The sequence below is a fragment of the Intrasporangium sp. Soil_C_50 genome, from assembly GCF_057656595.1.
In genome coordinates, this window is sequence record NZ_JBDGKB010000006.1 from 172,079 (window position 1) to 228,641 (window position 56,563).

The window sequence follows — 56,563 nt, forward strand, 5'->3', positions numbered from 1 at the left end:
GTACGGGCGTGGGGCAGAGGCCTACGCCCTCATGGGCGCCGCCATCGAGGACGTGCTGCGGGTCGTCGCCGCGGCGCTGCGCCCGCCCACCCGCTGAGACCCCGCCTGTCGCCGCCGGCCAGCAGCGTGAGCAAGCGGCCCAGCCCGTGAGTCGGGCTCTCAGCCCTGGTAGGCGTCAGTCCTGGTAGGCGTTGAGCTCGTCGTTACGGATGGCCTCGCCGAGGTCCTTCATCTTGACCTCGTCGACGATGTCGATCGACGCGCCGGCCGGGCTAGTGCCGAACCCGGTGAACGGGGCCGTGATGAAGCGGATGTCGCCGCCGCGGATGTCGCGCAGCGCCAGGGCCTCCGAGCGCATCGTGCCGACGTCGAGGTGCTGGTCGACGGTGAGGTTCTTCGTCGCGGCGTCGGCGAACTGGCCGAGCTTGACCGGGTTGAGCAGGACGTCCTTGTTCAGCGTCTTGAGCATGAGCGCCTTGATGAACGCCAGCTGCCGGCGGCCACGCGAGATGTCGCCCTCGGACAGCTGCTTGCGCTCGCGCACGAACGCCAGGGCCATGTCGCCATTCATGTGCATGGTGCCGACCTTGAAGTCGTAGCCGTCGTCCTTGCTCGGCTCCTCGACGTTGACGTCGACCCCGCCCACCGCGTCGGTCATGCTCTTGAACTGCTCGAAGCCGAGCATTGCCACGTGGTCGACGCGGACGCCGAGGAGGTCCTGCATCGTGCGCACGAGCAGCGGCGCGCCGCCGAACGCGTACGCGGCGTTGAGCTTGTTCTTGCCCCGGCCGGGGATCGAGACGTAGAGGTCGCGCGGGAAGTGGATGAGCGTGACGCGCGAGTGGTCGGCCGGGATGTGCACGAGCACCATGACGTCGGACCGCGCGCCGACGCGGTCGGGCCCGGCGTCGTTGCCGATGATGAGGTAGTTGGTGCCGTTGCCGGCCGGCTGCGTCACGACGCTGCCGTCGGGCAGCGTGGGCAGCGCGCCCGGCCCCGACGCGTCGGGCAGCAGCAGCTCCTGCTTGACGTTGTCGGTCACCAGGTGGTTGAGCCAGGCGAGGTAGCCCCCGACGGCGAGGACCGGCACGAGCAGCAACACGAGCGCGGCGACGAGCACCTTGCGGTTGCGACGCTTCTCGCGCCGGCCGCTGCCGTCCTCAGGGCCGCTGCGGCCGCGTCCCTCGCCCTCGGACCCACCGGATCCGGACGAGCCCGAATCCCCGTCGGCGAGCGCGTCTCCGTCGACGCGGTCGCGGTCGAACAGGTCGTCGGCGGTCCCGCGCGTCGTCTCCACGCGGCCAGTGTAGGTGGCGGGTTGCACCCGTTCGGGCACATTCGGGAGCCTGCCCCAGCGCTGCCTACACTGGCGGCCATGTCCGGAGCAGGAACCCGCCGACGGTCCGACGTCACCGTCGTCCTTTTCGGCGTCCTCGCCTTCGCCGTGTACGTGTGGGTGCTCGTCCAGGCGACCCCGTTCGTCGTCACCGTCTTCGGCTTCGCCTCCGACTACCGCCCGAAGCTCTACGCCGCCTACCTCGCCGTCCTGACCGGCCTGCCCGGGCTGCTCTGGACACTGCCCCGAGCCCTGCGGCCCCCGCCCCCGCACGTGCCGCCGTCACGGGTGGCGGCGACGCGGCGCGAGGCGGTCGCCTCTGGGCCGCGCCACGGGCGCACCGACCTGCTCGGCATCGCGCTCATCCTGCTCGCCCAGGTGCCGCTGCCGGCGCCGTGGGGCCCGGCCGGCAAGGCGGCGACCGTCGCCAACATCACCCGCTCGCCCGAGATCGTCCAGCTGAGCGCGTCGTTCGCGACGTACTCGCTCGCCGTGTTCGCGGCCGGCCTGGTCGCGGCGGTCATCGCCAAGGTCTACGCCCACGCCGCGGCCCAGCGGGTCCTCGCGATCATCCTCGCCGTGGGCGCGCCGGTCGTCGCCTGGGTCCTGGTGCTGCGGGCCTTCACCTGAGTCGGCGGGCGAGCGGGTCGGTCGGCGCTCGCCTCACCCGTCGCCGTCGAGCAGGTCGTCCACCTCGTCGCGCATGCGGGCGTGGAACCGAGCCTCGGAGAACTGCCACGCGTGGGCCCGCACCGCGTCGGCGTTCCACCGGCGCACGCCTGCCTCGCCGATCGCGTCCCGGATGGCATCCGGCGTCGGGGTGGAGAAGAAGACGCCGTTGACGGACTCGTCGATGGTGTCGAGGTAGCCGCCACCGTGCAGGGCCAGGGTCGGCACCCCGAACGCCGCCGCCTCGAGCGGCGTCAGGCCGAAGTCCTCGAAGCTGGGCGCGATCAGCCGCGTCGCGTGCCCGTAGGTCCAGCGCAGCTGCGCGTCGGTCAGGCCGCTGACGAGGCGCACGTTCTCCGGCGCGTCGGCGCGCAGCCGTGCCTCCATCGGACCGGCACCGACGATCACCAGACGCTCGGGCAGGCCCCGGACGGCCTCGACGGCGACGTCGACGTTCTTGTACGGCATGAGCCGGGAGACGACGAGCAGGAAGCCGTCCTCCCACCCGTCGAGCTCGGGCACCGACTCCTGTGGTCCCGTGGGGTCGATCCCGTAGGGCGGAGCCACGACGTCGGCCTCGAGCCCGTAGGCCGCACGGACCTGGTCGCGCACGAGCGTGGAGTTGACGAGGTAGCGGTCGGCGGTCGCGGCGGCGGCCCGGTCCCACCGCTTCAGCCGGTCGCTGAGCGCGGAGATGGCCCGACCGCGCAGCGATCGCCCGGACGTCTGCCCGAGGTAGGCCTCCGGCTGGTAGAGCCAGCGGGCCGGTGCGTGGCAGTACACGAGCTTGCGTCCCGTGGCCGGGACGCCGTGCGCCCAGCCAGAGCTCGAGGCGATGACGACGTCGGCGTCGATCGGTAGGCGCGAGACCGCCCACGGCAGGATCGGCAGCGCCACGCGGTGGTCCCGGCGCAGCATCGGCAGCCGGTCGATCGGGGAGAGCACGACGTGCGCGTCGCGGAACTCGGGATACGTGGCCCGAGCGTTGTAGAGCGTCGTGTGGATCGTCGCCTCCGGGAAGGCGCGGAGCAGGGCGAGGACCACGCGTTCCGCGCCGCCGCGCTGCGTCAGGTAGTCGTGCGCGATGGCGACGCGTGGCCGGCGGGTGAGGGGCCAGGACGGCGCGACGAGCCGCCGGCCGGGAGCGGTCGGGAAGGTCGGCCGTTCGGTCACCATGCCGTCACCGTCCGAGGAGGCGTGGACCTGGTCATCGGCGGCTCCGGATCGGCGGGAGGTGCGCAGGCGTGCACACCGCGAGGGCTGGCACGGCCTCACAAACGCCCCGGTCCAGGTCATCTCAGGCTAACGAGACGGACACCCCCATGTAGGCATTTAGCGTGAAGAGGCGTGCTCCCACACCTGCGTGAGGGCCGCGGCCGTCGTGGACGCGAGGAACCGGTGGGTCACGTCGGCGTGGGCGCGGGCCGCCCGGGCCAGGGCCCTCTCGGGGTCGTCGAGGACGTCGAGGATCGCAGCGGCGAGGGCGTCGGGATCACCGGGTGGCACGAGCAGCCCGGTGGCTGCGGCAGGAGTGGACGACGCGGAGGCGGCGGAGGGTCCGCCCGCGTCGGGGCATCCGCCCGCGTCAGTGAATCCGCCCGCGTCAGTGAATCCGCCCGCGTCAGTGCATCCGCCCGCGTCGGTGCGCACGATCTCGCCCACGCCGCCACCGCGGGTCGCCACGACGGGCACACCGGCCGCCATCGCCTCGGTGACGACCTGGCCGAACGGCTCGGGAACCGTGGCAGCGTGCACGGCCACGGTGGCGCGGTCCAGCTCCTCGCGCGGGTCGGTCGTGAAGCCGACGAGCTCGACGCAGCCCTCGAGGCCGAGCGCCCGCACCTCGTCGCGGACGGCCACCGCGTACGCGTCGGCCCCGAAGGCGGCGTCGCCGACGATGCGGACGCGTGTGCCCGGGTGGGCGTCGACGACGCGTCGGGTCGCGCGGACGAGGACGAGCTGACCCTTGGTCGGGCCGATGCGTCCGACCATGACGACGACGGGTGGGCCGTCCGGCTGACGCGTGCGCGGCGCAGGCACCACCTGCTCGGGGGCGAGCCCGGGGTGCACGACGGTGAGCCGCCGGGCGCCGGGCAGGGTCGCGGCCGTGGCCTCGGAGTTGGCGACGACGGTGTGCGGGACGCGTCGGGCCAGGGCCTGCAGGAGCCGCGCGGTGCGCGCGGGCAGGTAGTCGGCGGCGAGCCGGTCGTGCACGTGCCAGACGAGCGGCCGCCGGGCCAGGGGCGCGGCGACGACGCCGGCGAGGTCGGCCTTGAGGGAGGTGGTGTGCACGATGTCGACGTCGAGCCGCCGCAGGGTCGCGACGAGCCGCCGCAGGAACGAGGCGCTCGCGCCGATCCGACGGGGACGCAGGAGCGTTGCCGCGCCGGAGCCGCGGTCCACGGCGATGACGTCTCCGGCCAGGGGCACGACGACGACCTCGTGGCCGAGCGCGCGCACCCGGTCGGCGAGCGTCCCGTCGGCAAAGAGCACGACGACCGGGGTGACGCGCTGCGGGTCCAGCCGTTCGAGGACGCGCACGAGCGCGAGCTCGGCACCACCCGGCTCGGCGGTGTGGTCGAGCACGGCGACACGCACGGGTCCTGGCACGGTGCGAGGCTACGACGCGAGACGGGCCGAAACGGGCGGATCGGGCCGTAACCGGCCGACCTGCTGACATACTGCCGCTCATGCCGGCCTCCGCGCCCGGTGACGAGACCGGTCCCGACGACAGGGCGCTCGTGCCCGATGCCGCAGCGGCCCGTGACGTCGGTGACGACCCGACGGCGATGAGCGCCGGTCACCTCCAGGAGCGTGCCGTGCGGGGCGCCGCCTGGACGGTCGTGCACACCTTCGTCGCCATTCCCATCGCGTTCCTCGTCAACCTCGTCGTGGCACGCGTCCTCGGTGCCGCGGACTACGGCCGGCTCGCGCTGCTGACGGCGATCATGGAGTTCGTCTCGGGGCTGCTGACGACCGGGTTCGCGACGGCCGTCATCCAGTACGGCGCCAAGGCGCACGCCGCCGGGCGCACGGCCGACGTCGCGCGGCTGCTGTCGCAGTGGCAGGGCTTCCGGCTCGCCGTCGCGATGCCGGTGCTGCTCGTCGTCGTGTTCGTCACGGCCGACGTGCCGCCCTGGGCGATGGGGATGGCGCTGCTCTTCGGCGTCGTGCTGCCCTCCGCGCTCGACGGCGGCGCGACGAGCCTCGGCATCGAGAACAAGACGGCCGACGGGGCGAAGATCGCGCTCGTGACGACGCTCCTGACGCAGGTGGCGGTCGTCGTCGTGGCGCTCGTCGTGCGGACCCCGGACGCCGTGTGGGCCACGCGTCTGGTCGTCACCGGCCTGGCGGTCGGGCTGTGCCTGCTGCGCGTCTCGCCGCGGTACCGCACCGCGGTGCTGCGGCCCGCGCTGCCGCGGGGGATGCCGGCCGGCTTCTGGCGCTTCGCGGTGCCGATGGGTCTCGCCGGTGTGGTCGGCGGCCTCGTGTCCTCGCGCAGCGAGGTGTTCGTCCTCAGCTGGCTCGCGACGCCCGAGGCCCTCGGGATCTACGCGCTGTCCTTCGGCCTGGCCGTGCACACCTTCGCCCCGGCCCAGGCCATCGTCGGCCCGCTCATCCCGGCGATCTCGGGGCTGCGTGAGGTCGACGAGTCGGCGGTGGCGCCGGCGTTCCGGCGCGTGGTGCGCAGCGGTGCGTCGGTCGTCGCGCTCGTCGACGCAGCGGCGGTGGCCCCGTTGGCCCTGCTCGTCCCGGTCCTCTACGGCCATCAGTTCGCCGATGCCTCGCCCGTGGTCCTCGCGCTCGCCGTAACCTCGGGCATCGCGACGGCAGGAGGCCCGATCTTCGCCTTCGTCACTGCTCGGCTGTCCGGCCACCCGATCCTCGTGGCCTACGTCGTGGCGCTCGTCGTCGACATCGGGCTGGCCGTGGCGCTCATCCCCTCGCTCGGGGTGTGGGGAGCCGTCATCGCCAATGCCGGCGGCGCCCTGACGAGCTTGGGCATCCTTGCTGTGCGCGAGCTGCGGGCCCTGGGCCTGCCGGTGCGGGTCGTGGTGCGCGACGCCGTTCCGCTCCTCGTCGGGTCGGTGTCGGCGGTCGGCGCCTACCTCGCTGGCGCGGCGATGGACGGCCCCGTGCTGCTCCGGGCGGTCGCCGCGGGGGTGATCGGCACCGTGGGCTGCGTCAGCGTGCTGCGCCTCCTCGGAGCCGGCCTCACGGTCGAGGACCGCGGCGCCGTCGACCGTGTCCTGCCCGACCGCGTCCGGCGTCCGGCGTCCCGGGTGCTCGACCTCCTGCTCGGCGGAGCGCCCCGGACACGCTGACCGGCTCTGCCGTGGCCAGAGCTTCCGTCCGCGCCCTCGCGTACTGCTCCCGTGGTGGGAGCAGGTGGTGAGGGCGTGGGGGTGGGTGTGGCGGCGAGGTGGCCTGCCCTGGCTCCCTCGCGTACTGCTCCCGTGGTGGGAGCAGGTGGTGAGGGCGTGGGGGTGGGTGTGGCGGCGAGGTGGCCTGCCTTGGCTCCCTCGCGTACTGCTCCCGTGGTGGGAGCAGCTGGTGAGGGATCACCGTCAGGTGGTGGCGCGGCTGGGCTCGCGCAGGATCTCGGCGTGGATCCGGGAGTACACGGCGGCGACGTCGGACCAGTCGTAGCCGCGGACGCGCTCCAGGCCGGCAGTGGCGAGGCGGTGCGCTCGGGAGGGGTCCTCCAGCAGGGCACCGATCGCCTCGGCGAGGGCGCGCTCGTCGGTCGGGTCGACCAGGAGGCCGTCGGCGCCGTCGGTGACGAACGTGGCCGGACCGCCGAGGCTCGTCGCGACGAGTGGGGCGCCGGCCCGCCACGCCTCGAGCGCGACGATCCCGAACGCCTCGACCCGGCTCGGCACGACGACGACGGACGCCCGGCGCAGCCACGCGTCGACGCCGGCCTCGCCGAGGGCGCCGGTGAGCTCGAGCCGGTCGCCGATCCCGAGCGCGGACGCGCGCTCCCGCAACTGCTCCGCCTGCGAACCGCTGCCGACGATGACGAGCCGGGCGGCGGTGGCTCGCCGCTCCGCGTGCACCTGCGCCATGGCGTCGACGAGCAGGTCGAACCCTTTGTTGTGCTCGAGTCGCCCGACCCCCAGGACGACCGCGGGCTCCCCGGCGTCGGGGGCCGGCGGGCCGGCCGGGCCGAGCGGGTGCGCCGCCAGGTCGACGCCGTTCGGCACGACGACCCCTCCGCTGAGGCCGAACCGCGTCCGCAGGTCGGCCAGCACCGACTCCGAGCAGCCGGTGGTCGCTGCCGCGTCAGCGACAGCGCGGGTCAGCGCCCGGCGCAACAGCGCCGACCCGCCGAACGCGTCGTGGTCATCGGCCATGGTCTCTCCGTGACTCGAGACGACGAGCGGGGTGCCGGTGCGACGGGACAGGGCCAGCGCCCAGGCCCCGTTCGGCCCGAAGCACTGGACGTGCAGGACGTCGGGGGCGAACTCGCGGTGGGCGGCACGCCAGCGACGCCACGCGCCGGGCGCGGCGGTCGCGAACCCGGCGAGGGAGGCGGCGTTGCGCGCCGGCATCGGCGTCGGCAGGTGGCGCACCAGGACGTCGTCGAGGACGCGCTCGCCGAGGTGTTCGCCCCGGTCGACCGTCCACACCTCGACGTCGGTGCCGCTCCGGCGCAGCGCCTGCGCCACGTGGCGCACGTGCGACTCGACGCCGCCGACGTACGGGTCGTAGGACGACGCGACGAGGGCGACGCGGGGCCGGCCACCGGTCACGCCGCCTCCTGCTGCCTCGGGCTGGTGTCGGGCTGGGTGTCGAGCTGGGTGTCCAAACGGCCCGGGTCCCAGCCCGGGCGGCGGCTCTCACCCTACGATGCGGGCACGGCCCGACAGCGCCGTTCCGCACCGACCCGCTGACCGCCGGAGGAGGACGCGTGCCCCGCCTCACCATCGCCACGACGGCCACTGCCGTGCCCATGGGCGCGCAGGCCTACGAGGGCCACGTCGCCTCCCGCGCGGGAGCCGCGCTCGACGTGCTGTCGGGTCCGGGGGAGACGTGGGAGGTGCGGCGCAGCATCGCACGCTCGCTCCGGTCGCCGCTCCCGGGCACGGTCCGGCTCCCGATGGGCTGGCTCTCGCAGGCGCCCGCGACGCCCCGTGCGGCCGTCGGCAGGCTCGTGCACCGAGGCGCGGGCCTCGTGCACCGGATGAGTCTCGAGCTGCCGCCGGCGCCGATCGAGGTCGTGACGTTGCACGACGTCGTCGCCTGGCGCTTCGCCGACGAGTCGGCACCGGTCCGGGCCGCGGCCGAGGAGCTGCGTCGGGCGGCCGCCGTCGTCTGCGTCTCCGAGTACACGGCCTCCGAGGCGGTCGAGGTGCTCGGCATCCGCGACCCGCACGTCGTGCCCAACGGGGTCGACGCCGCCTTCTTCGGCGCGCAGCCCCTGCCGCCCCGGCGCCTCGAGTCCCTCGGCGTCACGGGTCCGTTCGTCCTCACCGCGGGGGGCGCCTCGGAGCGCAAGAACCTCGCCGCCCTCGCCGACGCCTGGCCGGTCGTCCACCGCACGCGGCCCGAGCTGACGCTCGTCCTCGCAGGACCACCGCACCCGCGCCGGACACAGCTGTTCGCCGAGCTGCCCGGCGTCGTCCTGCCCGGACGCCTGCCGGCCGAGGACGTGCCCGGCCTCTACGCCGCCGCCGAGGTCGTCGTCGTTCCGTCGCTCGTCGAGGGTTTCGGGCTGCCCGCGCTCGAGGCCATGGCGGCCGGCGTGCCGGTCGTGGCCTCGAACCGTTCCTCGCTGCCCGAGGTCGTCGGCGACGCGGGGCTGCTCGTCGAGCCCACCGGTCCGGGCCTGGCCGACGGCGTCCTCGACGCCCTGTCCGCGGGCACCGACCGGGCCGCCCTCGTCGCTCGCGGCCTCGCACGTGCACGACGGTTCACGTGGGAGGCCAGCGCCCTCGGGCACGCCCGCGTCTGGCGGTCAGTCGGCCTCTGAGCCGGCTGCAGAACGGGCCGCGGACCGGGGCTGCGAGGGGGCCCGGGTCTCGACGCGCACGTTCGACGCGTCGCCGCCGAGCAGCGCGACCGACAGCGCCGTCGCGGACGCCACGAGCAGCGCGCTGCCGAGGACGTCGACGGGCCGGTGCGCGTACCAGCTGACGTTGCCCACGCCGACGACGACCGCCAGGACCGTCCCGACGCCCAGCCCGAGGCGTCCGAGAGGGCGCGGCCACAGGACGCCGAGCGCGACGACGAGCGCGAACCCGACCGTCGCGTGGTCGGACGGGTAGCCCGCGCCGGGAAGGTTCAGCAGCGTGGGCGCGTCGATCGTCCTCGTGGTGACCGCCGACGTCACGACGACGAGCACCGCGACGCCAACCCGCCGCCACCCGCGTCGGACGACGGCGACCAGCGCCAGCGCCACGTCGACGGGGGCGAGCGCCACGAGCAGCAGGGGCCGGGCGAGCGCGTCGAGGCCGCGCCGCAGGGGCGCGGGCAGCCCGTCGAGCACGACCCGGGACAACCAGCGGTCGACGGCATCACCGGGGGAGGTGCGCAGGACCAGCAGCGCGACGAGGACGAAACCGAGTGCCGAGGCGACCCCGCACAGCAGCCAGACGACTCGGGCGCGACGCGACACGGGACCCCCTCTCGGCCACCGGGCCCGACCGGCCCCTGCGGCTGATCGCCGCGACCCCGGTCCGTGGCCGCGGGCGGGCTGTTAGGGTGCGATCGTCCGGTTGGCTCGCAGTGTATGGGGGTTGGCTCATGGCTGCGGAGGACACCGGCGCGGGAGAGTCGGCCCCGACCGTCGACATCCCGCACGAGGTGCGGATCGCCTTCGCCCACGCGGCCGCCCAGCACCTCGTCGACCGGCTCGGGGCTCGCGCCGTCCACGTCAAGGGAGCCGCCCTCGACCCGAGCCTCGTGCCGGGTCGCAGCTACTCCGACGCCGACGTCCTCGTGCACCCGAGCGACGTGCCGGCCGTCCTGTCCGCACTGGCCGACCACGGCTGGAAACTCATCAACACCTTCGCGTACGCCTCGTCCTTCGAGCATTCCGCGACCTTCCGGCACGAGGACTTCGGGCTGCTCGACGTGCACCGCATCTTCCCCGGTACCGGCCCGAGCCCCGAGGCCGCCTTCGAGACCCTCTGGTCCGAACGGCAGACGATCTCGCTCGGCGGCCGCCCCTGCGCCGTGCCCTCACGGCCTGCCCAGGCGTGCCTCCTGCTGCTCCATGCCGCGCGGGCCGGCAACGACGCCAAGGCCGCCCGCGACGTCGACTGCGTCTGGACGAGCGCCACCGACGCAGAGCGCACCGGCGTCCTCGAGTGGGTCGACCGGCTCGACGCCCAGGTCGCCTTCTCGGTCATCACCGACACCCTCGACGACCACGCCGCCGACCCCGCCTACGGCCTCTGGCGCGTCGCGGCGCGCGGGGGCACCCGCGTCGAGGAGTGGCGCGCCCGGATCCGCGCCGCCCGCGGGCTCCGCGCCAAGCTGACGCTGGCCGGACGCTCCGTCCTCGTCAACGTCGAACACCTGAGCATCGTGCGGGGTGGGCCGCTGACCCGTCGCGAGGTCGTCGCCGAGTTCTTCGCGCGACCGGTGCGCGGCGTCCGGGAGCAGCTGCACCGCCTCCGTGGGGGTGGGTCGTGAGCGGCCCGCGCCCGGCGTACGAGCCGGCCGAGGACGTCGGCGCGGTCGTCTCGCCCGACGGCCTGACGGTCTGGGTGGCGGGCCTGCCGGGCGGCCCGATCCACGTGCTCGAGGGCGTCGCCGCGTCGATCTGGACGTCGGCCACGAGCACGCCGGCCGAGGAATGGCACACCAGGGTGGCCGCGGCGTGGGAGCAGTCCGCCGCTGCCGTGGCCGAGCAGGTCGACGCGTTCGTCGCCGACCTGGTGGCCCGCGGGCTGCTGCGCCCCACGGGCTGACCCGCCGACGCGGCAGCGGTGCTGGTCCGTTGCTGCCGGTCGGTCAGAGCCGGTCAGCCGTGGCGGGCGGGCTGCCGATGGTGCTCGGCCCGTTCCGCCTGGGCGGCGGCCTTCGCGGACGCCTTGGCCGCGCCCTTCTCGGCCCTGGACGGCTTGACCGGCTTGACCGGCTTGACCGGCGCCGAGGCGTCGCGGTTGTAGCCGTAGTAGCCGTACCGGTGGGCCGTCGAGGACCCGGACGGCACCAGGTTGAGGGCGAACCCGGCCACCGGCACGTCGACCGTCTCGAGGGACTGGACGGCGCTGGCGAGGTCCTTCTTCTTCGTCTTCTCCGCGCCGACGACCATGATGAGGCCGTGCGTCAGCTTGTGGATGAGCACGGCGTCGATGACGGGCACGACGGGCGGGCTGTCGACGAGGATGAAGTCGTACTGCTGGGCGAGCTTGCCGAAGAGCTGCTCCATCGGCTCGGAACCGAGCAGCTCGCTCGGGTTCGGCGGCACGGCGCCGGCCGGCAGCACGTACAGCGAGCTGTCGCGCCACTGCTGGATGACGTCGTCGGGCTCGGCGTGCCCGAGCAGCAGGGTCGTGAGGCCGAAGCCGCCGTCGAGGCCGAGCGTCCTGGCCACCGACGGGTTGCGCAGGTCGCCGTCGATGAGCAGCACCCGCGAGCCGGCGTCGGCCATGGCGAGCGCGAGGTTGACGGTCGTCGTCGTCTTGCCCTCGCCCGGCACCGAGGAGGTGACGACGAAGGAGTGGCCGCCGGTGGTGACGTCGACGAAGAGGATGTTGGTGCGCAGGCGGCGGATGGCCTCGGCGTGCCGCCCGTGCGGGTCCGACTCGAGGCTGAGGAAGCCGGTGGCGTCCTTGGCGGCCTTGACGAGCGGGATGTCGCCGAGGATCGGGCGCTTGGACAGCGCCCGGATGTCCTCCTCGGTGCGCACCTTGGTGTCGAGGGTGTGGGTCAGCAGGGCCAGGCCGATGCCGAGGGCGAGGCCGAGTAGCCCGCCGATGAGCAGGTTGCGCTTCGCGTTCGGCGAGATCGGCTCACCCGGCACCGTCGCCGGCGAGATCGTCGTGGACTCGACCGACTGGCCGTTGGAGGCCAGCAGCGGCGAGAACTTCCTGGCGACGTCGGCCAGGACCGGCCCGGCCTCGTTGGCGACGCGGGCCACGAGCTGCGCGTCCCCGCCGGTCGAGCTGATCGTCATCATGTTCGAGGTCTGCGACACCTCGCCGGAGAGGCCGAGGGGTGTGCCCGGCGGCAGGCCAAGGCGCTGGGTCAGCGGCTCGCTGACCGACGGCGAGGTGAGGACGTCGAGGTAGGTGGCGAGGTCGCTGGCCTGGATCGCGTACGTGCCGGACTTGCCGTCCGTGGAGCTCGGCGGCTCGGTCGCCGACAGGTAGATCTTCGTGCTGGCGGTGTAGACGGCAGGCGTCAGCATCGTCTGGACGGCCGTGGCCGCGATCACCGTCAACAGGCTGAGGACGACGATCCGCCAGCGTGCCCCCAGCACTAAGAGGAAGTCACGAAAAGTCACGGTCCCCCCGGCCGATCTCGACGGTACGTGCGAGCATCGTCCCATATCATCCGAATGCCGGGGCCGAGTCGGGACATCTGGCGCCGGTGGTCCCTGGGGAGGGGCCGGCTGGACCCACTGGTCCGGCGAGAAACGGTCAGGAGGGGACCGATGCGGACACTGCGCGTGTCCCACAGCGCCGTCGTCGACGGCTGGCGCGAGCGTGAGCGCGCCCTGCGCCGGCTCGGTCACGACGTCGGGCTCCTCTCTGCCCGTGAGTGGTCCGAGGGTGGACGCGTCGTGCCGCTCGTGCCGCGCGACGGTGAGCCGGTCACCGGCGTCACCACGTTCGGACGCCACCCGGCCCTCTTCGTCTACGACCCGCGTCCGCTGTGGCGGGCGCTCGGCCGGCCACTCGACGTCGTCGACGTGCACGAGGAGCCGTTCGCGCTCGCGACGGCCGAGGTGCTGCTCCTGCGCCGGTTGCGTGGCCAGCGCGCCCCCTACGTGCTCTACTCCGCGCAGAACCTCGACAAGCGCTACCCGCCGCCGTTCCGCTGGCTCGAGCGGTGGGCGCTGCGGCACGCGTCCGGCATCGTCGTGTGCACCGACGAGGCCGGGCGCATCGTCGAGCGCAAGGGCTACCCGGGCCGGGCCCGCACCATCGACCTCGGCACCGACGTCACGACCTTCACGCCGGACGCGTCCGGCCCGCCCCGGGACGGGCGGACCCGTGACGGTGACGTCGTCGTCGGCTACGCCGGCCGGCTCGACCCGGCCAAGGGCGTCCACGTGCTCCTCGAGGCCCTCGCCCTCGACGCCGGCCTGACCCTGCGCGTCGCCGGCGACGGCCCCGACCGCGCGCGTCTCGACGGCCTCGCCGCCGACCTCGGAGTGGCCGCCCGGGTCGAGCACCTCGGCGCCCTCGACCCGGCGCAGCTGCCGGGGTTCCTGCGCGCCCTCGACGTGCTCTGCGTGCCGTCGCTGACCACCCCGTCATGGGTCGAGCAGTTCGGACGCGTCGCGCTCGAGGCGATGGCCTGCGGCACCCCCGTCGTCGTCAGCGACAGCGGGGCCCTGCCGACCGTCGTCGGCGACGCCGCGCTCGTCGTCGGGGAGGGCGACGCGGCGGGGTTCGCCAAGGCGGTGGCAGAGGCCGGTCGCGATGCCGCCACGGCCGAGCGGCTGCGCGAGGCCGGCCTGGCCCGGGCTGCCGAGTCGTCGTGGGAGAACGTGGCGCTCGCCCACGACGGGCTCTACCGGTCGGCGACGCTTACGCCAAACGAGGCCGGCCCGGGCCGGCGGCCGCTCGAGGTCGTCGTCGTCGCGTACGGCCAGCCGGGCCTGCTCGGTGGCGCGCTCGAGCCGCTCGCCGGCCACCGCGTCACCGTCGTCGACAACTCGTCCTCGCCCGCGGTCCGCGCGGTCGCCGAACGTCACGGCGCGCGCTACGTCGACCCCGGTCGCAACGGCGGCTTCGCGGCAGGCGTCAACGAGGGCCTGCGCCGGGTGGCCCCCGACGCCGACGTCCTCCTCGTCAACCCCGACGCGGTCGTCGAGCCGGCCGACGTCGACCGGCTCGTCGCGGCGCTCGCAGCCGACACCGGCCTGGCCAGCGTCGGTCCGGCGCAGGTCGACCTGCAGGGCCACCCCTCGCGCGTCACGTGGCCGTTCCCGTCGCCGCTCGGCACGTGGCTCGACGCCGTCGGGCTGGGGCGGTGGCGGCGCGACCGGTACGTCATCGGCTCGGTGCTGCTCCTGCGGCGTGAGGCCATCGACCACGTCGGTCCCTTCGACGAGGGCCGGTTCTTCCTCTACGGCGAGGAGACCGACTGGGCCGCGCGGGCCGTGCGGCTCGGCTGGCGCCACGCCGTGGCGCCCGAGGCGCACGCGGTCCACGTCGGCGCCGCGACGAGCACCGACCCCGAGCGCCGCGAAGGCCACGTCCAGGCGGCGCAAGAGCTCTTCCTGCGCAAGCACCACGGTGCGCTCGGCTGGCAGATCAGCCGCGTCGGTCAGGTGCTCGGCTCCGGGGTGCGCGCGGTCGTGCTGCCGGGGGAGCGGGGCATCGCCGCGCGTCGGCGCCTGCGTGCCAACCTCGCCGGGCCGGTTCGCGCGGAGCGAAGACCCGCCGACTCGGTGGCGAGCGGCCTTGCCGGAGAGGGGACCTGACGTGTCGCTGATGGGTGGCGCCGTCGACGGACGCGGCTGGGCGCGGGTGCGCACGGCCGGTCTCGTCGTCCTGGTCGGCGCCCTCCTGCTCGTCGTGGGGCGGTTCGCTGCGACGACGCCCGAGGCAGCGGTCGTCCTGGCCGTCGCCGTGCTCGCCACCGGGGTCACGGCCGTCCAGCCGGGCCTCATCCCGCTCGCTGTGCTCCCCGTGCTCTTCGCGGTGCTCCGCGTCGGCAGCCAGGGCGTCGACCTCTCGCTGTCCGACTTCGCCCTCGCGGCGGCGACCCTGCCCGCGCTGCTGCTCGCCCGCCGGCCGTTCTCGCCGGGGCTGCGCGCCGTGCTGTGGGCCTCAGCGGCCTACCAGTTCGCCACACTGATCACCGTCGTCAACAATCCGTACTCGGCCAACGTCGTCGAGTGGACGCACGCGTGGATGACGGTCTCCGGCAGCCTCCTCGTCGGCTGGGCCGTCGGGGCCAACGGGCACGCGCGCACCGGCCTGCGGCTCGTCGTCGCCACGATCACGTTCCTGGCGGTCGTCACCGTCGTCGAGGGCGGCCTGCAGGTCCTTCGCGGCGACCTCTCGCCGGTCTACATCACCTTCCCCTACCCGATGCACAAGAACTTCGTCGGCACCGTCTGCTCGTTCGGTGCGACGATCCTCTACGCGCGTCCGTCGTGGGCCGGCATCGGCCGGCGCCTCCGCTGGCTGCTGCTCGCCCTCATGGTCATGGCGATGTTCCTGACCCAGTCACGCCAGGCCGTCATCGGGTTCGTCGCCGCCGTCTTCGTCCTCGTCCTGCGGGCCCGCTCCGAGCACCGCCGTAGCAAGCTCGTGCTGCTCGTCCTCGCGCCGGCCGTCCTCTTCGTCACGAACCTCGTGCAGGACCAGCTCAAGTCCGGCAACCAGTTCAACTCGGTGTTCCAGCGCCTCACCTGGTTCCAGGACAGCCTCGACGTGTGGGGCACCGACCCGTGGTTCGGGGTCGGCCTGCGCTGGTGGTACACCGACCGGTTCCCCGTCTCGTTCCAGCCGCCCAACGCCGAGGTCGAGGTGCTCACCTCGGCGGGCGTCGTCGGCCTCGTCCTGTTCGTCGTGCTCGCCGTCGTCGCCCTGCGCGTGGCGTGGCGGCTCGACCCGGTGTACGGATCGGTCGCGCTCGGCGTCCTCGTCAACCGGCTGACCCAGGCCCAGTTCGACCTCTTCTGGTCGGCGGTGCAGGCCTCGGTGCCGTTCGTCGTGCTCGGCATCTGCCTCGGCGCGCAGCGGTACGCCGAGCTGCGGCGCAGCGCCCCCCCGGAGGTCGTCGAAGGACGCGTGCCGCAGGTGTCGTGGGCGCCGCGCGTGGGTGCGCCATGACGACCGTCGTGCAGATCACCCCGGAGATCGCGCCGGGGACGGGAGTCGGCGCCGTGGCCCACCACCTCGAGCAGGAGTGGCGCCGGGCGGGCGTCGACGTGCGCCGGTTCACCCTCGTCGAGTGCGGGGGCGGGTGGCTGCCCGCGCCCGGGGGCGGCGTCGGCGGCCGACTCGCGCTGCTGGCCCGCGTCGTCTGGTTCTCGACCGTCGGCACGGCCCGGGCCCGGGCCCACCTGCGCGCCCACCCCGAGCAGCTGTCGGTGTGCCACAACGACGCGCTCGCCGGCGACGTCTACGTCAACCACGGCATCGTCCAGGTGGCGATGGCCTCGCGCGGGCACGCCCGGCTGCGCCTGCTGCGCAACCCGCTGCACGTCTTCACCACGGCGCGAGACCGGTACCGGTACACGCGGTCGGGGGCGCACCGCGTCGTCGTCAACCTCGTCCGCGCCGAGGAGCAGCTGCTGCGCGACACCTACCCGGGGCTGCGCCTGCCGACCGCCGTGATCGGCAACGGCGTGGACGTCGACCGCTTCCGGCCGCCGACGCCGATCGAGCGCTCCGCCGCCCGAAAGACCTTGGGGCTGAAGGACGCCGACCACGTCGTCCTGTTCATCGGCAACGAGTTCGACCGCAAGGGGCTGCCTGCGCTCACCGACGCCCTCGCCGCCACCGACACCTCGACCCACCTCGTCGTCGTCGGCGGCACCCCCGACCTCCTCGCCTCCGCCGGGGAACGTGCCGACCGTGCCGGTGTCGGCGGCCGGGTCCACCTCGTCGGTGCCCACCCCGACCCGCGGCCATGGCTGCACGCCGCCGACGTGCTCGCCAGCCCGAGCGCCTACGAGTCCTACGGCCTCGTCGTCCTCGAGGCCCTGGCCTGCGGCGTGCCCGTCGTCGCCACCCCGACCGGCTGCGTGCCCGACGTGGTCGTCGAGGGCATCAACGGTGCCGTCGTCGACGCACCCTCCGATCGACTGCCCGCTGCCCTCGCGGCCGCGATCGAGCGCGTCCTCGCGATGCCGCGCGACGCCACCTGCGCGGCGGCGCGCGCCACCGCCGAGCAGCACTCGTGGACGCTCGTGGCCCGGCGCTACCTCGACCTGCTCACCTCGCTCGACACGTCCCTCGACACGTCCCTCGACGCTCCGGTCGGCGACGCGCACACGCCGGCCGACGCCCGGCTCGGAGATGACGCATGAGGGTGCTGCACGTCGTGCGCTCCGACGCGTTCGCCGGGGTCGAGAGCCACGTCGCCCGCCTCGCCAGGGCCCAGGCCGACCGCGGCGACGAGGTGCTCGTCGTCGGCGGCGACCCAGCCCGCACCGCCGCAGCCGCGGGCCCGCGCGTGCGCCACGAGCCGGCCCGCACCGTCACCGACGTGGCCCGCCGGACGCGTCTGGCCGCCGGCGGCGCCGACGTCGTCCACGCCCACATGACCGCGGCGGAGGTGGCGGCCGCGGCAGCCCTGGCCGGGCGGGCCGTACCGCTCGTGGCCACGCAGCACTTCGCGCGCCCGGCCGGCAGCAACCCGGCGTCCGTCTTGGCCGCCGACCTGGCGGCCCGACGCGTCCGGGCGCGGATCTCCATCAGCGAGTTCGTCGCCCGCAGCATCGGCCGGCCCAGCACTGTCATCCACCCGGGGGTCGAGACCGTCGACGCCTCACCCACCGCGGCCGAGCGCGAGCCCGTCGTCCTCGTGGCGCAGCGCTTCGAGCGCGAGAAGGAGACCGACGTCGCCGTCCGCGCCTTCGCGGCGTCGGGCCTCGCCGCCCGCGGCTGGCGGCTGCACCTGGCCGGTGACGGTTCGGACCGGGCCGCGGTCGAGTCCCTCGTGGGCGTGCTCGGGATCGCCGACGCTACGACGTTCCTCGGCCACCGTGACGACGTCGAGCGCCTCATGCTCCGCGCGTCGGTGCTCCTCGCGCCGTGCCGGGTCGAGGGTCTGGGCCTGACCGTGCTCGAGGCCATGGCGGCCGCGCTGCCGGTCGTCGCCGTCTCCGGCGGCGGCCACCTCGAGACGTCCGGGTCGATCGAGGGGGCTGCTCTCCACGCGCCCGGCGACGCCGACACCGCCGCGACGCTGCTGTGCGCGCTCGCCGACGACCCCGAGGGTCGGGACCGCTACGGCGCGGCCCTCCAGGCCGTCCAGCGCCGCGCCTTCACGCCCGAGCGGCAGGCCGAGCTGACCGACCGGCTCTACGAGGCGGTGCTCTGACATGGACCTCGTCGTCGCCTCGCTCGAGGCCTGGGACGCCGTGTGGCGCCGCAACCAGCACCTCGTCAGCGGGCTCCTGCGCGACGACCCGCACCTGCGGGTCCTCTTCGTGGAACCGGCCACCGACCCGCTCCACGCCGCCCTGGGCGCGGCCCGACCCCGCCGCGGGCGAGGCCTGCGCCGGGGGCCGGAGCTGCCCGGCGTCGGCGGCGACGCGCTGTGGCTCTTCGAGCCGACGAAGTGGCTCCCTCGACGGCTCGACTCCGGTGTCGACGACCGCTGGGCGCGGCAGGTGATCCGCGCGTCACGGACGGTGGGCATGACCGCGCCTGCACTGTGGGTCAACGACCCCACCGGCGCCCTGCTCGTCGCGGCCACGCCGTGGCCGGCCCTCTACGACGTCACCGACGACTGGACGCTCGCCGACCGGGCCGCCGCCCAGCTCGACCGCGTCCGGGCCCAGGAGCAGGTGCTGCTCGAGGGGTGTGCCGAGGTCGTCGTCTGCTCCCCGGCGCTGGCCGCCAGCAAGGGAGCCGACCGGCCGGTGACCCTGGTGCCCAACGGAGTCGACACCGCTGCCTACCGAGTCATGCACGACCGTCCGGCCGACCTCCCCGAGCAGCCCGTCGCGCTCTACGCCGGCACGCTGCACGCCGACCGCCTCGACGTCGACCTCTGCATCGACCTCTGCGAGGCGCTCGCCGGGCTCGCCGGCGGGCCCGGGCGGCTCGTCCTCGTCGGTCCCGACGCCCTGGACCACCGCGACTCCGAGCGGCTGCGCGGGGCCGGCGCGCTCGTCCTCGGCGTCCGCCCGAGCACCGAGGTGCCGGCCTGGCTCCAGCACGCCGACGTGCTCGTCGTGCCGCACGTCGTCAGCGCGTTCACCGACAGCCTCGACCCCATCAAGCTCTACGAGTACGCGGCCGCAGCGCGCCCGGTCGTGTCGACGCCGGTCGCCGGGTTCCGTGAGAGCGACGACCCGCTCGTGCGCTGCGCCGACGGCGCCGGGTTCATCCTCGCCGTCGCCGAGACCCTCACGGGCGGGCCCGAACCCGCGGTCGTCGACGCCGACGCGTCGGGTGGCGATGCCCGCGCGGACGCGCGCGCGGCGCGGCTGGCCACCCTCGACTGGAGCGACCGGGTGCGCCGGATGCGTGAGGTGCTCGCCCGGCTCGGGGGTGCGTCGTGAGGCCCGCGTCCTTCGTCGTGCGGGCGCTCGGGCGGCGCGTCCGGGTCACCCTCGACGCGTCGCTGCTCGAGGAGGCCAGGCGCGTGTGGCACCTGTGCCTCGACGACGGTGCCGGCGCCGGAGCTGCCGTCGACGCCGAGGTGCACCACGACCCACCCGTGCCCACGGTGGAGGGCGGCGCCTCCGCGCAGACCTTGCGCACGGCGTCGCTGCAGGAGCTGACGCAGAGCGTCACGCACGCCGCCATCGGTGCGGCCGCCGGGCAGCTGCTCATGCTCCACGCCGGGGCCCTGTGCGACCCGCTCACCGGTGCCACCCTGGTCTACGCGGCACCCGGGGGAACCGGGAAGACGACCGTGACGAGCACCTTCGGGCCCGGCCGCGGCTACCTCACGGACGAGACGGTCGGGCTGACCCGCGACCTCACGGTGCTCGCCTATCCCAAGCCGCTGTCGGTGCGCCGCGGCGACACGGCGTTCCTCAAGCACGAGACGGCCCCGGGCGACCTCGGGCTCGCGTCGCCGGAGGTGCGGCCGTGGCTGGCCGGCATCGTCGCGCTGCGCCGCGACGGGACTCCGGGCGGCCCCGTGGACGTCGAGGAGGTGGGGCTGCTCGACGCCCTCGTCCTGCTCGCGCCCGAAACGTCGTCGCTGGCCCGGCTCGACCAGCCGCTCCGCCTGCTGGCCGACGCCGTCGAGGCTGCCGGCGGCCTGCGGGTCGTGCACTTCGCCGACGCTCCCGACCTCGAGGCGGTCGTCACCGAGGTCCTCGGGAGGACGCCGTGAGCGGGTACGGGGCGACGACCGTCGTGCTGCTCGGGCCCGTCGTCGACGTCCTGACGACCGACGAGGGCACGGTGGCCCTCGTCGAACGCGAGGTCGGTCACCAGGTCGTTCGCGTCTCCGAGCTCGGGTCCGTCGTCCTGGAACTGCTCGAGACCGGGCCGGCGACCGTCGCGCAGGTGGCCTCCCGGCTCGTCGAGGTCTACGGCGCCCCGCCCGACTCCGACCCCGTCGAAGCCACCGCCACCGCCCTCGGGGACATGTCACGAAGTGGCCTGATTTCTGCCGAAAAGCCGGGTGGGTAGAGGCTTCGGTTTTGCTCCCCTTGTCGGTAAAACCGCTGGTCAGCGGCCTGTTTCCGGTTACAGTCGAATCGTTCTCCGGGGGGAAAACATCGAGTGGGGGGAAGTACTCATGTCCGACAACCAGGGCGTCGTCACGACGTCTCCGAGCCGTCGCTCGGTCGTCAAGGGCGCCGCGTGGGCCGTGCCCGCGATCGCGGTCGCATCGGCGGCCCCGACGGTCGCAGCATCGGCCGGGTTCCTGACGTTCACCGGCAGCGCGTGCAAGCTGCCCGGCAACTCGTCGGGCAACTACAAGGGATACGTCTTCGAGATGCTCGCGCACAACGCGACGGGTCCGCTGCCGCGCGACGCCGTCACCGTCATCGACAGCATCAGCATCCAGGGCATCGCCGACCCGGGCGGCTACAAGGTCGTCGTCAAGGACAACATCGGCGGCTGTTCCTGCGGTCCGTGCGGATCCGACCCGAACCACGAGTTCTGCACGGCGGACGGCGTGGCCAACCAGCGCATCCTGCTCTACACGTCCTCGGACGTGACCGGTAACAGCGCGAACTCCGTCGTCACCGTGACCTACCGCGTGTTCGACTGCAACAACACGACCAGCTGCGGCAGCGCCGGCCCGAGGCAGACCACCTCGACCACCATCGCCTCGACGCCCACGGCCCAGGAGAACGGCGGGGGCAACTGCAAGATCTCCGGCATCTTCCCGCTGCCGGCCTGAGGAGCGGCCGGAGCAGTCTTCGGGACCGACTCACCGCGACGGCGCGGACACCACCCGGTGTCCGCGCCGTCGTCGTCGGTCAGGTGAGGGCGCCGAGCTGTTCGCGGATCTCGTCGACGAACGCCGGCACGTCCGCGCTCCCGGTCACCGGTCCGCCTGCGAGCAGCCCGTCCGCGCCGAGCAGCAGGGCCGAGGGGGTGCCCCAGAAGCCGAAGGTGTCGCGCAGCCGCTCACGCGGGTCGTGCAGGCTCTGCGGCTCATCGGTCGAGGTCAGGGTCCCCTCGTCCGGGGCTGCCGTCACGACGACGCGCACGTCGACGGCCGGCAGCTCGGTGCGCCAGCGCGGCGCCGCGGCGATGACGTCCTGGCAGCTGCCGCAGCCCTCGGACACGAAGAGGAGCAGCTGGGCGCGTCGCGTCGACAGCTGGCGCAGGTCGGTCTCCGTGCCGTCGGCGAGCAGCACCGGCAGCGACGGTGTCCGCGACCGCACGTAGTCGCCGTCCTCGTCCGCCCGGGGGCCGGACGCGGGTGCGGCCGCCGAGGAGGCGCCGGCGTCGGGGGAGGGCGCCGTCACGAGCCACGTCGTGAGAGCCGCGGCGCCGGCGGCGACGAGCCACGCCCAGGCGCCGCCGGTGGACAGGCGCGCGAGGACCGACGCGTGGTCGGCCGGGCCGGCGACGACGAGCAGGTTCAGCACGGCCAGGACGAGCAGCCAGGCGTTGCGCACCACGGTGCGGGCGGTGACGCGGCCGGGGGCGAACTCCCCGAAGCACGCACAGTCCACCGGCGCCTCGAAGCCGAGCGCGCGCACGACGAGGGCGAGGTACGCGGCGAAGAGCAGGACCGCCGCGATCGCGGCGACGACGACGAGCGCACCACCCGCGGCGACGAGCAGGACCGCGAGCAGCAGCTCGCCCCACGGCAGCGCCTCGACGACGGCGCGGTGGCGCAGGGGAGCGGGCACCCGCAGGTCGCGGAAGGCCTCGGCCGAGCGGCTCGGCGACCGCAGCTTGCCCACCGCGCTGACGACGAGGACGACCGCGAGCACCGCGGCCGCGATGGTGAGGGCGTCGGTCGGCACGTCGCGATTGTAGGCAGCGGCACACGACTCGTTGGTCCCGTTCGACCACATCCGGGGGCCTGCCGGCCGCGTCGGACCCGGGTGGCCGAGGTGCCGGGGGACTCGGGCACAATCGCGGCCATGCGCGTCGTGACCGCCAACGTCAACGGGATCCGCGCCGCGGCGAGGCGCGGCGCCCTGCCCTGGCTCCTCGCCGCCGACCCCGACGTCGTGTGCCTGCAGGAGGTCCGTGCCGGCGACGCCGACCTCGCCAAGGTCCTCGCCGAGCTCGGCTGGTCGCACTGGTCGGTCGCGCACACCGAGGGAGCGGCCAAGGGCCGCGCCGGCGTCGCGGTGCTGACGCGCGAGCCACACACGGTCACCCGCGTCGGCCTCGACGGCGCCTTCACCGACGCCGGACGCTGGGTCGAGGCCGAGGTGGCCACGGCGTCCGGGCCGCTCACGGTGGCCTCCGCCTACGTGCACACGGGCGAGGCGGACACCGAGCGCCAGGACGTCAAGTACGCCTTCCTCGACGCGATGACCGACCGGATGGCGCGGGCCTCGGCCGCCGACGAGCTCATGCTCGTCACCGGCGACCTCAACGTCGCCCACCGGGAGGCCGACCTCAAGAACTGGAAGGGCAACCTCGCCAAGGCCGGCTTCCTCGAGCCCGAACGGGCCTACCTCGACCGCTGGTTCGACGAGCACGGCTGGGTCGACGTGCACCGCGCCCACGCGGGCGAGGGCCCGGGGCCGTACACGTGGTGGTCCTGGCGCGGCAAGGCCTTCGACAACGACGCCGGCTGGCGCATCGACTACCAGCTGGCGACGCCGCGCCTCGCGGCAGCCGCCACGACCGCGTCGGTAGGACGCGCCGCGACGTACGCCGAGCGTTGGAGCGACCACGCGCCGCTCGTCGTCGACTACACCCTCTGAGCCACTCTGGTCGCTCCGGCCTCTTCCGTCCCTCGTACGGACCCATCAGGCATTCCGCCCGGAGGGTGCGGCAGCACACGCACAGGGCAACCTGCGCGAAACAGCTCCAACGGAGCCTTTGCTGCCGTTACGCTCCGAATCGGACGTCGTGGGGGGCGTCCGACGCATGTTCACGAAACCGGGGAGGGTGCAGGACGTGTTTGACGCGAAGGGCCGCACGGACGGCCACTCCGAGAGCCGGGCCGAGGCACAGCCGGGCGCCCCTGTCGAGCCGCTCCGACCCAGTCGGCGCACCGTGGTGCGCGGGGCCGCGTGGGCCACGCCCGTGGTGCTCGTCGCCGCGGCGGCGCCGACGGTCGCCGCGTCCGTCACGGTGGCGCTCAAGCTCACCGGCAGCGGCTGCAAGCTGCCCGGCGGTTCCAACAACCTCGCCAAGGGCTACGTCTTCGGCATCACCATCCTCAACAGCGGCACCGTGGCAGCCGACGTCACGCTGACCTCGATCGCCATCGGGAGTGACAGCCTCGGTGTCGACGAGGTCCTCATCATCGACGCGCAGTCCTGCGCCACGGTCGGGAGCCAGTTCCAGGTGGCGGCCGGCTCGACGCGGAACATCGCGCTCTACACGCGCAACTACGACAAGAGCCAGTCGGGCACGCTGACCCTCGCCTACACCTACGACCCGGTCGGGCCGTCACCGGCCGTCACCCCGCCGCCCGTCACGGCGACGGTGACCGGCGACACGTGGAACGGCGGCTGCCGCCCGTTCCCGAACTACGCCTGCGGCATCCCGACGGTCTGAGCCCGTCCCTGCTCGGGCCGACCCGGCCCGGGCTGGTTGGGGCGCACCGGCGTCGATGGGCCAGAATGCACGCATGCCCTCGACGCCCACCGGCCCGACGTCCACGCCCCGCAGCCTGTCCGGCATGCAGCCGACGAGCGACTCGCTGCACCTCGGCAACTACATCGGGGCCCTCGTCGAGTGGGTGCGCCTCCAGCAGACGCACGACGCGTTCTACTTCGTCGCCGACCTGCACGCGCTGACCGTCGCACCGGACCCGGCGGTGCTGCGCGAGCGGACGCGCCTGACGGCCGCCCAGTTCATCGCCGGCGGCGTCGACCCCGTGGAGTCGGTGCTCTTCGTGCAGAGCCACGTGTCGCAGCACACCGAGCTCGCGTGGGTGCTCTCGTGCCTCACCGGGTTCGGCGAGGCGAGCCGCATGACCCAGTTCAAGGACAAGTCGGCCAAGGGCACCAACACCAACGTCGGCCTCTTCACCTACCCGATCCTGCAGGCCGCCGACATCCTCATCTACGACGCCGACGTCGTGCCGGTCGGTGAGGACCAGCGCCAGCACCTCGAACTGTCCCGCGACCTCGCGATGCGCTTCAACCAGCGCTTCGGGGACACCCTCGTCGTACCCGAGCCGCACATCATGAAGGCCACGGCCAAGATCCAGGACCTCCAGGAGCCCACGGCCAAGATGAGCAAGTCGGCGGCCACCGACACCGGCCTCGTCAGCCTTCTCGACGAGCCGAACCGCATCGTCAAGAAGATCAAGTCGGCCGTCACCGACGCCGACCGCGACATCCGCTACGACGAGGAGACCAAGCCCGGCGTCTCCAACCTGCTGTCGATCCACTCGGCCCTGTCGGGCACCTCGATCGGCGACCTCGAGGCCTCCTACGCCGGCAAGGGCTACGGCGACCTCAAGAAGGACGTCGCCGAGGTCGTCGTCGAGGCCGTGACGCCGTTCCGCGAGCGCACCCTCGCCCTGATGGACGACCGCGCCGAGCTCGACCGCATCCTCGCCTCGGGGGCCGAGCGTGCTGCCGAGATCGCCGAGGCCACGGTGCGTCGCGTCTACGACAAGGTCGGCTTCCTGCCGCGTCCCGGGCGCGGCTGACCCGCCTGCCAGCGGGCGTCAGCGGACTCAGCGGCCGGCGGCGAGGACGTCGCGCAGCACGGCCTCGACCGCGGCAGCCAGGTGCGCGGTCGTGAACGACGCTGCCACGTGGGCCGGCCCGCCGGCGGCACGGTCGTGCCACGACGCGTCGGCGAGCGCCGCACGCAGCGCCGCGGCGTCGCCCGGTGGCACGAGCCGCACGACCGACGCGTCGACGTAGTCGGCGATGCCGCTGACGTCGCTGACGACGACGGGCGTGCCGGTCGCGAGGTTCTCCAGGAGCACGGTCTGGCCGGAGGACACGTCGGACTCCCGCAGCGGCAGCGCGACGACCCCGGCGCGGGCGTAGAGGTCGCGCAGCACCCCGATGGGCACGTCGGCGCGGAACTCGACGTCGGGCCGCTGGCCTGCGTCCAGCTGCGCCAGCGCGGCTACGGACTGCTCGCGGTTCCAGGGGTCGGTGACGACGGTGCAGGAGACGCCGGGACCGAGTGCCCGGACCAGCGTCGGGTAGTCCTTGCCGGCGTTGGTGCCCACGGACAGCACGCCGCCGTCCCGGGGGTCCTCGCCCGGACGGAACCAGGCGGTGTCGACGCCGAGCGGCACGGCCCGGACGCGTCCGGCCGGCAGCCCGAGGCGCTGGGCGAGCGGCTCGACCTGCGCCGACGCGAACACCGTCACGGCGTCGGCGCTTGCGAGGGCCAGCCGCTGGACGCGTCCGGCGCGGCCGGGCCGCGACGTCGCCTCGAGCGCGGCGACGGTGAGCACGACGACCGGACGACGGAACAGGCCCACGCGCCGGAGCAGCAGCGCGGGCAGAGCGGCCGCCTCGTGCGTGGCGACGACGACGTCGAGGCGCCGTTGCTCGCGCAGCAGCCAGGTCGCCTGCGCCGTCCGCCACTCGAGGGCCCGCGGCAGCCGCAGCCACCGGCGTCGACGCGTCAGGTGGCGGACGTCATGGCCGCGGGCGGCCAGCTCGGCCATCCCGAAGAGGCGGTGCGAGGGGACGCGCCCGGCCGCGACGTCGCGGAACTCGTGTCCCCAGTCGCTCACGTACAGGGCGGCGACCCGCAGCGGCTGCCCACGGCCACCGGTGGGGTCGGGGGCGGGTCGGCCGGGCACGGGCCCAGCGTACGGTCGCTCGGTGCGTCGTCCGGGCGGCTCGCCGCACCCCGGCACGAGCCCGACCCGGCCCGGACGGGTGAGCCGCAGTCGCATTCGGTACGGTCGGGGTCGTGACTGCTGCGCCCCGGACGACGATCGGTGTCTCGATCCCGATCCCGTCACCCCACGGCGAGTTCCTCGAGGGCCGCCGGGCGGCCTTCGGCGACCCCGAGGCGTCGAGGATCCCCGCGCACATCACCCTGCTGCCGCCGACGCCGGTCGACGACGACGTCTACGAGGCGTTCCGAGAGCACTGTGCCGACGTCGCCGAGCGGCACGCCCCCTTCGAGGTCGTGCTCCGCGGCACCGGCACGTTCCGCCCGGTGTCCGACGTCGTCTTCATCCAGGTCGCCCAGGGGGTCTCGGCGTGCGAGGCCCTGGAGAAGCACCTGCGGTCCGGGCCCGTCTCGCGCAGCCTCGAGTTCTACTACCACCCGCACGTGACGGTCGCCCACAACGTGCCCGCCCTGGATCTCGACCGTGCGTTCGACGAGCTCGCCGGCTACTCGGTGCAGTTCACCGTCGGGGCACTCCACCTCTACGAACAGGGTACGGACGAGGTGTGGCGCCCCGTCCACACCTACGCACTGTCTGGAGGCTGACCCGTGCCCGAGTGGCTGAAGCGGACCATCGACCGGCTCAAGGCCACGCACGCCTACGTGTCCTGGCAACGCTTCAGCACCGCCAACGGCAACCTGCTCGCCGCCGGGGTCGGCTACTTCGCCTTCTTCTCGGTCTTCCCGGCCGTCGCCCTCGCCTTCGCGATCTTCGGTTTCGTCCTGCAGGACCGTCCCGACCTGCTCGCCGCGATCGCCGACACCCTGAACCAGATCCTGCCCGGCATGGTCAAGACGCCCGAGAACCCGAACGGGATCATCAGCATCCAGGCGCCCTCGAGCCTGACGCTGACCGTCACCGGGCTCATCTCCTTCGTGACCCTGCTGCTCGCGGGCCTCGGCTGGGTGGGTGCGCTGCGCACCGGCATCCGCGGCATCTTCGGGTTCGACAAGGCGTCCGGCAGCGCGGTCTCGGCCAAGGCCCGCGACCTGCTCGTCCTCGTCACCCTCGGCGTGGCCGTCGTCGTGTCGGCGATCCTGACGAGCGCGGCCGGTGGGCTCGCCTCGTGGGTGGCGTCCCGGGTCGGCCTGGCCGGCAACGGCGCCGTCGTGGCGCTGGCCGGAGCCGCTGTGGGGTTCGTCGTCGACACGCTCATCATGGTGGTGCTCCTGCGGGTCCTGTCCGGGGTGCCCCTGCCCTGGCCGAAGGTTCGCGACGCCGCCCTGCTCGGTGCCCTGGCCCTCACCGTCCTCAAGCTGCTCGGCGCCTGGCTCATCGGCCGGGCCACGGCCAACCCCCTGCTGGGCGCCGTCGCGCTGTCGGTGGGCCTGCTCGTCTGGCTCAACCTCATCTCGCGCGTCGTCCTGCTGTCGGCGGCGTGGGCCGCCGGACGCGCCGACCTCAGCGACCTCGAGCCCGACGGGGTGCGGCTCGGCCCGGGGCAGGTCGTCAGGCCCTCGTTCGTCGCGCCGGTGGCGGCCCGCAGCGACACCCGATTGGTGCCGTACGGCGGTGCCGATCCCGAGGCCCACAACGAGCCCTCCGCGGCTGCCGCGCCCGGTGCGTCGGCCGGCCGCAGTGCCACGGCCATTGCGCCGTCGCGCGCCGTCGACCGCGCGAGCGTGGCCGCGGGGTTCGTCCTCGGCGGATTCACCGTGTTCGTCGCCGGAGCGGCCCGGCGGCTGCGTAGGGTGGCGGCACGCTGACCCGGATGCCCGGGGACGGCCTCACCGGGGGAGAAGGACCGACCGTGCAACCGCTTCAGCAGGACGTCTACGTCGACAACGCTCGTCTCGACGTCGCACCGTTCGTCCCGCAGGGGGCTCGTGCCGTGCTCGACGTCGGTTGCGGCGCAGGCGGTTTCGGTGTGACGTTGCGACGTGTACTGGGCCCCGAGGCGCGGGTCGTCGGCATCGAGGCGGTTCCGTCGCAGGCCGCGGCAGCGCGCGAGGGCCACGGCTTCGACGAGGTCGTCGAGGGCTACTTCCCCGATGCGCTCGAGGGCCGCGGCGAGCGCTACGACGCCGTCTTCTTCAACGACGTCCTCGAGCACCTCGTCGACCCGTGGTCGGTGCTGCGTCAGGTGCCCCCGCTGCTCACCGAGGCCGGCGTCGTCGTCGCGGCGATCCCGAGCATCCGGTACGCGCCCGTCGTCCTCAAGCTGCTCCGCGGGCGCTGGGACTACGTCGACCAAGGCACCCTGGACCGCACCCACCTGCGGTTCTTCACCCGCGCGACGATGGTCGAGATGTTCGAGGAGTGCGGCTACGAGGTGCTCTCCTGCGAGGGCGCCAACACGATGGGCCGACGCTGGGCCGCGAGCGACTCCGCGCTGCTGCGCGCCGCCGCTCGCATCGTCCCGCTGCCCTTCGGCGACATGGCGTACGTGCACTTCGTCGTCGTCGCCCGCCCCCGCCGCTGACCGCCGCCCCTCTGCGCGCGGTGGGGCGCGTGTGACTGAGTGCTCACTCGATCAGGGGACGCGGGCGGGCAGCCCCTGACCGGCGGTCCCTGACCGGCGGCCCCTGACCGGCGGTCCCTCCGCGCCCCCTTTCTCGTCGAGTGAGCACGAAACCCCACGCGTCACACGGCACGCGCGCGCTCCCACGGCCCCCTGGTCATCGAGTGAGCGCGAGACCTCACCCGTCACACCGTCACAGACGAGTGCGGCGGCGGCGTCGGACGGCGGCGCCGATGCCGACCACTCCCGCGGTGACGAGCACGCCGACACCGGCGAGCACCGCCAGCGACCCGGGGTCGCTCGCCGCGGCCCTCGACCCGGCCGCCTGCGGTCCCGTCGCATCGGACGCGCCCGGGGCCCGACCGGCCGACGGGCCGTTGCCTGCGGTCGCCGACGGCAGCGGCGTCAGGGCGGGTACGGCCACCGGCGGTGCGGCCTCGCCGGGCTCGACGAGGCGGCCCACCGGCGCCACCCGGTCGGCGTTGGCGAAGCCCCAGTCGAGCAGTGCCGCGGTCGGCTTCCACGAGCCGGTGACGCTGCCCATCTGCGCCACGAGGAGCGTGCGCCCACCGCGGGTCGCCGCCCCGATGAAGGTGTGCTGGGCCCGGTCGGTGCGACCCGGCTTGACGCCGATGGCGCCGGGATAGTGCCGCAGGAGGTCGTTGATGTTGTACACGTGGAACGGTTTCCAGACCTTCCCGGTTGCGTCGCGACCACCCGGGAAGACGGCGTCGCGCTTGACCACGGCGGTGCGGAACTCGGGCAGGCGCATCGCGTCGCGGGCGATGACGGCGAGGTCGTAGGCGCTCGAGCGCTGGTCGCCGTCGTCGAGGCCGCTCGGGTCGACGACGAGCGTGTCGAAGGCGCCGAGCTCCCGCGCCCGGGCGTTCATGAGCTCGACGGTGTGGTCGTAGCCCCCGGCGGCGTCGGCGAGGGCGTACACGGCGTCGTTGGCCGAGAACATGAGCATCGCGTCGACGAGGCTCGGGACCGGGTAGCGGTTGCCGGCGAGGATGCCGACGCGCGTGCCGGCCGCCGCCTGCGCATCCGGGGATGCGACGACGACCTGGTGCGGGTCGAGAAGTGGCAGCAGGGTCAGGGCGGTGAGGGTCTTGAGGGTGCTCGCCGGTCGCAGCCAGGCGTGCGCGGACTTCGCCGCGAGCACCTCGCCGGACGTGAGGTCGGCGACGACGTAGGAGACGTCGTAGACGGCGGGCGGCATCGGCGTGCCCGGCTCGGCATCGACGACGACGCCCGGGGATGCGAGCCGCGACCCGCCGACGACGGAGTCGGGGTCCCAGGCGGGCTGTGCGAACGGCGTCGGGGGTGCGTTGCGGCACACGACGCGCGGGCGCGGCGCCGGCTTGGCGGGCTTGGCACCCGGCTTCGCCGCCGGATTCGTCGTCGGCTGCGTCGTCGAGGGGCGCGGCGCGGCCGGGTGCTCGTCGGTGGGGAAGACGCGTGGCGTCAGGACGGTGCCGGGTGGCACGGTCACCTGCGTCTGCCACGGCTGGCAGGTCAGCGCCGCCCGGCCCTGCGGGGTTGGAGGAGCAGCGGCCGAGGCCGGCCCCGCGCTGCCTGCCGCGACCCCGAGCGAGGCCGCCAGGGCGGCAGCTACGCCGGAAGCCATGACACCCGCGGCGGTGCGGCGTCGGGCCGGTCGGGCCGTGCGGGCCGTTCGGCTCCGGCGGGTCGGGGTGGGGGTGGTCATGGCGGGCAAAGACTAACCCGCCCCGGTGCTCCGGGGCGGGCTGTCGGTGGGCGTGGCGCGGACGCGTCGGACCGCGTCCGGCGGCGCCGTGGGGACGGTGTCAGCGGCCGTGCGAGAGCGCGCGGCGCAGGTCCTGGTTGAGCTGGTTGATGACGTCCATCGGGATCTCCTTCGGGCACGCCGCGGCGCACTCGCCGATGTTCGTGCAGCCGCCGAAGCCCTCGGCGTCGTGCTGGCTCACCATGTCGACGACGCGGGCGTCGCGCTCCGGCTGGCCCTGCGGCAGCTCGCCGAGGTGGGTGATCTTGGCACCCATGAAGAGCATGCCCGACGCGTTGGGGCACGCCGCGACGCAGGCGCCGCAGCCGATGCACGCCGCCGCCATGAAGGAGCGGTCCGCGGCCGGCTTGGGCACGGGCACCGAGTGGGCCTCGGGGGCCGAGCCGGTGTTGGCGCTGATGAAGCCGCCGGCCTGGATGATCCGGTCGAAGCTGCTGCGGTCGACGACGAGGTCCTTGATGACCGGGAAGGCGTCGGCGCGCCACGGCTCGACCGTGATGACGTCGCCGTCGGAGAAGCTGCGCATGTGCAGCTGGCACGTCGTCGTCACCTCGGGGCCGTGTGCCTTGCCCGAGATCATCAGGCCGCACATGCCGCAGATTCCCTCGCGGCAGTCGGAGTCGAAGGCGATCGGCTCCTCGCCGCGGGCGTTGAGCTGCTCGTTGAGCACGTCGAGCATCTCGAGGAAGGACATGTCGGGGGAGATGTCGGTGACCGGGTAGGTCACCATCTCGCCCTTGGACGTCGGACCGGCCTGGCGCCAGATCTTCAGGGTCAGGTTCATGCCGCTCACTTGTAGCTCCGCTGCTTCATCTCGACGAACTCGTACACGAGGTCTTCCTTGTGCAGGACCGGCGACCCGCCGTCACCGCCGAACTCCCACGCGGCGACGTAGGCGAACTGGTCGTCGTGGCGCAGGGCCTCGCCGTCCTCGGTCTGGGACTCGGCGCGGAAGTGGCCGCCGCAGGACTCGCGACGGTGGAGCGCGTCGATGCACATGAGCTCACCGAGCTCGAGGAAGTCGGCGACGCGGCCGGCCTTCTCGAGGCTCTGGTTGAGCGTGTCGGCGGCGCCGAGCACCTTGACGTTGCGCCAGAACTCGTCACGGAGCGCGCGGATGAGGTCGATGGCCTTGAGCAGGCCCTCCTCCGTGCGCTCCATGCCGCAGTACTCCCACATGATGTTGCCGAGCTCCTTGTGGAAGGAGTCGACGCTGCGCTCGCCGTTGATCGACAGGAACTTCGCGACGCGGGCATCGACCGACGCCTTCGCCTCGAGGACCTGCGGGTCGGACTCCTCGAGCTTCTCGAAGGGGCCCTTGGCCAGGTAGTCGCGGATGGTGTTCGGCAGGACGAAGTAGCCGTCGGCCAGGCCCTGCATCAGCGCGGACGCGCCGAGGCGGTTGGCGCCGTGGTCGGAGAAGTTCGCCTCGCCGGCGACGAAGAGGCCGGGGATGGTCGACTGGAGGTCGTAGTCGACCCAGAGGCCGCCCATCGTGTAGTGCACCGCGGGGTAGATGCGCATCGGCACCTCGTACGGGTTCTCACCCGTGATCCGCAGGTACATGTCGAAGAGGTTGCCGTACTTCTCGCGGACGGTGGCCTCGCCCATGCGCTTGATGGCGTCGGCGAAGTCGAGGTAGACGCCACGGCGGAAGTCTCCGACCATCGGGCCGACGCCGCGGCCCTCGTCGCAGACGTTCTTGGCCTGGCGGCTGGCGATGTCGCGGGGGACGAGGTTGCCGAAGGACGGGTAGATCCGCTCGAGGTAGTAGTCGCGGTCCTCCTCGGGGATCTGCCGCGGGTCCTTGTCGCAGTCCTCCTTCTTCTTCGGCACCCAGATTCGGCCGTCGTTGCGCAGCGACTCCGACATCAGCGTCAGCTTGCTCTGGTGGTCGCCGGAGACCGGGATGCACGTCGGGTGGATCTGCGTGTAGCAGGGGTTGCTGAAGTAGGCGCCCTTGCGGTGCGCGCGCCACGTCGCGGTGACGTTGCTGCCCATCGCGTTGGTCGACAGGAAGAAGACGTTGCCGTAGCCGCCGGAGGCGAGCACGACGGCGTCGGCCAGGTGCGTCTCGACCTCACCGGTGACGAGGTCGCGGGCGATGATGCCGCGCGCCTTGCCGTCGACGATGACGACCTCGAGCATCTCGTGGCGACTGAACATCTCGACGGTGCCGGCCGCGACCTGGCGCTCGAGCGCCTGGTAGGCGCCGATGAGCAGCTGCTGGCCGGTCTGGCCGCGGGCGTAGAAGGTGCGCGACACCTGGACACCACCGAAGGAGCGGTTGTCGAGCAGGCCGCCGTACTCGCGGGCGAACGGGACGCCCTGCGCGACGCACTGGTCGATGATGTTCGCGCTGACCTCGGCGAGGCGGTAGACGTTCGACTCGCGCGAGCGGTAGTCGCCGCCCTTGACGGTGTCGTAGAAGAGGCGGAAGACGGAGTCGCCGTCCTCCTTGTAGTTCTTCGCCGCGTTGATGCCGCCCTGGGCCGCGATCGAGTGCGCGCGGCGCGGGGAGTCCTGGTAGCAGAAGGACTTGACGTTGTAGCCGGCCTCGCCGAGCGTCGCGGCGGCCGCGCCACCGGCGAGGCCGGTGCCGACGATGATGACCGAGAGCTTGCGGCGGTTGGCCGGGTTGACGAGCGCCGCCTCGAACTTGCGCTTGTTCCAGCGGCCCTCGATGGGACCGGCCGGGGCCTTGGGGTCGGTGAGGGGGGCGCCCTCGGTGTAGAGGCCGTGGGCGACGCCCGGGGCGACCGGCGCCCCAGCGGGGGCGGCGGGCGCTTCGGTGGGGGCGGTCGTGGTGGCCGTCGTGTCGGTCATGGATCAGTTCCCCTTGACGATTCCGAACAGGATGGCGAGCGGCGGCAGCGCGAACCCGACGGCCGTGACGAGGGCGATGACCGTCGCGGTGGCCTTGGCGTTGCGGCGGGCCCGGGCGGTGGAGGCCCAGCCGAGCGTCTGCGTCGCGCTCCAGACGCCGTGCCACAGGTGCATCCCGAGGGCGACGAGCGCGAGCAGGTAGATGAGGACGACCCACCACACCTGGAAGCTCGAGATGACGAGCTGGCCGGCGCTGTCGCCGGACACCGCGTCGGGGCCGACGTTGAACTTCAGGATCGTGAACTGCAGCAGGTGCCACACGAGGAAGAGCAGCAGGGCGACGCCGCCCCAGCGCATCATCTTGCTCTTGACCGTTGCTCGGGCGGCCTCCTTGGCGACGTAGCGGTTCGTGCGCGCGCCGTTGGCCCGGCTCCACAGGTGGAAGGCGGAGTAGGCATGGGCGACGAGCGCCACCACGAGCAGGGCGCGGAAGAGCCAGAGGAACCCGCCGAAGGGCAGGATCGGCGTCAGCAGGGTGCGCAGGTGGAGGGCGTACTCGTCGAACGCCTCGACACCGCCGAAGATCTTGAGGTTCCCGTACATGTGCAGGAGCACGTAGAACACGAAGAGCGCGCCCGACACGGCCATGAGGAACTTCATGAACACCGTGGTACGGCGAGCCGACGCAGGTCTCTGGGATCCCGTCGCTGGGAGAGTGTTGGTGGCCACCCGCGCACCCTACCGCCGCGGATTCCGTGCTCCGACGCCGTACCCCCGGGTAGCGCGCACTGTGACCATTCCAACAGCGTCGGGGTCACGGACCGGCCACGAACCCTCGACGCGTCCGGCCCGGCGCGGCAGCACGCGTCAGGCCGCGACGCGTCGGGCGACGCGCTGCGCGGCGGTGTCCGTCGCCGTGGCGTAGTGCTCGACGAGGCGGTCGACGACGGCCGACCACGAGCGTCCGCGGACGCGCTCGTGCGCCCGTAGCCCGATCGCCTCCGCGTGCACGGGGTCACCCAGCACCCGTTCGACGTGGGTCCGCAACGATCCCGGCGTCTCCGGGTCGAAGAGGTGGCCGTCGACGCCGTCGGTGACGAGGTCGACCGGGCCGCCCGCGCGGGGCGCCACGACGGGAAGGCCCGTGGCACCGGCCTCCTGCAGGGTCTGTCCGAACGTCTCGGAGGTGCCGGTGTGCACGAAGACGTCGAGGGCGGCGTAGGCGCGGGCGAGGTCGTCGCCGTGCCGCTGGCCGAGGAAGGCCGGCGCGAGCGGCCCGCCCGGTCGTCCGTCGGCGGCTGGGGCCACGGCCTGGCTGAGGACCTCGCCCAGCGACTCGCGTGAGGGGCCGTCGCCGACGACGACGAGGCGCGTGCCCGGCAGGTCGGCGAGCTCGGCGAGCCGCTCGACCTCCTTCTCCGGGGCGAGCCGCCCGACGTAGCCGACGAGTCGTTCGCCGTCGGGAGCGAGCTCGCGCCGCAGCGCCCGCGTCAGGGCATCCAGACGCCACGCGGGGTTGTGCAACGAGGCATCGACACCGCGCCCCCACAGGGCGGTTCGCTCGATGCCGTGGGCCTCGAGGTCGGCGAGCGACGCACTCGAGGGTGCGAGGGTCAGGTCGGCCGACGCGTGGACACGGCGGATCCAGCGCCACGTCGTCGCGGCGGCCGCGGCACCCGCAGGCCCCGGCGTGTGGCGGCGTACGTAGGCGGCCATGTCGGTCTGGTAGACCGCGACGGTCGGCAGGGCGAGGCGTCGGGCGGCGGTGAGGCCGGCCGCCCCCACCGCGAAGGGGCTCGCGACGTGGACGACGTCGGGCTCGAACCCGCGCAGCACCCGCTCGACCTCCCGCGTCGGTAGCCCGACGTCGAAGCTGCGCACCGGTACCGAGGCGACTCGGTGCACGCGGGCTCCGTGGAACACATCGGGGCCACCGTCGCGGCAGCGTGGGGCGACGACCCGGACGTCGTGGCCACGGTCGGCCAGCTGTTCGACGACCCGGCAGACGCTCGTCGTGACCCCGTTGACCTGCGGCAGGAACGACTCCGTGACGATGGCGACGCGCACGACACCACCGTGCTCGTGCCGACCCGGCACGCGGGCGACGCCGCGGGGTGGGTCGGGTGACGGCTCGGTGACGACCTCGTGCCGGTGACCGTGTGGAGACCAGGGGGCGGCGACCCTAGGGTGGCGGCATGGTGCTCCACGACGCGGCGGCCGCGCTCGACTGGCTGATGGACAAGTCCCTCGTGCTCGGCTACACCCGCATCGGCCCGGCGGTGCGGCGCGCGTGGTGGCCGGAGGACCCGGTGCCGGGGGCTCTGGCCGGCAGGCACGTTCTCGTCACCGGCGGCAGCGGCGGGCTCGGGCTGGCCACGGCGAGAGGGCTGTTGCGCCTCGGCGCCGTCGTCCACGTCACGGGTCGCGACGAGCAACGCCTCGACGAGGCGCAGCGCCGCCTCGAGGCCGACGTGCCCGGGGCACGGGTCGAGCCGGCCGTGGCCGACGTCAGCGACCTCGCCGCCACGGCGGCCTTCGCCCGCGACCTCGCAGCGCGCGTCCCGCGTCTGCACGCCGTCGTGCACAACGCGGGCGTCATGCCGCAGCAGCGCACGACGACGCCGGAGGGCCACGAGCTGTCGCTCGCCACCCACGTCCTCGGCCCGCACGTGCTGACCTACGGACTGCGCGACGCCCTCGCCGGAGGGCGCGTCGTCGTCGTGACCTCCGGCGGGGCCTACGGCCAGAGGCTCGACGCCGACGACCCCGAGTGGCACGCGAGCGCCGCGGGCGGCTACTCCGGCGTCACCGCGTACGCGCGCACCAAGCGGATGCAGCTGGTCCTCACCGAGCTGTGGGCCCGCGACCTGGCGGGCGCCGACATCCGGGTCAACGCGATGCACCCCGGGTGGGCCGACACCCCGGGCGTCACCGACTCGCTGCCCCGGTTCGCCGCGCTGACCGGTCCGCTGCTGCGCGACGCCGACTCCGGCGCAGACACCGCGGTGTGGCTCACGGCCACCGGTGACGCCACCGGCACCGGCGGCTTCTGGCACGACCGCCGGCGTCGGCCGACGCACTACGCGCCCGTCGGCGTCGAGTCCGGCGACGCCGTGGAGCGCTTCTGGCGGTTCGTCCTCGACGAGACGGGTGTGCCCGGCCCTACGGCTTGACCCAGCACGTCCACCGCACGACGCGCAGGTAGCCGAGCCGCTCGTACACCGGCTGGCCGTCGTCGCTGGCGATGAGGACCGCTGGCTGCTGCGGCCAGGCGGCCGTCGCGGCCCACGTCAGGGCGGCTCCGGCGCCGCGTCCGCGGGCCGAGCCCAGGACTGCGACGTTCTCGACGACGGTGAGCCCGGCGGCCGAGTGGGCAGCAGCGGTGGCCACCGCTGCGCCATCGACGTACCCGAGGAAGACGCGCGTCGTGGTGCCGACGACCTCGGGCCGGTAGAAGTCGCCGGGTGGCAGGTCGGCCATGTCGGGCATCGGATAGCCCTCGACGAGAATGCGTTCCGCGGCGGCGAGTGCGTCGCGGTCGACGGCCTCGCGCACCTCGACGGTCGTCCGCGGCGGCTCGGTGACCGTCGAGGTCGGTCGCAGCATGAACGGCGGGTGGCCGACGAGCCCGAGGCCGTAGGGGGCGAGGTCGGGCGTCGGGAACGGGCTGACGACGATGGCGGACGCGTCAGGGCCGTATGCCTCGACGACCTCCTCGGCCACGGCTCGCCAGTCCTCCGGCGGCCGCGTCACGATGGCCCAGTTGAGCAGCGCCGACGCGCCGCCGCCGAAGCCTGCGCAGAAGGCGTCGGCCTCGACGAACCGGCCGCGCGCGGCCGTCGTCAGCGCCCGAGCCCAGGACACATGGGCGTCGATGCCCTGGCGCACGAGGGAGTCGGCGGGGTCGAGGTCGCGCTCCCACCCGGTCGTCAGGTACTCGCCCTGCCCGGGCAGCATCGAGGTCATGCCACCACTGTCGCGCCGCCCGACGCGCCGAGGGGCCGTTTGCGCAGACGCGGCCGCCACCGGCTCAGGTCAGGTCGGTGCGCCCTCTCGCGGTGAGCTCCTCGACGATCTTCTTGACGTCCTGGGCCCGCTCGGGGCGCGTGATGAGGAGAGCGTCCTGGGTGTCGACGACGACGAGGTCGTCGACACCGATGAGCGCGACGAGCCGGCCCCCGGTGGCGACCGTCGCCGTCGAGTCGATGCTGAGGATGTCGTCGGCGGGGCCGATCGCCGTGATCCCCGGGAGGCCGCTCGACCCGGCGACGAGGTGGTTGAGCGCGGCGAAGTCGCCGACGTCGTCCCAGCCGAGGGCTGCCGGTACGACGGCGACCCGACCGGATGCGGCCGCCGGCTCGGCGACCGCGTGGTCGATGGCGATCTTCTGCAGGGTGGGCCAGAGGTCGCGCATCCGGCGCGGGTCGGCGGCGATGGTGCGCAGGTGGTCGACCATGTCGGAGTGGTTCTCGGCCAGCAGCTCGAGGAGGGTCGTGGCGCCGACGACGAACATGCCTGCGTTCCAGCGGAACTCGCCGGTCTCGAGATAGCGGCACGCGGTCTCGGCGTCGGGCTTCTCGACGAACTCGTCCACGCGGCGGGTGCTCGGGGCGTCGTCCAGTCCCAGCGGATCACCGAGGCGGATGTAGCCGAATGCCGTTGAGGGACGGGTCGGTTCGATGCCGATCGTCACCAGGTCGCCGTGGCGAGCGACGGCGACGGCCTCGCGCACCGCGCTCTCGAACGCGTCGGTGTCCCGGATCACGTGGTCGGCGGCGAAGGACCCGAGCACGGCCTCCGGGTCGCGCCGCTCGATCATGGCGGCAGCCAGCCCGATGGCCGGCATCGAGTCGCGGGGTGACGGCTCGCCGACGACGGCGTCGTGCCCGAGCATCGGCAGCTGGGCCCGCACCGCGTCCTCGTGCGCGACACCGGTGACGACGAGCATCTGGTCACCGACGAGCGGCTCGAGCCGGTCCCACGTGGCGCGCAGCAGCGACTGTCCGGACCCGGTGAGGTCGTGCAGGAACTTGGGGGACTGGCGGCGCGAGATCGGCCAGAGCCGCGTGCCGGACCCGCCGGCGGGGATGACGGCCCAGAAGCCGGGGATCGCGCTCATGGTGCACACCGTACCGATGCAGGCCCCTCAGCCCGACCCGATGCGCCGGAGCGCCGGGGCCCTTCGGTCCCCCCGTCTTCGGGTCAGCCGATGTCGCGGCGCCGGAGCGCCCAGACACCCGCTCCCGCGACGACGGCGGCGACCGCCGTGAGGAGCACGAGGGGGAGGATGCGCAGCTCGTCGGCCGGCATCGACGGCACGTGCCCGAAGGGGGACAGGTCGTTGAGCCAGGTCGGCAGCCCGAGGATCTGGACGAGCTCACCGAAGAGCAGGAAGACGATGAGGACGACCCAGGCCAGGCCGGTCTGCGCGGGCGCGGCTCCGACGAGGAGCATCGCGACGGCCAGGCAGACCCAGATGGCGGGCACCATGACGAGCGCGGAACCGACGAGCCTGCCCATCGAGCCCACGTCACCGGTCGTCGCGGCGACCGCACCGCCGGCCGCCAGCCCGACGAGTGCCATGACCACGGCTGTCGACAGCAGCGCGACGACGAGGTGCGAGACGGCCCAGCGAGTCCGTGTCACGCCGGTGGCGAGCAGCGACTCGGCACGCAGCGCCGTCTCCTCCGAGTGCAGCCGGGTGACGATGGAGATGCCCATGGCCGCCACGGCGAAGGCGACGACGTGCAGCTCGGTCGCGAAGAACAGGTCGGTCATCGTCACGTTGCGGTTGGTGACGCGGGCCAGCTTGAGGAGCAGGTCACGCGTCGAGGCGGACGAGTCCATGGACTCCACGTTGCTCGCGATGGACCCGACGACGGCGCCGAGCATGACGGCGCTGACGGCCCAGCCGACGAGCGTCCCCCGGGCCAGACGCGCGGTCAGGGCCCCGACCGTGCGCATCGAGCCCCGGGCCTGACCCGGCCGGCTGGGCAGCAGGCCGGCCCCGAGGTCGCGCCGCTCCCGCAGCCGGAAGGCCGTTCCCACGAGCACGACGAAGGCGGCGATCCCGAGCCAGAGCGGGCGCAGGTCGTTGGCGCCGTACGGCGAGACGCGTTCGCCCCAGCCGAGCGGGGAGAGCCACACGAGGAGCCGGACCGGGCTGTCCGCTGCCGCCGTGTCGCCGATCGCCCGCAGGAGGAAGGCGACGCCGAGGGCGCCGAGCGAGATGGCGGCGGTGCCGCGCGTCGTCTCGGTCAGCTGCGCCGCCACCGCGGTGATCCCCACCCACGACAGCCCCATGATGGTCCACGAGGCGGCGAAGGCGATCGACCCCTTCCCGTCGAGTCCGACGCTCGCGAGCGACAGCGCACTGAGGACGGCCGTCGCCAGGACGGCGACGGTGGCCAGCACCACGGCGGCTGTCAGGGGAGCCCGACGTTCGACGGCGCCCGCCCCCAGCAGCTCGAGGCGCCCGGCCTCCTCCTCGGTGCGGGTGTGCCGGCGCACGACGATGTAGGCGAGGAGGCAGACGAACACCCCGCCGAGCAGGATGGTCTTGAACACCGCGAAGGAGTCCAGGTCGAGGCTCGTGACCGGGCCGTAGAGGGCGACCGTCGCGGGGTTGTCGATGATCGGGCGGAAGATCGTCAGGGCGCTCGCCAGGGTCGGGTAAAGGTCGACCGTCGCCTTGGCCGACCCGGCGGCGAACCCGACGAGGGCGAGGACGCTGACGGGGATGAGGAGCCGGTCGCGGCGCGAGGCGAGCCGCAGCAGGGAGCTGGTGCCGGTGAAGCCGCTCATCGTGGCGTCGCCATCCCGCGTCGGGCGTCCTCGTCGGTCGTGCCCGCGGGGCGTTCGCCGTTCGACGGCCGGTACTGCTCCATGAAGAGCTCCTCGAGCGTCGGGGGAGCGCTGGTCAGGGCGGTGATGCCGTGCCGGCCGAGCACCTCGAGCAGCGCGCCCAGCTGCGGTGTCTCGACGCTGCACGAGACGTGCTCGCCCGAGAGGACCGCGTCGGAGACGCCTTCGAGGCCGGCGAGCTCGGACGCGTCGAGCGGGCTGGCGAGCGTGGCGTCGACGCGGGTGCGGGCCAGGTGCCTCAGCTGGGACAGCGTGCCCGACTCGACGTTGCGGCCCTCGCGGATGATGCTGACGCGGTCGCAGAGCGACTCGACCTCGGACAGGATGTGACTGCTGAGCAGGACCGTGCCTCCCGCAGAACGGAACTCGCGGACGGCGTCCTCGAAGACCGCCTCCATGAGCGGGTCAAGGCCGGATGTCGGCTCGTCGAGCACGAGCAGCTCCACGTCGGAGGACAGCGCCGCGACCAGGGCGACCTTCTGCCGGTTGCCCTTTGAGTAGGAGCGGCCCTTCTTCGTCGGGTCGAGGTCGAAGCGCTCGAGCATGTCGGCGCGGCGCCGTTCGTCGATGCCGCCGCGGAGCCGGGCGAGCAGGTCGATGACCTCGCCGCCGGTGAGGTTGGGCCAGAGGGCCACGTCGCCGGGCACGTAGGCGAGGCGTCGGTGCAACATCTCGACGTCGCGCCAGGGGTCGCCGTCGAGGAGCGTGGCGTGGCCGGCGTCGGAGCGCAGCAGGCCGAGCAGGATCCGGATCGTCGTCGACTTGCCGGCGCCGTTGGGCCCGAGGAACCCGTGGATCTCGCCGGTGGCCACCTCGAGGTCGAGACCGTCGAGGGCGACGGTGTGGCCGAAGGACTTGCGGAGGTCGTGGACCTCGATCGCCGTGGTCATGCTCTCGACGATACACAAGATTCACGATTTACTGAATGAAGTGATCCTAGGTTAGAGTCTGGCCAGGAGCCGCGCAGGCGGCCACAACGCCGGGGAGGCGACGATGGGCGCACGACGCAGGGCACCACGGCGCGACGAGCAGGCCGTCGCGGCCTACGTCGAGCGACTCGGCGACGCCCTGACCGAGGCCGGCATGCCGCGCCTCGCCTCCCGCGTCTTCGCGTGCCTGCTCGCCGACGACGACGGCCGGATGACCGCCGCCGAGCTGACCGACGCCCTCGACGTCAGCCCCGCCGCCGTCTCCGGGGCCGTCCGCTACCTCACCCAGACCTTCCTCATCGGCAAGGAGCGCGAGCGCGGCACCCGCCGCGACGTCTACGTCGTGCAGGCCGACGCCTGGCACGGCGCCATCCTCAGCCGCGACCGCGTCATGAACCACATGGAGTCGAGCATGCGAACCGGCGTCACGGCCGTCGGGGGCACGGCCACGCCGGCCGGCCAGCGCCTCCAGCTGTCGGTGTCCTTCCTCGAGTTCATCGGCGAGGAGATGCGCACCCTCGCCGAGCGTTGGGAGGACCGCAAGGCCGAGCTGCTCGCCGAGTGGGCCGACACCGCCTGACCGTCGAGAGGCCACGTTCGGTGGCCTCCCACCCGTCGAGAGGCCACGTTCGGTGGCCTCCCGCCTGTCGAAAGGCCACGTTCGGTGGCCTCCCACCCGTCGAGAGGCCACGTTCGGTGGCCTCCCACTCGTCGAGAGGCCACGTTCGGTGGCCTCCGCTTCACGTGAGTTCGGCAACGTTCACCGGCGCCCGACGCCTCGGCGAGCGACCCGCCGATACGCTCGGCACCATGGCTGACAGCACCGGTGCGCGCTCCGAGTCCGACCTGCCCATCGAGCCCGTCTACGACGCGTCGGCCCTCTCGGGCTTCGACGCCGAGGCCAAGCTCGGCGCCCCCGGCAGCTACCCGTTCACCCGCGGGGTCTACCCGTCGATGTACACCGGCCGGCCGTGGACGATGCGCCAGTACGCCGGCTTCGGCACGGCCAAGGAGAGCAACGAGCGCTACCACCAGCTCGTCAAGGCCGGCACCGGCGGCCTGTCGGTCGCCTTCGACCTGCCGACCCAGATGGGCTACGACTCCGACGAGCCGATCGCGCACGGCGAGGTCGGCAAGGTGGGGGTGGCCATCGACTCGGTCGATGACATGCGGGTCCTCTTCGACGGCCTGCCCCTCGGCGAGATCTCGACGTCGATGACGATCAACGCTCCCGGCTCGACGCTGCTGCTGCTCTACCAGCTCGTCGCCGAGGAGCAAGGTGTGCCGAGCGACAAGCTGGCCGGCACGATCCAGAACGACGTGCTCAAGGAGTACATCGCCCGCGGCACCTACATCTACCCGCCGCGCGAGTCCCTCCGCCTCATCGCCGACGTCTTCGCTTACTGCCACAAGGAGATGCCGCGCTGGAACACCATCTCCATCAGCGGCTACCACATGGCCGAGGCCGGCGCGACGCCCGTGCAGGAGATCGCCTTCACCCTGGCCAACGCGATGGAGTACGTCCGCGCCGCACAGGCCGCCGGGCTGGCCGTCGACGACTTCGCGCCGCGGCTGTCCTTCTTCTTCGTGGCCCGCACGACGCTGCTTGAGGAGGTCGCCAAGTTCCGCGCGGCCCGACGCATCTGGGCCCGGATCATGAAGGAGCAGTTCGGCGCCCAGAACCCGAAGTCGATGATGCTGCGGTTCCACACCCAGACCGCCGGCGTGCAGCTGACCGCGCAGCAGCCCGAGGTCAACCTCGTCCGCGTCGCTCTGCAGGGCCTGGGCGCGGTCCTCGGCGGCACCCAGTCGCTGCACACCAACTCCTTCGACGAGGCCATCGCGCTGCCCACCGAGAAGGCGGCCCGCCTCGCCCTGCGCACCCAGCAGGTCATCGCCTACGAGACCGACGTGACCAAGACCGTCGACCCGTTCGCCGGCTCCTACGTCGTGGAGTCGATGACCGACGAGATCGAGGCCGCCGTCCTCGACCTCATCGCGCAGGTCGAGGACAAGGGCGGCGCCGTGGCCGCCATCGAGCAGGGCTTCCAGAAGTCCGAGATCGAGCGGTCGGCCTACCGGGTCCAGCTCGAGATCGACAACGGCGAGCGCACCGTCGTCGGCGTCAACCGGTTCACCCTCGACCAGGAAGAGCGCTACGACCCGCTGCGCGTCGACCCCTCCATCGAGGCCGAGCAGCGCGACCGCCTCGCTGCGCTGCGCTCCGACCGCGACCAGGCCGCCGTCGAGGCCGCCCTCGCGCGGCTGCAGGAGGCCGCCCGCGGCACCGACAACGTCCTCTACCCGATGAAGGAGGCGCTCGCCGCCCGCGCCACCGGCGGTGAGGTCGCCCACGCTCTGCGCGAGGTCTGGGGCATCTACCACCCCCGCGAGACCTTCTGACCTCTCGGCACGCCCACCACCTGGCCGACCAACGCGCCAGCCCGACCGGTGCTCTGGGCCGAGTGGCCGGATCCAACCCGGAAACGCGTCTCAGGACGCCTTTCGCCGGTTCGATCCGGCCACTCGGCCCGTCCGGAGGCGTCGCAGGCCTTGGGACCGACGCAGCGCGACGACGTCTTCGAGGGCGCGCCGCACGACGTCCGGCTCGAACATCACCTGCTCCCACGTGAACCGCAGCACCAGCCAGTCGCGCGTGACGAGGCCGTTGTAGCGGCGGCAGTCGAGGTCGAACGCCCGGCGCTCCGTGTGGAACTCGTGACTGTCCGCCTCGAGGACGATCCGCAGTTCCTCGTCGGCCAGGTCGACCCTGGCGTAGAAGTCGTCGTACCTGATCCGGGTCTGCGGCACCACGACGAGCCCTGCCACCTCGAGCGCGATGGCCCGAAGTGAGGACTCGAACGGCCCGGCCGCCCGCACGTCGGACGCCGCGATCACCCGGGCGACGCGGTCGCGCTGGCGGGGCGCGAGCCAGGCGCTTCGTGCGAGCACCTCGGACGGGCGCAGGCCGGCCCGGCGTGCCGAGTCGGCCACGGACAGGGCATCGGGGAACGGTAGGTCGAGGCAGCAGTCGATGAGGGTGCGGACGGGTGTCGTCACCCAGCCGTCGACGACGTCGTCCGCGTCGAGGTCGCGCCAGTGGACGACCACACCGTTCGACGCGCCCGCCGGCAGGCTGCGCTTGGCCCGGACCGTCACGTGGGGATCCTCCGATGCCAGGCGCACCTTCCAGCCCCAGTGCAGGGCCGCCGTCGTGTGTGACGCGGCGCCGCTGAGCCGGTGCGCAGCCGCGCGGGCCGCATCGGTGCCCGCGAGGCAGTAGTGGCCGCGCGACGTGCGGACGACGAGCCCGGCGTCGAGCGCAGCGTCGACGTGACGCCAGTGCACGACAGCGAGCCGAAGCTGCCGTCGTGTCGCTGTGCCTCCGAGCCGGACCAGTGCCTTCACCGCGCGCATCGGCCGATGGTGCCCCGCCGCGCTGGTTCCGCGCCGGCGCCCTCCACAGGGCCAAGTGGCCGGATCGAACCCCGGAAACGCGCCCAAAGACGCGTTCCGCCGGTTCGATCCGGCCACTCGACCCACGCAGCGCGACGGCGGCGGGGGAGCGGAGAGGGTGGTGGGGCGGTGGGGTCGGGCCGGCCGGGGGAGGGACTGCCAATCGGGGAGGGGAGGTCAGCGGGGGCGTGCGCCGAGGCCCTGGCAGGCCGAGGACCCCGCGTCGACGCCGGCCCGCAGCGCCGCCGCTCGCGACCCGCCGCTCAGCCACACCGACAGCAGGCCCGCGTTGAAGGCGTCGCCCGCGCCGGTGGCGTCGACGTGGTCGATGCGCGGCGCCTCGACGACCTCGTCGATGCCCTCGCCGAGCCAGCGCGCCCCGGCCGCCCCGTCCGTGGCGACCACCTCACGCACGTGCCCGAGCACCCGGTCGAACCCGCCGAGCGTGTCCAGCTCCAGCGCGTTGGGCAGCAGCAGGTCGACGCCGTCGACCCACGAGAGGAACGCGTCCGCGCCCTCGCGCTCGACGAGGGCATGCGCCTGCGGGTCGACCGACACGGTCCAGCCGAGCTCGCGGGCCTGCCGCAGCGCCTCGAGACCGCCCGGCCGCGACTCGCGGTCGAGCAGCACGTAGCCGGACACGTGCAGGTGCGGGGTCTCGCGGTCGTCGTGGGGCAGGTCGGCGAACCAGACGTCGTCCGGGCAGAAGGCGCGGTTGGCGCCGCGGTCGGGCAGCATCGTGCGCTCGCCCTCGGTGTCGAGCAGCACGGTGACGACGCACGTCGGCAGCACCGGGTCGACGGCGAAGGCGGTGCGCACGCGCCGCTCGGCGAGGTCACCGGCGACGGCACGCGCGGCGAGGTCGTTGCCGACGCGTGCCACGACGGTCACCGGCATGCCGGCCCAGGCGAGCCAGGCGGCCGAGTTGCCGCCGGCGCCACCGGGCACGAGACGCACCGACGACGGGGTGTCGGTGCCCCAGCGGATCGGCCCACCCGGCGCGGTGATGACGTCGAGCCCGACATCGCCGACGACGACCACCGACCGCATCGCTCAGGCCCCCGCGACCGGGGCAGCGGCGTCCCGGAGATCGCGCACCTGCGCTGACACTTCCGCCGCCACCTCACCGGCCAGCCTGGCGTTGGCGAGGACGAGCTCGACGTTGGCCCGCAGCGACTCCCCGCCGGAGCTCTCGTGGAAGTACTCGAGCAGGCGCGGCGTCACGTCCTTGCCGTGCACGCCCTCGCGCTCCAGCAGGGCGAGGCCCTCGGCAACGAGCCGGTCGTGCAGGTCGCGGTCGACCTGCCGGTCCTCGGGCAGCGGGTTGGCCAGGACGATCCCGGCGCGGTCGGTGCCGAGCCGGTCGCGCGTCACGAGGACCCGAGCCGCGTCGGCGGCCGACTCGACCCGCCAGGGCACGGGGTGCCCCGAGTCGGACAGGTAGAACCCGGGGAAGGCGTCGGTTCGGAAGCCGAGCACCGGCACCGACAGCGTCTCGAGGGTCTCGAGCGTCCCGGCGACGTCGAGGATCGACTTCACCCCGGCGCACACGACGAGCACCGGCGTCGACGCGATGACGCCGAGGTCGGCCGACACGTCGAACGTCTCGGACGCACCCCGGTGGACGCCGCCGAGGCCGCCGGTGGCGAAGACGCGGATGCCGGCGAGGTGTGCGAGCGCCGACGTGGACGCCACGGTCGTCGCGCCGGACAACCCCAGGGCCGCAGCGACGCCGACGTCGCGGACCGACAGCTTGGCGACGTCGGGGTCGGTGCACACCCGCTCGACCTCGGCCGGCCCGAGGCCGACGTGCACGACGCCGTCGAGCACCGCGATCGTCGCGGGCACCGAGCCGCCGGCGCGCACCGCGTCCTCGACCTGCCCGGCCACCTCGACGTTGTCGGGGTGGGGGAGCCCGTGGGCGAGGATCGTCGACTCGAGGGCGACGACGCCGAGCCCCGCGTCGAGGGCTTCCCGCACCTCCTCCCGGACGACGAGCAGCTCGGGCGAGGGCATTCGGGGCGACATGACCACACCCTAGTTCGGCGCCGTGGGTCCCGACCGGTGTCCGGATGGGCTCCCGCTGCGCGGGCACGCGGCACACTCGCGCAGGCCCGGCAGCGCATAGATGAAGCAGCACGACACCCGACGCGGCTCCGGCCCGGTCGCGTGCCCGGCGGCCCCGGCGGCGAGCCGGGACGCGCTCGCCCACGTGTCGTCGACGACGCCCCAGCGCTGGCGCGAGCCCATCCGCACCTCCGGCGCGAACGCGTCGACGACCTCGTGCACGAGGTCCTCGTACACGGCACGGGCCCGCGAGGCCCGGCGGTCGGCGGCCGGCTCCACCTCGAGCGCGGTCCGCGCGGGGTCGACGACGAGTCGGTGCGGGTACAGCCCGGGTGCGAGCTCGAAGCCCAGCCCCGACGCGTCGGGTGCGAGCACCCACGGACCGAGCGCGGCCGCGTGGGCCAGGGGCGTCGCGGCCACCTCGCACCACCACTGCAGCACGAACGCGGCGGGCACGTGCGACGCGACCGGCACGCCGTGACGTTGCTCCATCTGTCCGCGAAGCGCCTCGCGCCAGGGCGCCAGCGGATCGGACCCCGCGCGCACGTGGGCGAGGACGTCGGCGCACCACGTCGTCGCGGCTGACGCGTCCGGCGTGACGGTCGTGAAGGACAGCGCGCGGTCGACGCGTCGCAGCACGTCGAGGACGGCGGCGGCTCGTCCGCGAGGGCCGTCCGGGTCGGCGCCCGTGGCGTCGCGGGGCAGGCCCGACGCGTCCGCCTCCGGCCCGTCCACGTCGCCTCCCAGGGGTCCGTCGCCGCGTGTCGCCCACACCGACGTCCCCGGGGGTGCCGGGGCTCGCACCATCCTCTCGCTAGAATCCCGTGATCGTGACCGACGCCGCCCTGCCCCTGCCCTTCGACGCGATCGGACGCGTCGTCGACCAGCACGAGGCCGAGCTCATCGCGTTCCGTCGCGACCTGCACACCCACCCCGAGCTCGGGCGCGGCGAGGTCCGCACCACCGCGGCCATCGCCGACCGGCTCGAGACCGCCGGCATCCGGGTGCGCCGGCTGCGCGGCACCGGCCTCGTCGCCGACCTCGGCGCCGCCGACCCGGCCCAGCGCATCGCGCTCCGCGCCGACATCGACGCCCTGCCGATCCGCGAGGCCACCGGCCTCGACTTCGCCTCCGGCACCGACGGCGTCAGCCACTCGTGCGGCCACGACGTGCACACCACGGCCCTGCTCGGCGCGGCGCTCGCGCTGAAGAACGAGGAGGCCCGGCTCGTCGCGTCCGGCATCGGCGCCCGGCTCGTCTTCCAGCCCGCCGAGGAGCTGATGCCCGGCGGCGCCGAGGACGTCGTGGCCCAGGACGGCCTCGTCGGCGTCGACCGCATCTTCGCCCTGCACTGCGACCCCAACCTCGACGCCGGACAGGTCGGCCTGCGCGTCGGTCCCATCACCGCGGCCGCCGACCAGGTCGAGGTCGTGCTCATCGGACGCGGCGGTCACACCTCCCGACCCCACCTGACCCAGGACCTCACGTACGCACTCGCCAAGGTCGTCACCGACGTGCCGGCGGTGCTGTCGCGGCGTCTCGACCCCCGCGCGGGGGCCGCCCTCGTCTGGGGCTCGGTCCACTCGGGGGGCGCCCACAACGTCATCCCGTCCTCGGGCAAGGTCGGCGGCACGCTGCGGATGCTCGACGCGAGCATCTGGGACGGCGTCGAGCGCCTCCTCGAGGAGGTCGTCCACGCCGTCGTCTCGCCGTACGCGGTGCACGCCGAGGTCACGATCACCAAGGGCGTTCCGCCGGTCGTCAACGACGCCGGCTGCATCGACGCGCTCACCGCCGCCGTCACCGGCGCGGGGGCCTTCGTCGCGCCGACGCCGCAGTCGCTCGGCGGCGAGGACTTCGCCTGGTACCTGACCCACGTGCCCGGCGCGATGGCGCGTCTGGGCACGCGCACCCCCGGCGGTCCGACGTACGACCTGCACCGCGGCGACCTTGTCGTCGACGAGGCCGCCATCCCCATCGGCGCCCGGACGCTCGCCGGCGTCGTCTTCTCCGCGGCCGCCGCCCGCACGGCCGACGCCGACCGTCCGCGCCGGCTCGGGATCGCCCGCTGACCCACGGTTCCGGCAGCTCCTCAGCCGCGTGTTTCCCGGGCACTTCCTGCACGCCATGACACAGATCACCGAGCGTGTCCTGTCGATCTCACGACACAGCGGTCGCGGATCGATAACACTTCCCGTGACTTCCGCCGCGCTGCGTAGATCGTTGCCCGTCGAGGTCTACAGTTCCCTGCATCTGGGCCGATGTCGTCGTCGGCCCGTCGAATTTCCTAAGGAGCACCTCTTGCGTCACGCAACGAAGGTCGCGGCTGTTGTCGCCGCCGCCGCTCTCGGCCTCGCGGCCTGCGGTAGCAGCACCAACAACACGACGTCCCCCGGCAGCACGGGCGGGTCCACCGGCGGGGCCGGCGGCACGCTCAAGATCGGTATGGCCTACGACGTGGGTGGCCGCGGCGACCAGTCGTTCAACGACGCCGCCGCTGCAGGCCTCGACAAGGCCAAGACCGAGCTCGGTGCCGACACCAAGGAGGCGGCTGCGGTCAACGGCGAGCCCGAGTCGGCCCGCAAGGAGCGCCTGCAGCAGCTCATCGACGCCGGCTACAACAACATCGTGGCCGTCGGCTTCGCGTACGCCAAGGCGGTCGGCGAGACGGCCAAGGCCAACCCCGACGTCAAGTTCGCCATCGTCGACGACGCGTCGCCCGACTCGGCCGGCCCGAACGTCGACCAGATCACCTTCGCCGAGGAGCAGGGCTCCTACCTCGTCGGCGCGGCCGCGGCCCTCAAGACGAAGACGAACCACATCGGCTTCATCGGTGGCGTCCAGACCGACCTCATCAAGAAGTTCGAGGCGGGCTACGTCGCCGGCGCCAAGGCGGTCAAGCCGGACGTCAAGATCGACATCAAGTACCTGACGCAGCCGCCGGACTTCTCGGGCTTCAACTCGGTCGACAAGGGCAAGGCCGCGGCCGACGGCATGTACCAGGGCGGCGCCGATGTCGTCTACCACGCAGCCGGCGGCTCCGGCGGCGGTGTCTTCACGGCGGCCAAGGCGGCCGGCAAGTGGGCCATCGGCGTCGACTCCGACCAGGCCAAGACGGCCCCGGCCGACGTCCGCGACGTCATCCTCACCTCGATGATCAAGAAGGTCGACGTCGGTGTCTACGACTTCATCACCGCGGTGAAGAACGGCACCTTCAAGGCCGGCAACCGGGTCTTCGACCTCAAGGCCGGCGGTGTCGACTACGCCACGACCGGTGGCCACATCGACGACATCAAGAGCAAGCTCGACGAGTACAAGCAGAAGATCATCTCGGGCGAGATCACCGTCCCGAAGTCCTGATCGTCCTGATTCTCGGAGGGGAGCGGCCTTCGCGGTCGCCCCACCGGGCGGCCCGGGCGACGCGTGCGCGTCGCCCGGGCCGTCGCATCTTCACCCGAGTTCCCCACCCGGCACGGCGCGGCGCGTTAGGTTCGCGAGTGCTGGTTCAATACTCGATCGACGCCCGCGTCGAGGCGGGCCCGCATGAGGAGTGTGTGTCATCGTCAGCAACGAGCCCGTGACCGGGGGCGAGCCCAGCGAGCCTCCGAAGGCCGTCCACCACGGCGCCCCGGCCGTCCGGCTCGAGGGCATCACGAAGCGCTTCCCGGGCGTCATCGCCAACAAGGACATCGCGCTGACCGTCGACAAGGGCACGGTCCATGCGATCGTCGGCGAGAACGGCGCCGGCAAGTCGACCCTCATGAAGATCCTCTACGGGGTCCAGCAGCCCGACGAGGGCACCATCGAGGTCGACGGCCAGGTCCGCCAGCTGCGCTCGCCGTCCGACGCCATCGAGGCCGGCATCGGCATGGTCTTCCAGCACTTCCAGCTCGCCGACAACCTCACGGTCCTCGAGAACGTCGTCCTCGGCGCGGAGAAGCTGCACGGCATCGGCGACGCCGCCCGCGCCAAGATCCGCGAGATCTCCGAGGCGTACGGCCTCGACGTGCGGCCCGACGTCCTCGTGGCCGACCTCGGGGTCGGCGCCCGCCAGCGCATCGAGATCCTCAAGGTCCTCTACCGCGGCGCGCGCATCATCATCCTCGACGAGCCGACCGCGGTCCTCGTGCCGCAGGAGGTCGACGAGCTCTTCGACAACCTTCGCGAGCTGAAGTCCGAGGGCCTGACCGTCGTGTTCATCTCGCACAAGCTCGACGAGGTGCTCAAGGTCGCCGACGCCATCACCGTCATCCGACGCGGCACGACCGTCGCCGAGGTCGACCCGACCGGTGTGACGCCGCGCCAGCTCGCCGAGCTCATGGTCGGCTCCGAGCTGCCCTCGCCCTCCACGGAGGAGTCGACGGTCACCACCACCCCGCTGCTGACGATCGAGGACACGTCGCTGGCCGACCCGGCCGGCGGACGCGCCCTCCTCGAGGACATCGACCTCACGATCCACGCCGGCGAGATCGTGGGCATCGCCGGGGTCGAGGGCAACGGCCAGGCCGAGCTCGTCGAGGTCATCATGGGCATGCGCGAGCCCTCGAGCGGCCGCATCCTGCTCGGCGACGCCGACATCTCCGACTGGCAGGTCCGCGAGATCCGCGAGGCCGGCATCGGCTACATCCCCGAGGACCGTCACCGCCACGGGCTGCTCCTCGAGGCCCCGCTCTGGGAGAACGTCGTCCTCGGGCACCAGACCGAGGCGGTCAACGTGTCGGGGCCCGGCGGCATCCTCGTCAACGCCTCTGGCGCCAAGCGCGAGACGCAGACGATCGTCGACGAGTACGACGTGCGCACCCCCTCCATCAACGTGACCTCCGGTTCGCTGTCGGGCGGCAACCAGCAGAAGCTCATCATCGGCCGCGAGATGCGCCGCAATCCGCGCGTCCTCGTCGCGGCCCACCCGACCCGCGGCGTCGACGTCGGCGCGCAGGCCGCGATCTGGGACCACATCAAGGCGGCCCGCCGCGACGGCCTCGCCGTCCTGCTCATCTCGGCCGACCTCGAGGAGCTCGTCGGCCTGTCCGACACCATCCGCGTCATCCTGCGAGGGAAGCTGTCCGGTGAGTTCGACCCGGACGTCGTGACCCGCGAGGAGCTCGGCGCCGCCATGACCGGGGCGCAGTCCGCCGACGTGTCCACGACGCCCGCGCCCGACGCGTCGACCGACGCCCCGCCCGCCACGCCCGCTACGCCCGGTACGCCAGCCACGCCTGACGCGTCCAGTGACGCCGCTGCCGCCGTGCCCGACGCGTCGACCGACGCGCACGATGCCGGTACCCACGACGAGGGGGAGACCCGATGACCGGCCGCCTGGACGCCCGCCGCATCCTCATGGCGATCGCGGCGCCGCTCCTGTCGATCGTCGTGGCGGTCGTCGTGACGAGCATCATCCTGTACGTCGCCGGGGACCCCGTCGGTGCCGTGTGGGCCCAGCTGTTCAAGGTCCCGTTGCCGCGTCAGATGGTCGCGATCATCAACGCCGCCTCGGTGTACTACCTCTCCGCGATCGCCGTGGCCATCGGCTTCCGGATGAACCTGTTCAACATCGGTGTCGACGGCCAGTACCGCGTCGCCTCGTTCGCGGCAGCGCTCTTCGCCGGCCAGGGCTACCTGCCCGGCTGGCTCAACATCATCGTCGCCATCATCGTCGCCATGGCCTCGGGCGCCGTCTGGGCCGGCATCGCCGGCGTCCTCAAGGTGACGCGAGGCGTCTCCGAGGTCATCTCCACCATCATGCTCAACTCGATCGCGACCCTGCTCGTCGCCTTCCTGCTGGGCAAGACCGCCGAGAAGGTCCAGGGCAGCAACGCGACCAACACCAAGCCGCTGCCGGCGGACTCCCGCGTCCCGGGCATCTCTCTTGACGGCATCATCGCGACCCCGAGCAAGGTCTACGGCCTCGTCCTGCTCGCCATCTTCGTCGGCGTCCTCTACTGGTTCGTCATCAACAAGACCCGGTTCGGCTTCGACCTGCGCGCGACCGGCCGGTCCGAGTCCGCGGCCGTCGCGAGCGGCGTCAAGGTCAAGCGGATGGTGCTGACGTCGATGTTGATCTCCGGCGCTGCAGCCGGCCTCGTCGGCATGCCGCTGCTCTTCGGCCAGGACTACGTGTACGGCGACACCGTCCAGGCCGGCCTGGGCTTCGCCGGCATCGCCATCGCCCTGCTCGGCCGCAACAACCCCATCGGCATCGGCTTCGCAGCGCTGCTGTTCGCCTACCTCGACGCCCAGGGCAACGGCCTGCAGATCAGCGCCGGGGTCAGTGACCGCCTCGTGCTCGTCATCCAGGGAGTCATCGTGCTGTCCGTCGTCATCGCCTACGAGGTCGTTCGCCGCGCGAACGTCGCCCTCGAGCAGCGCCGCGTCGCCAGCGAGCTCGCCCGGCAAGCCGGTGCCCCGACGGAAGGAGCGGTGGCATGAGCGCCCCCGTCATGACCGAGACCGCCCCGGCCGCGGCCCCGCCGGCCAAGCGCACCGGCCGGCCCCGGTGGTTCTGGGCGGCCATCATCGTCGGCGGCCTCCTCGTCCTCTCGACGGTTCGCGTCATCACCGGCGCCAACGACATCGACTCCTCGGGCGCGCTCATGGCTGCCATCGGTCTGGCCGTCCCGATCGGCCTCGCCGGCCTGGGCGGCCTCTGGAGCGAGCGCGCCGGCGTCGTCAACATCGGTCTCGAGGGCATGATGGTCCTCGGGACGTGGGGTGGTGCCTTCTTCGGCTACCACTACGGGCCGTGGGCGGGCATCCTCGGTGCGATCCTCACGGGCGTCGTCGGTGGCGCGGTCCACGCGCTCGCCACGGTCGTCTTCGGCGTCGACCACATCGTGTCCGGTGTGGCCATCAACCTGCTGGGTCTCGGGGCCGGCGCCTACCTCGCCGTCCGCACCTTCACCGGTCTGCCGGGAGGCGGCCCCACGCAGTCCCCGCCGCTGGAGCAGCTGCCCTTCCTCTCGATCCCCGGGCTGTCGGACCCGCTGCTCACCCTCGAGCAGAAGCACTGGTGGCTGGTGTCCGACCTCGCCGCGGTGCTCCGGGCGCTGACGACCAACCTCAACGTCCTGACGGTCATCGCCGTGCTGCTGCTCGTCGTGACGTGGTGGGTGCTGTGGCGCACGGCCTTCGGCCTGCGGCTGCGCTCGTGCGGCGAGTCGCCGGTGGCGGCCGAGACGCTCGGCATCAACGTCTACCGCTACAAGTTCACGGCGGTCCTCGTCTCGGGCGGCCTCGCCGGGCTGGCCGGCGGCTTCCTCGTCCTCGTGGCCAGCAACCTCTACCGCGAGGGCCAGACGGGTGGTCGAGGCTTCATCGGCCTCGCCGCGATGATCTTCGGCAACTGGCGACCGGGCGGCCTGGCCGGCGGCGCGGCTCTCTTCGGCTACAGCGACGCGGTGCAGCTGCGCGGCGGCGGTGACGTCGTCCGTGCCTACCTGCTGCCGATCGCCGTCGCGCTCATCGCGTGGGGCATCTGGCAGGTCGTCCGGCGCCGGCAGGGCAAGCCGCTCAAGGGCGTGCCGATGGTCGTCATGGGTGTGCTCGCCCTCGGTTGGTTCCTGTCCGCGCCGAGCGTGCCCAACGAGTTCACCGCCATGACGCCGTACGTCGCGACACTGCTCGTCCTGGCCTTCGCCTCGCAGCGGCTGCGGATGCCCGCGGCCGACGGACAGGTGTACCGCAAGGGTGAGGCGTCGTGACCGACCAGGCCGGTGCCGACTGGGAGTCCCTCCGGCGGCGCGCCGTCGAGCTCATGGAGCGCGCGTACGCCCCGTACTCGCACTTCCGGGTCGGGGTGGCCGGTCTCGTCGACGACGGACGCGTCGTGGCCGGCTGCAACGTCGAGAACGCGGCCTACGGCGTCGCGCTGTGCGCCGAGTGCGGCATGGTCTCCGAGCTGCACGCCACCGGCGGAGGCCGTCTCACCCACGTGTTCTGCGTCGGGGGAGACGGCCAGGCGCTCATGCCGTGCGGGCGCTGCCGTCAGCTGCTCTGGGAGAACGGCGGCCCCGACTGCCTGCTCATGACGCCGGAGGGCGAGCTGCCGATGTCGGCCGTGCTGCCGCAGGCGTTCGGGCGCGCCGACCTCGACGCCGCGGAGGGCTGAGGAGGACGGGCAGGCCCGAGGCCGGGTCTGCCCGTGGCGGAAACCGGCGGCCCCGCTCCGACGCGTGCCGCGCTGGGGAATGATGGTCGCGTGAGCGAAGCCTTCGATGCCGTAGACGTCATTTCCGCCAAGCGCGACCGGTCCGAGCTGACCGACGCACAGATCGACTGGGTCATCGACGCGTACACGCGCGGCGTCGTCGCCGAGGAGCAGATGTCCGCGCTCGCGATGGCCATCTACCTCAACGGCATGAGCCCCCGCGAGATCGCGCGCTGGGCCGACGCGATGATCCGTTCGGGGGAGCGGCTCGACTTCTCGTCGCTCTCACGCCCGACGAGCGACAAGCACTCGACCGGTGGCGTCGGCGACAAGATCACCCTGCCCCTCGCACCGCTCGTCGCGGCATGCGGCGTCGCGGTGCCGCAGCTGTCCGGTCGCGGCCTGGGCCACACCGGCGGCACCCTCGACAAGCTCGAGTCGATCCCCGGCTGGCGGGCCGACATGTCGGCCGAGCAGATGCTCGCCCAGCTCGAGGACGTCGGTGCGGTGATCTGCGCCGCGGGCTCCGGCCTCGCGCCCGCCGACAAGAAGCTCTACGCCCTGCGCGACGTCACCGGCACGGTCTCGTGCGTCCCCCTCATCGCCACGTCGATCATGAGCAAGAAGATCGCCGAGGGGACGGGCTCGCTCGTGCTCGACGTCAAGGTCGGGTCCGGGGCGTTCATGAAGGAGCTCGGGCAGGCGCGCGAGCTCGCCGAGACGATGGTGCGCCTCGGCACCGACGCGGGGGTCAAGACCGTCGCGCTGCTGACGAACATGAGCACCCCCCTGGGGCTGACGGCGGGCAACGCCCTCGAGGTGCGCGAGTCGGTCGAGGTGCTCGAGGGCGGCGGACCCGACGATGTCATCGAGCTGACGCTCGCCCTGGCGCGCGAGATGGTCCAGGCAGCGGGCGTCGACGTCGACCCGGCCGACGCGCTCAAGGACGGACGGGCGATGGACGCGTGGCGCCGGATGATCTCGGCGCAGGGGGGAGACCCGGACGCGCCGCTGCCGACGGCGAAGGAGACCCACCACCTGCTCGCGCCGGCCGACGGGGTCCTCGTCGAGCTCGACGCGCTCGCCGTGGGCGTCGCCGCGTGGCGCCTCGGCGCCGGCCGGGCCCGCAAGGAGGACCCGGTGCAGGCGGGTGCCGGCGTGGAGATCCACTACAAGCCGGGAGCCACGGTGCGTGGGGGAGAGCCCCTGCTCACGCTGCACACCGACGAGCCCGACCGCTTCGAGCGGGCCGTCGCCGCGCTCGAGGGCGGCATCCTCGTGGCGCCCGAAGGCTCGCGCCCGGTGCTCGACCCCATCGTCATCGACCGCATTGCCTGACCGGATCCCGTTGTCCCCGAGCGGTGGACGGGGTAGGTCGCCCGCTCGGGGCACCCGGATTTGTCTTCGGCCGGGTCCACGGGCTAACGTTTACGACGTCAGCCCGACAGGGCGGAACGGACGCCGAGGCGGCCGGGTCCCGGGGACTGACACCGATGGGAAACCCGCCCTGATGGACGGGGGCTGTCGGACCCGCCAGACCCTCTCCGGAGGGTCGCGTGAGGTGCCTCTTCGGAGCGGCTCGCGAGTTTGACTCAGGTCGAGACGGCGGGTAAGTTTGAAGGGTTGCCCCGGAGGCCGGGCCCGCGATGGTGGGTGTGGTTGATGGTGTGTGTCTGATGCTTGAGAACTCAACAGCGTGTCAAAAATCGATGCCAATACCTCGTCT

Annotated in this window: 51 protein-coding genes (1 of these 51 only partly in view); 30 read left to right on the forward strand and 21 right to left on the reverse strand. The window is 73.3% G+C overall.

Going from position 1 to position 56,563, the window contains the following annotated elements; translation table 11 throughout:
* On the forward strand, positions 1–97 hold the end of the coding sequence (locus tag AC3A5R_RS14970; protein ID WP_487621562.1) for an arsenate reductase/protein-tyrosine-phosphatase family protein. The gene continues 575 nt to the left of window position 1, outside the view; only the last 97 of its 672 coding nucleotides appear in the window; its start codon lies beyond the left edge, outside the window; the stop codon is at positions 95–97.
* 78 nt (positions 98–175) lie between these two features.
* Here the strand turns inward: AC3A5R_RS14970 and AC3A5R_RS14975 are convergent, their stop codons facing one another.
* The gene (locus AC3A5R_RS14975) at positions 176–1,297 is read right to left on the reverse strand and encodes an LCP family protein (protein ID WP_487621563.1); all 1,122 of its coding nucleotides are present in this window, start codon (positions 1,295–1,297) and stop codon (positions 176–178) included.
* A gap of 78 nt (positions 1,298–1,375) precedes the next feature.
* Here AC3A5R_RS14975 and AC3A5R_RS14980 point away from each other — a divergent pair, with 78 nt between their 5' ends.
* The gene (locus AC3A5R_RS14980) at positions 1,376–1,966 is read left to right on the forward strand and encodes a hypothetical protein (RefSeq protein WP_487621564.1); all 591 of its coding nucleotides are present in this window, start codon (positions 1,376–1,378) and stop codon (positions 1,964–1,966) included.
* Between the two features lie 33 nt (positions 1,967–1,999).
* Here the strand turns inward: AC3A5R_RS14980 and AC3A5R_RS14985 are convergent, their stop codons facing one another.
* Together AC3A5R_RS14985 and AC3A5R_RS14990 are read right to left on the reverse strand one after the other, a co-directional pair.
* The gene (locus AC3A5R_RS14985) at positions 2,000–3,181 is read right to left on the reverse strand and encodes a glycosyltransferase (RefSeq protein ID WP_487621565.1); all 1,182 of its coding nucleotides are present in this window, start codon (positions 3,179–3,181) and stop codon (positions 2,000–2,002) included.
* A 156-nt stretch (positions 3,182–3,337) separates the two neighbouring features.
* On the reverse strand, positions 3,338–4,615 hold the full coding sequence (locus AC3A5R_RS14990; RefSeq protein WP_487621566.1) for a glycosyltransferase family 4 protein: 1,278 nt from the start codon (positions 4,613–4,615) through the stop codon (positions 3,338–3,340).
* 80 nt (positions 4,616–4,695) lie between these two features.
* On the opposite strand from AC3A5R_RS14990, the gene AC3A5R_RS14995 reads away from it, so the two are divergent.
* The gene (locus AC3A5R_RS14995; protein WP_487621567.1) at positions 4,696–6,330 is read left to right on the forward strand and encodes a lipopolysaccharide biosynthesis protein; all 1,635 of its coding nucleotides are present in this window, start codon (positions 4,696–4,698) and stop codon (positions 6,328–6,330) included.
* 243 nt (positions 6,331–6,573) lie between these two features.
* On the opposite strand, the gene AC3A5R_RS15000 is transcribed toward AC3A5R_RS14995, so the two are convergent.
* Complete coding sequence (locus tag AC3A5R_RS15000; protein WP_487621568.1) at positions 6,574–7,761, reverse strand: glycosyltransferase family 4 protein; 1,188 nt, start codon at positions 7,759–7,761, stop codon at positions 6,574–6,576.
* Between the two features lie 158 nt (positions 7,762–7,919).
* On the opposite strand from AC3A5R_RS15000, the gene AC3A5R_RS15005 reads away from it, so the two are divergent.
* Positions 7,920–8,981, forward strand: a complete 1,062-nt coding sequence (locus AC3A5R_RS15005; protein ID WP_487621569.1) for a glycosyltransferase family 4 protein — start codon at positions 7,920–7,922, stop codon at positions 8,979–8,981.
* Here the strand turns inward: AC3A5R_RS15005 and AC3A5R_RS15010 are convergent.
* Positions 8,967–9,626 (reverse strand): phosphatase PAP2 family protein, encoded by a 660-nt coding sequence (locus AC3A5R_RS15010; protein ID WP_487621570.1) that lies wholly within the window; start codon positions 9,624–9,626, stop codon positions 8,967–8,969. The two genes, AC3A5R_RS15005 and AC3A5R_RS15010, sit on opposite strands and share 15 nt — an antisense overlap.
* A 128-nt stretch (positions 9,627–9,754) precedes the next feature.
* Here AC3A5R_RS15010 and AC3A5R_RS15015 point away from each other — a divergent pair, with 128 nt between their 5' ends.
* Positions 9,755–10,648 (forward strand): nucleotidyltransferase family protein, encoded by an 894-nt coding sequence (locus tag AC3A5R_RS15015; protein ID WP_487621571.1) that lies wholly within the window; start codon positions 9,755–9,757, stop codon positions 10,646–10,648.
* Complete coding sequence (locus tag AC3A5R_RS15020; protein WP_487621572.1) at positions 10,645–10,926, forward strand: PqqD family peptide modification chaperone; 282 nt, start codon at positions 10,645–10,647, stop codon at positions 10,924–10,926. Before AC3A5R_RS15015 ends, AC3A5R_RS15020 begins: the two co-directional genes overlap by 4 nt.
* A gap of 53 nt (positions 10,927–10,979) precedes the next feature.
* On the opposite strand, the gene AC3A5R_RS15025 is transcribed toward AC3A5R_RS15020, so the two are convergent.
* A complete protein-coding gene (locus AC3A5R_RS15025) occupies positions 10,980–12,398 on the reverse strand; it encodes a tyrosine-protein kinase domain-containing protein (RefSeq protein WP_487621573.1) in 1,419 nt (472 codons plus the stop codon).
* 219 nt (positions 12,399–12,617) lie between these two features.
* On the opposite strand from AC3A5R_RS15025, the gene AC3A5R_RS15030 reads away from it, so the two are divergent.
* From AC3A5R_RS15030 to AC3A5R_RS15065, 8 genes are all read left to right on the forward strand, one after another.
* Positions 12,618–14,618 (forward strand): glycosyltransferase, encoded by a 2,001-nt coding sequence (locus AC3A5R_RS15030; protein ID WP_487621574.1) that lies wholly within the window; start codon positions 12,618–12,620, stop codon positions 14,616–14,618.
* Positions 14,619–14,628: 10 nt separating this feature from the next.
* Positions 14,629–15,978 (forward strand): O-antigen ligase family protein, encoded by a 1,350-nt coding sequence (locus AC3A5R_RS15035; protein ID WP_487621618.1) that lies wholly within the window; start codon positions 14,629–14,631, stop codon positions 15,976–15,978.
* The gene (locus AC3A5R_RS15040; protein WP_487621575.1) at positions 15,975–17,180 is read left to right on the forward strand and encodes a glycosyltransferase family 4 protein; all 1,206 of its coding nucleotides are present in this window, start codon (positions 15,975–15,977) and stop codon (positions 17,178–17,180) included. The genes AC3A5R_RS15035 and AC3A5R_RS15040 overlap by 4 nt, the downstream gene beginning before the upstream one ends.
* A complete protein-coding gene (locus tag AC3A5R_RS15045) occupies positions 17,177–18,196 on the forward strand; it encodes a glycosyltransferase family 4 protein (RefSeq protein ID WP_487621576.1) in 1,020 nt (339 codons plus the stop codon). The genes AC3A5R_RS15040 and AC3A5R_RS15045 overlap by 4 nt, the downstream gene beginning before the upstream one ends.
* 1 nt (position 18,197) lies before the next feature.
* The gene (locus tag AC3A5R_RS15050; RefSeq protein WP_487621577.1) at positions 18,198–19,385 is read left to right on the forward strand and encodes a glycosyltransferase; all 1,188 of its coding nucleotides are present in this window, start codon (positions 18,198–18,200) and stop codon (positions 19,383–19,385) included.
* A complete protein-coding gene (locus AC3A5R_RS15055; protein ID WP_487621578.1) occupies positions 19,382–20,170 on the forward strand; it encodes a hypothetical protein in 789 nt (262 codons plus the stop codon). The genes AC3A5R_RS15050 and AC3A5R_RS15055 overlap by 4 nt, the downstream gene beginning before the upstream one ends.
* On the forward strand, positions 20,167–20,472 hold the full coding sequence (locus tag AC3A5R_RS15060) for a PqqD family peptide modification chaperone (RefSeq protein WP_487621579.1): 306 nt from the start codon (positions 20,167–20,169) through the stop codon (positions 20,470–20,472). Before AC3A5R_RS15055 ends, AC3A5R_RS15060 begins: the two co-directional genes overlap by 4 nt.
* 109 nt (positions 20,473–20,581) lie before the next feature.
* Positions 20,582–21,193, forward strand: a complete 612-nt coding sequence (locus tag AC3A5R_RS15065) for a hypothetical protein (RefSeq protein WP_487621580.1) — start codon at positions 20,582–20,584, stop codon at positions 21,191–21,193.
* A 79-nt stretch (positions 21,194–21,272) separates the two neighbouring features.
* Here the strand turns inward: AC3A5R_RS15065 and AC3A5R_RS15070 are convergent, their stop codons facing one another.
* On the reverse strand, positions 21,273–22,274 hold the full coding sequence (locus AC3A5R_RS15070) for a MauE/DoxX family redox-associated membrane protein (RefSeq protein WP_487621581.1): 1,002 nt from the start codon (positions 22,272–22,274) through the stop codon (positions 21,273–21,275).
* 120 nt (positions 22,275–22,394) lie between these two features.
* On the opposite strand from AC3A5R_RS15070, the gene AC3A5R_RS15075 reads away from it, so the two are divergent.
* The 3 genes from AC3A5R_RS15075 (at position 22,395) to trpS (ending at position 25,099) form a co-directional block, all read left to right on the forward strand.
* Positions 22,395–23,192: an exodeoxyribonuclease III gene (locus AC3A5R_RS15075; protein WP_487621582.1), complete on the forward strand. Its 798-nt coding sequence runs from the start codon at positions 22,395–22,397 to the stop codon at positions 23,190–23,192.
* A gap of 196 nt (positions 23,193–23,388) precedes the next feature.
* Positions 23,389–23,994, forward strand: a complete 606-nt coding sequence (locus AC3A5R_RS15080; RefSeq protein WP_487621583.1) for a hypothetical protein — start codon at positions 23,389–23,391, stop codon at positions 23,992–23,994.
* A 73-nt stretch (positions 23,995–24,067) separates the two neighbouring features.
* Entirely contained in the window at positions 24,068–25,099 is a 1,032-nt protein-coding gene (trpS, locus tag AC3A5R_RS15085; RefSeq protein ID WP_487621584.1) for a tryptophan--tRNA ligase, read from the forward strand.
* A 27-nt stretch (positions 25,100–25,126) separates the two neighbouring features.
* Here the strand turns inward: trpS and AC3A5R_RS15090 are convergent, their stop codons facing one another.
* Positions 25,127–26,221 carry a glycosyltransferase family 4 protein gene (locus AC3A5R_RS15090; RefSeq protein ID WP_487621585.1) on the reverse strand — a complete coding sequence of 365 codons (1,095 nt, stop codon included), beginning with the start codon at positions 26,219–26,221 and terminating at the stop codon, positions 25,127–25,129.
* 113 nt (positions 26,222–26,334) lie between these two features.
* Here AC3A5R_RS15090 and AC3A5R_RS15095 point away from each other — a divergent pair, with 113 nt between their 5' ends.
* Genes AC3A5R_RS15095 through AC3A5R_RS15105 form a run of 3 tightly spaced genes read left to right on the forward strand, consistent with a single transcriptional unit; the run spans position 26,335 to position 28,742 of the window.
* Positions 26,335–26,865 (forward strand): 2'-5' RNA ligase family protein, encoded by a 531-nt coding sequence (locus AC3A5R_RS15095; RefSeq protein WP_487621586.1) that lies wholly within the window; start codon positions 26,335–26,337, stop codon positions 26,863–26,865.
* Positions 26,866–26,868: 3 nt separating this feature from the next.
* Entirely contained in the window at positions 26,869–28,026 is a 1,158-nt protein-coding gene (locus AC3A5R_RS15100) for a YihY/virulence factor BrkB family protein (protein WP_487621587.1), read from the forward strand.
* A 44-nt stretch (positions 28,027–28,070) separates the two neighbouring features.
* The gene (locus tag AC3A5R_RS15105; RefSeq protein WP_487621588.1) at positions 28,071–28,742 is read left to right on the forward strand and encodes a class I SAM-dependent methyltransferase; all 672 of its coding nucleotides are present in this window, start codon (positions 28,071–28,073) and stop codon (positions 28,740–28,742) included.
* Positions 28,743–28,974: 232 nt separating this feature from the next.
* Here the strand turns inward: AC3A5R_RS15105 and AC3A5R_RS15110 are convergent, their stop codons facing one another.
* From AC3A5R_RS15110 to AC3A5R_RS15130, 5 genes are all read right to left on the reverse strand, one after another.
* Positions 28,975–30,492: a D-alanyl-D-alanine carboxypeptidase family protein gene (locus tag AC3A5R_RS15110; RefSeq protein WP_487621589.1), complete on the reverse strand. Its 1,518-nt coding sequence runs from the start codon at positions 30,490–30,492 to the stop codon at positions 28,975–28,977.
* Positions 30,493–30,592: 100 nt separating this feature from the next.
* Positions 30,593–31,336 (reverse strand): succinate dehydrogenase/fumarate reductase iron-sulfur subunit, encoded by a 744-nt coding sequence (locus AC3A5R_RS15115; RefSeq protein WP_487621590.1) that lies wholly within the window; start codon positions 31,334–31,336, stop codon positions 30,593–30,595.
* Between the two features lie 5 nt (positions 31,337–31,341).
* On the reverse strand, positions 31,342–33,378 hold the full coding sequence (locus AC3A5R_RS15120; RefSeq protein WP_487621591.1) for a fumarate reductase/succinate dehydrogenase flavoprotein subunit: 2,037 nt from the start codon (positions 33,376–33,378) through the stop codon (positions 31,342–31,344).
* Positions 33,379–33,381: 3 nt separating this feature from the next.
* Complete coding sequence (locus tag AC3A5R_RS15125) at positions 33,382–34,044, reverse strand: succinate dehydrogenase cytochrome b subunit (protein WP_487621592.1); 663 nt, start codon at positions 34,042–34,044, stop codon at positions 33,382–33,384.
* Positions 34,045–34,245: 201 nt separating this feature from the next.
* Positions 34,246–35,445 (reverse strand): glycosyltransferase family 4 protein, encoded by a 1,200-nt coding sequence (locus tag AC3A5R_RS15130; protein WP_487621593.1) that lies wholly within the window; start codon positions 35,443–35,445, stop codon positions 34,246–34,248.
* A 128-nt stretch (positions 35,446–35,573) separates the two neighbouring features.
* Here AC3A5R_RS15130 and AC3A5R_RS15135 point away from each other — a divergent pair, with 128 nt between their 5' ends.
* Positions 35,574–36,551 carry an SDR family NAD(P)-dependent oxidoreductase gene (locus AC3A5R_RS15135; RefSeq protein ID WP_487621594.1) on the forward strand — a complete coding sequence of 326 codons (978 nt, stop codon included), beginning with the start codon at positions 35,574–35,576 and terminating at the stop codon, positions 36,549–36,551.
* Here AC3A5R_RS15135 and AC3A5R_RS15140 read toward each other — a convergent pair.
* The 4 genes from AC3A5R_RS15140 to AC3A5R_RS15155 all read right to left on the reverse strand — a co-directional run bounded on the left by AC3A5R_RS15140 (position 36,541) and on the right by AC3A5R_RS15155 (position 41,132).
* A complete protein-coding gene (locus AC3A5R_RS15140; protein WP_487621595.1) occupies positions 36,541–37,344 on the reverse strand; it encodes a hypothetical protein in 804 nt (267 codons plus the stop codon). The genes AC3A5R_RS15135 and AC3A5R_RS15140 overlap by 11 nt on opposite strands.
* Positions 37,345–37,408: 64 nt before the next feature.
* Positions 37,409–38,497, reverse strand: a complete 1,089-nt coding sequence (locus AC3A5R_RS15145; protein WP_487621596.1) for a mannose-1-phosphate guanylyltransferase — start codon at positions 38,495–38,497, stop codon at positions 37,409–37,411.
* Positions 38,498–38,580: 83 nt separating this feature from the next.
* The gene (locus tag AC3A5R_RS15150; protein WP_487621597.1) at positions 38,581–40,182 is read right to left on the reverse strand and encodes an ABC transporter permease; all 1,602 of its coding nucleotides are present in this window, start codon (positions 40,180–40,182) and stop codon (positions 38,581–38,583) included.
* The gene (locus AC3A5R_RS15155; RefSeq protein ID WP_487621598.1) at positions 40,179–41,132 is read right to left on the reverse strand and encodes an ABC transporter ATP-binding protein; all 954 of its coding nucleotides are present in this window, start codon (positions 41,130–41,132) and stop codon (positions 40,179–40,181) included. The genes AC3A5R_RS15150 and AC3A5R_RS15155 overlap by 4 nt, the downstream gene beginning before the upstream one ends.
* Positions 41,133–41,235: 103 nt before the next feature.
* Between AC3A5R_RS15155 and AC3A5R_RS15160 the strand changes: the two genes are divergently transcribed.
* Entirely contained in the window at positions 41,236–41,751 is a 516-nt protein-coding gene (locus tag AC3A5R_RS15160) for a GbsR/MarR family transcriptional regulator (protein WP_487621599.1), read from the forward strand.
* Between the two features lie 230 nt (positions 41,752–41,981).
* Positions 41,982–43,574 carry an acyl-CoA mutase large subunit family protein gene (locus AC3A5R_RS15165; RefSeq protein WP_487621600.1) on the forward strand — a complete coding sequence of 531 codons (1,593 nt, stop codon included), beginning with the start codon at positions 41,982–41,984 and terminating at the stop codon, positions 43,572–43,574.
* Between the two features lie 90 nt (positions 43,575–43,664).
* Here the strand turns inward: AC3A5R_RS15165 and AC3A5R_RS15170 are convergent, their stop codons facing one another.
* The 4 genes from AC3A5R_RS15170 to AC3A5R_RS15185 form a co-directional block, all read right to left on the reverse strand.
* Positions 43,665–44,519, reverse strand: a complete 855-nt coding sequence (locus AC3A5R_RS15170) for an endonuclease domain-containing protein (protein ID WP_487621601.1) — start codon at positions 44,517–44,519, stop codon at positions 43,665–43,667.
* Positions 44,520–44,804: 285 nt separating this feature from the next.
* The gene (locus AC3A5R_RS15175) at positions 44,805–45,677 is read right to left on the reverse strand and encodes a carbohydrate kinase family protein (RefSeq protein WP_487621602.1); all 873 of its coding nucleotides are present in this window, start codon (positions 45,675–45,677) and stop codon (positions 44,805–44,807) included.
* Positions 45,678–45,680: 3 nt separating this feature from the next.
* Positions 45,681–46,655: a pseudouridine-5'-phosphate glycosidase gene (locus AC3A5R_RS15180; protein WP_487621603.1), complete on the reverse strand. Its 975-nt coding sequence runs from the start codon at positions 46,653–46,655 to the stop codon at positions 45,681–45,683.
* Between the two features lie 9 nt (positions 46,656–46,664).
* On the reverse strand, positions 46,665–47,429 hold the full coding sequence (locus AC3A5R_RS15185; protein WP_487621604.1) for a (2Fe-2S)-binding protein: 765 nt from the start codon (positions 47,427–47,429) through the stop codon (positions 46,665–46,667).
* Positions 47,430–47,524: 95 nt separating this feature from the next.
* Here AC3A5R_RS15185 and AC3A5R_RS15190 point away from each other — a divergent pair, with 95 nt between their 5' ends.
* From AC3A5R_RS15190 to AC3A5R_RS15220, 7 genes are all read left to right on the forward strand, one after another.
* Positions 47,525–48,766, forward strand: coding sequence for an amidohydrolase (locus tag AC3A5R_RS15190; protein ID WP_487621605.1), 1,242 nt, complete (start codon positions 47,525–47,527; stop codon positions 48,764–48,766).
* 229 nt (positions 48,767–48,995) lie between these two features.
* The gene (locus AC3A5R_RS15195; RefSeq protein ID WP_487621606.1) at positions 48,996–50,054 is read left to right on the forward strand and encodes a BMP family lipoprotein; all 1,059 of its coding nucleotides are present in this window, start codon (positions 48,996–48,998) and stop codon (positions 50,052–50,054) included.
* Between the two features lie 217 nt (positions 50,055–50,271).
* A complete protein-coding gene (locus tag AC3A5R_RS15200; RefSeq protein ID WP_487621607.1) occupies positions 50,272–52,002 on the forward strand; it encodes an ABC transporter ATP-binding protein in 1,731 nt (576 codons plus the stop codon).
* The gene (locus AC3A5R_RS15205) at positions 51,999–53,120 is read left to right on the forward strand and encodes an ABC transporter permease (protein ID WP_487621608.1); all 1,122 of its coding nucleotides are present in this window, start codon (positions 51,999–52,001) and stop codon (positions 53,118–53,120) included. Before AC3A5R_RS15200 ends, AC3A5R_RS15205 begins: the two co-directional genes overlap by 4 nt.
* Complete coding sequence (locus tag AC3A5R_RS15210; RefSeq protein ID WP_487621609.1) at positions 53,117–54,391, forward strand: ABC transporter permease; 1,275 nt, start codon at positions 53,117–53,119, stop codon at positions 54,389–54,391. Before AC3A5R_RS15205 ends, AC3A5R_RS15210 begins: the two co-directional genes overlap by 4 nt.
* Entirely contained in the window at positions 54,388–54,798 is a 411-nt protein-coding gene (locus AC3A5R_RS15215) for a cytidine deaminase (protein ID WP_487621610.1), read from the forward strand. Before AC3A5R_RS15210 ends, AC3A5R_RS15215 begins: the two co-directional genes overlap by 4 nt.
* A gap of 90 nt (positions 54,799–54,888) precedes the next feature.
* Positions 54,889–56,175, forward strand: coding sequence for a thymidine phosphorylase (locus tag AC3A5R_RS15220; RefSeq protein ID WP_487621611.1), 1,287 nt, complete (start codon positions 54,889–54,891; stop codon positions 56,173–56,175).
* The last annotated feature ends 388 nt before the right edge of the window (positions 56,176–56,563 follow it).

Bases quoted from the DNA above. Each gene is read 5' to 3' on its own strand.
- AC3A5R_RS14980 (WP_487621564.1), top strand. From the start codon at position 1,376: ATGTCCGGAGCAGGAACCCGCCGACGGTCCGACGTCACCGTCGTCCTT.
- AC3A5R_RS14985 (WP_487621565.1), bottom strand. From the start codon at position 3,181: ATGGTGACCGAACGGCCGACCTTCCCGACCGCTCCCGGCCGGCGGCTC.
- AC3A5R_RS14995 (WP_487621567.1), top strand. From the start codon at position 4,696: ATGCCGGCCTCCGCGCCCGGTGACGAGACCGGTCCCGACGACAGGGCG.
- AC3A5R_RS15015 (WP_487621571.1), top strand. From the start codon at position 9,755: ATGGCTGCGGAGGACACCGGCGCGGGAGAGTCGGCCCCGACCGTCGAC.
- AC3A5R_RS15030 (WP_487621574.1), top strand. From the start codon at position 12,618: ATGCGGACACTGCGCGTGTCCCACAGCGCCGTCGTCGACGGCTGGCGC.
- AC3A5R_RS15035 (WP_487621618.1), top strand. From the start codon at position 14,629: ATGGGTGGCGCCGTCGACGGACGCGGCTGGGCGCGGGTGCGCACGGCC.
- AC3A5R_RS15040 (WP_487621575.1), top strand. From the start codon at position 15,975: ATGACGACCGTCGTGCAGATCACCCCGGAGATCGCGCCGGGGACGGGA.
- AC3A5R_RS15045 (WP_487621576.1), top strand. From the start codon at position 17,177: ATGAGGGTGCTGCACGTCGTGCGCTCCGACGCGTTCGCCGGGGTCGAG.
- AC3A5R_RS15050 (WP_487621577.1), top strand. From the start codon at position 18,198: ATGGACCTCGTCGTCGCCTCGCTCGAGGCCTGGGACGCCGTGTGGCGC.
- AC3A5R_RS15065 (WP_487621580.1), top strand. From the start codon at position 20,582: ATGTCCGACAACCAGGGCGTCGTCACGACGTCTCCGAGCCGTCGCTCG.
- AC3A5R_RS15075 (WP_487621582.1), top strand. From the start codon at position 22,395: ATGCGCGTCGTGACCGCCAACGTCAACGGGATCCGCGCCGCGGCGAGG.
- trpS (WP_487621584.1), top strand. From the start codon at position 24,068: ATGCCCTCGACGCCCACCGGCCCGACGTCCACGCCCCGCAGCCTGTCC.
- AC3A5R_RS15110 (WP_487621589.1), bottom strand. From the start codon at position 30,492: ATGACCACCCCCACCCCGACCCGCCGGAGCCGAACGGCCCGCACGGCC.
- AC3A5R_RS15115 (WP_487621590.1), bottom strand. From the start codon at position 31,336: ATGAACCTGACCCTGAAGATCTGGCGCCAGGCCGGTCCGACGTCCAAG.
- AC3A5R_RS15120 (WP_487621591.1), bottom strand. From the start codon at position 33,378: ATGACCGACACGACGGCCACCACGACCGCCCCCACCGAAGCGCCCGCC.
- AC3A5R_RS15135 (WP_487621594.1), top strand. From the start codon at position 35,574: ATGGTGCTCCACGACGCGGCGGCCGCGCTCGACTGGCTGATGGACAAG.
- AC3A5R_RS15140 (WP_487621595.1), bottom strand. From the start codon at position 37,344: ATGACCTCGATGCTGCCCGGGCAGGGCGAGTACCTGACGACCGGGTGG.
- AC3A5R_RS15145 (WP_487621596.1), bottom strand. From the start codon at position 38,497: ATGAGCGCGATCCCCGGCTTCTGGGCCGTCATCCCCGCCGGCGGGTCC.
- AC3A5R_RS15150 (WP_487621597.1), bottom strand. From the start codon at position 40,182: ATGAGCGGCTTCACCGGCACCAGCTCCCTGCTGCGGCTCGCCTCGCGC.
- AC3A5R_RS15155 (WP_487621598.1), bottom strand. From the start codon at position 41,132: ATGACCACGGCGATCGAGGTCCACGACCTCCGCAAGTCCTTCGGCCAC.
- AC3A5R_RS15160 (WP_487621599.1), top strand. From the start codon at position 41,236: ATGGGCGCACGACGCAGGGCACCACGGCGCGACGAGCAGGCCGTCGCG.
- AC3A5R_RS15165 (WP_487621600.1), top strand. From the start codon at position 41,982: ATGGCTGACAGCACCGGTGCGCGCTCCGAGTCCGACCTGCCCATCGAG.
- AC3A5R_RS15175 (WP_487621602.1), bottom strand. From the start codon at position 45,677: ATGCGGTCGGTGGTCGTCGTCGGCGATGTCGGGCTCGACGTCATCACC.
- AC3A5R_RS15180 (WP_487621603.1), bottom strand. From the start codon at position 46,655: ATGTCGCCCCGAATGCCCTCGCCCGAGCTGCTCGTCGTCCGGGAGGAG.
- AC3A5R_RS15205 (WP_487621608.1), top strand. From the start codon at position 51,999: ATGACCGGCCGCCTGGACGCCCGCCGCATCCTCATGGCGATCGCGGCG.
- AC3A5R_RS15210 (WP_487621609.1), top strand. From the start codon at position 53,117: ATGAGCGCCCCCGTCATGACCGAGACCGCCCCGGCCGCGGCCCCGCCG.